Below are 54,680 nucleotides of genomic sequence, written 5' to 3'. Positions count from 1 at the left end.
GGCGAGAAGAACCGCAAGGCGATGGACGACATTCCGGCGCACGGCACCGACCCGCTGCACGAAGGACCGTGATGCAATTCCTCTCTCGACCGAGCGGATTCACTTGAACCAGCGTTCGACCGCCTCCTTCTCGGCTTCGGTGAGATCGAGACCGAGCTTGGTGCGGCGCCAGAGCACGTCCTCGGCGGTGCGGGCGAACTCCTTGTCCCGGAGGTAGCGAAGCTCCGCCTCGTGGAGTCCGCCGCCGAAATCCGCGCCGAGCCCGCGCAGCGACGTCGCGTCTCCGACGATGTCGCGCAGCCGCGTGCCGTAGGCGTTGGACAGGCGGGCGAGCAGGGGCTGCGGCATCCAGCCGGCGATCCCGCGCAGCCAGTCGAGGAAGTGCGGCGAGAGGTCGCCGCCGGGCAGCGCCAGGCTGTCGGTCGCGCGCCGCCCGTCGACGCCGAGCCGGTCGAGCGCCTGGGCGGCGAGCGCGCGGGCGGTGGTGATCTTGCCGCCGTAGACGGAAAGCAGCTTCGGCCCCGGTTCGGGATCGAGATCGAGGTGATAGTCGCGGGTGACGGCGCTGGCGAGCGGCGCGCCGTCGTCGTGCAGCGCCCGGACGCCCGAATAGCGCCAGACCACGTCGCCCGGGCAGACTTGCCGGACAAAGTAGCGATCGGCGGCCTCGCAAAGATAACGGATCTCCTCGCCGTCGATCCGCGCGTCGCCGGGATGGTCGATGGGAATGTCGGTGGTGCCGATCAGGGTAAAGCGGCCGCGGAAGGGCAGGGCGAACACCATCCTCCGGTCCGGCTGCTGGAGAATATAGCCATGGTCGCCCGGCCAGAGCGCGGGCACGACGATATGGCTGCCCTTGACCAGGCGGACGCGGCTGCGCTCGGCGACGCCGAGCCGGCCGAGCGTCTCCGCCACCCAGGGGCCGGCGGCGTTGACGATCGCGCCGGCAGCGACGCTGCGGCCGCCGGAGAGCTCCGCGCGCCATGTCTCGCCGTCGCGGCGGGCGGCGAGCAATTCGGTACGGGTCGCGATCGTGGCGCCGCGCTCGGCGGCATCGAGCGCGTTCAGCACCACCAGCCGCGAATCGTCGACCCAGGCGTCCCAGTAGGACAGGAGGGAGGCAGGCCGCGCCAGAGGCGCGCGCAGCGCCGCGTCGCGCGCGCCGACCCGGCGCGAGCGGGGCAGGCTGCCGCGCAGGGCGAGCAGATCGTAGAGCAGCAGCCCGGCGCGCAGCATCCAGCGCGGCCGCATCCCGGGCGCGTGGGGCAGAGCGAAGCGCAGCGGGCGGACGATGTGCGGCGCGGTGCGCAGCAGGATCTCGCGCTCGGCCAGCGCCTCGCGGACGAGACGGAGCTCGCCATGCTCGAGATAGCGCAGGCCGCCGTGGATCAGCTTGGACGACGCAGACGAGGTGTGGCCGGCGAGATCGTCCCTTTCGATCAGCAGCGCGCGCGCGCCGCGGATCGCCGCGTCGCGGGCGATCGCCGCGCCGTTGATGCCGCCGCCGATGATCAGAAGGTCGTAGCTCTCCATCGCCGTCTTGCAGGCTAGAGGCCGAAGCCGCCATAGTCGACCCAAAGGAGGGGGGATGGGCGACGATCTGCTCGTCATTGACGAGGGCACGACGAGCAGCCGGGCGATGCTGTTCGGCGTCGACGGGCGCTGCCGCGGCACCGCGCAGCGCGACCTCACCCAGCATCATCCGGCGCCCGGGCTGGTCGAGCACGACGCCGAGGAGATCTGGCGGGCGAGCCTCGCCTGCGCTCGGGAGGTGCTGCGCGGCGCCGACGGTCGGGTCGCGGCGCTCGGCATCTCGAACCAGCGCGAGACGATCGTGTTCTGGAGCCGGACGAGCGGCCGTGCGCTGGCGCCGGCGATCGTCTGGCAGGACCGGCGTACCGCCGATCTGTGCGAGGCGCTGCGCGAGCAGGGGCGCGAGCCGCTCGTCCAGGCGCGGACCGGGCTGCTGCTCGATCCCTATTTCAGCGCCTCGAAGATCGCCTGGGCGCTGGCTCATTGGCCGCAGCTGCGCGCGGCGGGCGACGACCTCTGTATCGGCACCGTCGAGAGCTGGCTGGTGTTCCGACTGACCGGCGGCCTCCACGTCTCGGATGCGACCAATGCCTCGCGCACCGCGCTGATGGACATCCACCGCGGCGGCTGGGACGAGGAATTGCTCGACCTCTGGGGCGTGCCGCGCCGGGCGCTGCCGGAGATCGTCGATTGCGCCGGCAGCCTCGGCACGACGCTGCCCGAGCATCTTGGCACACCCATCCCTATCGCGGGCCTCGCCGGCGACCAGCAGGCGGCGGCGATCGGCCAGGCGTGCCTCGCGCCCGGCGACAGCAAGGCAACGTTCGGCACCGGCGCCTTCATTCTCACCCACACCGGCGGCGAGGCGCCGCTCAGCCGCCACCGATTGCTCACCACCATCGCCTGGCAGCTCGGCGGCGTGCGCCGCTATGCGCTCGAGGGCTCGGTGTTCGTCGCCGGCAGCCTGGTCCAGTGGCTGCGCGACAGTCTGGGCCTGCTCAGCTGCGCCAGCGAGAGCGAGAGCCTGGCGCGCTCGGTGCCCGACAATGGCGGCGTCTATCTGGTCCCGGCGCTCTCGGGCCTTGGCGCGCCTTATTGGCAGCCGTCGGCGCGGGCGGCGCTCTCCGGCCTGAGCTTCTCCAGCGGCCGCGCCCATGTCGCACGCGCCGCTCTGGAGGCGATGGCGCACCAGGCGCACGATCTGATGACCGCCTTCGCCGGCGACGGCGCCGCCTGGCAATGCCTGAAGATCGACGGCGGCATGGTCGCCAACGACTGGATCGCCCAGGATCTCGCCGACATGCTCGCCCTTCCGGTCGAGCGGCCGCTGTTCGTCGAGACCACGGCGCTCGGCGCGGCGATGCTGGCCGGGGTCGGCTGCGGCCTGTTCGCCTCGCTCGACGAAGCGGCGGCGATGCGCGGCGCCGTCGAGGGCTTCGCGCCGGCGATGGCGGCGGAGGTCCGCGATGCACGCCTGGCCGGCTGGGCCGACGCCGTGAAGCGGGTGCTGGGCTAAAGGGCGGGGCCGCGGGCCCAACCCTATCTTTACCCTTTGGCGCTAGCTCCGGGCCATGGTCCAGCGCATCCATCTCGTCGCCGCCGCGCGGCCCAATTTCATGAAGGTCGCGCCGCTCTGGCACGCGCTCGCCGCCGCCCCGGATTTCGCGCCGGTGCTGATCCACACCGGCCAGCATTACGACGTGAACATGTCGGACGCCTTCTTCGCCGATCTGAAGCTGCCGGAGCCCGACCACCATCTCGGCATCGGCTCGGGCAGCCATGCCGAGCAGACCGGCGGCGTGATGATCTCTTATGAGAAAGTGGCGCGCGCCGATCGGCCCGACTGGCTGATCGTCGTCGGCGACGTCAACCCGACCGCCGCCTGCGCAATGGTCGCGGCCAAGGAAGGCTTTCCGTCGATCCATCTCGAGGCGGGGCTGCGCAGCCGCGATCGAGCGATGCCGGAAGAGATCAACCGCCTGGTCACCGACGCGATCGCCGACGTGCTGTGGACGCCGTCGCCCGACGCCGACGACAATCTGCGCGCCGAAGGGGTGGAGCCGGGCCGGATCACCCGGGTCGGCAACATCATGCTCGACAGCTTCGAGCTGGTCCGGCCGGCGATCGAGAGCGCCGACCTGCCGGCCGAGATCGGGCTTGCGCGCGGCCGCTACGGCGTGGTGACGCTGCACCGTCCGTCGAACGTCGACACGCCGGCCCAGCTGATCCGGCTGGTCGACGCCCTGATCGAGGTGCAGCGCGAGCTCGCCCTGGTCTTCCCGGTGCACCCGCGCACCGCCAAGAAGCTCGCCGAGAACGGCCTCGACACCAGGCTCGCCCGCGCCGGCGTGACGCTGATCGCGCCGCAGCCCTACGTCCGCTTCATGAGCCTCGTCACCGGCGCCGCGGCGGCGATCACCGACAGCGGCGGCGTGCAGGAGGAGACGACCTATCTCGGCATCCCCTGCCTGACCCTGCGCGAGAATACCGAGCGGCCGGTGACGATCACCGACGGCACCAACCGGCTGGTCACCCCGGAAACATTGAGCGTGGCGCTGCACCAGGCGCTCTCGACGCCGCGCGAAGTGCGGCCGCGGCCGGAGCTCTGGGACGGCGACACCGCCGCCCGCTGCCTCGCCGACCTGCGCCGCCGCAGCGGCCCGGTGCTCCTGCCCGCGGCAAAGGTGAGTGCGGCCGAGCGGGCAGCGGCGCTGTCGCGCGGCCACGGCGAGGAGCGGCGCAGGATGGGCGTGAGCTACCGGCGCGGCGGGTAACTCGTCACCCCGGCGAAAGCCGGGGTCTAATAGGGTGAAAGGCGCCGGGGCCCTTCCGACCTGAGATCCCGGCCTTCGCCGGGATGACGAAACAGGTTCAGCCCTTCAGCGTCGTGATCGGCGGCGTACCCGTCGTGGCGGTTCCTTCCGGCGCGTGCCAGCTGTCGTCGAGCATCTTGATGATCGCGGAGAAATCCTTGCCGCCGCCGCCGAGGCTCTCGGCGAAGCGGGTGTAGAGCTCCTCGGCATGGGCGCCCATCGGCGTGTAGGCGTCGACGCTCTCGGCCGCCTCCATCGCCAGGCGCAGGTCCTTCAGCATCAGCGCTGCGGCGAAGCCGCCTTCATAGCCGCGGTCGGCCGGGGTCTGCGGGCCGACGCCGGGCAGGGGGCAATAGGTCGTCATCGACCAGCATTGGCCCGAGGCCTTGGAGGCGATGTCGAAGAAGGTCTGCGGGTCGAGGCCGAGCCTCTGGGCCATCACGAAGGTCTCGCAGGTCGCGACCATCGAGGCGCCGAGCAGCATGTTGTTGCAGATCTTGGCGGCTTGGCCGGCGCCGGCGCCGCCGGCATGGATCACCGCCTTGCCCATTTGCTCGAGGAAGGGGCGGGCGCGCTCGAACGCGTCGTCCGTGCCGCCGACCATGAAGGTCAGGGTGCCGCCCTCGGCCGCTGCGATGCCGCCCGAGACTGGCGCGTCGACCATCTGGTAGCCTTTGGCTTCGGCCTTGCCGATCTCCTCGCGGGCGGTGGCGACGTCGATCGTCGAGCAGTCGATCAGGATGGCGGACGAGGGCGCGGTGCCGATCACGCTCGCCTCATAGACCTGGCGGACGTGCTTGCCGGCGGGCAGCATGGTGACCACCGCCTCGGCATTCGCCACCGCCTCGGCGGCCGAGCCGGCGCGGGTGCAGCCGTTGGCCTCCGCCTTGGCGAGCGCCGCCTCGGCGAGATCGAAGGCGACGACCTCGTGCCCCGCTTTCGCCAGGTTCGCGGCCATGCCGCCGCCCATGTTGCCGAGACCGATGAATGCGATGCGTGCCATGATTAGATCCTCTTCAACATCCACGTCATCCCGGCGAAAGCCGGGATCTCGGCTCGGAAAGGCGCCTTCGCTTTTCACCCGACGAGACCCCGGCCTGCGCCGGGGTGACGTTTATTTCTTACCGCCCCGTCCACTCAGCCTTACGCTTGTCGACGAAGGCGGCCATGCCTTCCTTCTGGTCCTCGGTGCCGAACAGGCCGTGGAACAGCCGGCGCTCGAACAGAATGCCCTGGGCGAGGCCGGTCTCGAAGGCGGCGTTGACCATCTCCTTGTTGGCGATCGCGGCGAGCGGGGCCATGGAAGCGATCGTCGCGGCGGTCTTCAGCGCCTCGTCGAGCAGCTCGGCGGCCGGCACGACGCGGGCGACCAGGCCGGCGCGCTCTGCTTCCGCGGCGCCCATCATCCGGCCGGTCAGGCACATTTCCATCGCCTTCGCCTTGCCGATCGCATGGGTGAGCCGCTGCGAGCCGCCCATTCCGGGAGTGACGCCGAGCTTGATCTCGGGCTGGCCGAACTGGGCGTTGTCGGCAGCGATGATGAAATCCGCCATCATCGCCACCTCGCAGCCGCCGCCGAGCGCATAGCCGGCGACCGCGGCGATCCACGGCTTGCGGGTGGCGGTGACCCGCTCCCAGCCGGCGAAGAAGTTCGACGCGTACATGCGCGCGAAGCCCTGGTCCTGCATCTCCTTGATGTCGGCGCCGGCGGCGAAGGCCTTTTCGCTGCCGGTGAGCACCGCGCAATGCTGGCCGTCGTCGGCGTCGAAGGCGGCGAAGGCCTCGATCAGCTCGCCCAGCACCTGGCTGTTCAGCGCGTTCAGCGCCTTCGGACGGTTGAGCGTGATCAGGGTGACGGCCCCGCGCGGCTCGACCAGGATGGTTTGATATCCAGACATCACGCTTCCCTGTCTCCGTCATCCCGGCGAAGGCCGGGATCTCGTGGTGATATAAGCGCCGCGTTCTTCACCCGACGAGATCCCGGCTTTCGCCGGGATGACGGGCTATATTACGCGGCGCCGGCGCCGGTCACAGCGCCAGCGGCGTCCATTCCTCGCCTTCCGGCATCGGGGCGAAGATCTGGTCGATCAGATGGTCCGACACGCCTTCCGGCGTCGCCGGGCTCCAGCGCGGCGCATTGTCCTTGTCGATCAGCAGGGCGCGGACGCCCTCGACGAAATCATTGCGCTGCACGACCCGCGCGGCGACCGCATATTCCTGGCGCATCTCATGGGCGAAATCCTGCACCCGGGCGCCGTCGTAGAGCAGGCGCAGCGAGACCTTGCAGGCCTGGGGGCTCTTGGTGCGGAGGGTGGCGAGCTGCGCTTGCGCCCATTCGGAGCCGTCGGCCTCGAGCGCGGCGAGAATCTCCTCATAGTCCTCGGAGGCGAACAGCCGGTCGATCGCCTCGCGGTTCGCCTCGATCCTGGCCTCGGGGGCGGGGAGGCTCGCCTGGCAGAGGATCGCCTCGATCCCTTGCGGATCGGCGGCGATCCGCGCCTTGACCTCGGCGAGCGACGCAGCGGGGAGGTAATGGGTGGCGAGGCCGAGCGCGAGGCACTCGGCGCCGTCGAGCCGCGCGCCGGTCAGCGCGAGATACTGGCCGATCCGGCCGGGCAGGCGCGAGAGGTACCAGCCGCCGCCGACGTCGGGGAAGAGGCCGATCGAGGTCTCTGGCATGGCGAAGCGGGTGTTCTCGGTCGCGATCCGGTAGCGCGCCGGCTGGGAGATGCCGACGCCGCCGCCCATCGTGATCCCGTCCATGAAGGCGATGGTCGGCTTCATGAAGCTGAAGAGAAGGTGGTTGAGGCGATATTCCTCGTGGAAGAAGGCGCGCGCCTGGGCGCCGTCGCTCTCGCCGCTCTTCGCCAGCATGACGACGTCGCCGCCGGCGCAGAAGCCGCGCCCCTCGGCATGGTCGATGATCACCGCCTCGATCGCGGCATCCTCGCGCCAGTCGAGCAGGGCCGCGATCATCGCGCTGCACATGTCCCTGGTGAGGGCATGGATCGCCTTCGGGCGGCTGAGCCGGATGCGGCCGATCGCGCCTTCGGTGAGGGTGAGGACGTCTTCAGTCATCAACTACAGAACCTCTATCGTTCATTCCTCCCCGAGCTCGGCTCGGGGAGGGGGACCGCGCGGAGCGCGGTGGAGGGGTAGGTCGGCGCGTGGCACAAGCATACCCCTCCACCAGCCTTCGGCTGGTCCCCCTCCCCCAGCAAGCTGGGGGAGGATAGGTCACTGGCGCAGCATGTCGCGGCCGACGATCATCCGCATCACCTGGTTGGTGCCCTCGAGGATCGAGTGCACGCGGAGGTCGCGCCAGAAGCGCTCGATCGGATAGTCCATCAGATAGCCGTAGCCGCCGTGGAGCTGGAGGGCGCGGTCGACGACCGACGAGCCGGTGTCGGTGGCGAGGCGCTTGGCCATGGCGGCGAACCGCGTCTTGTCCGGCGCGTTCTCGGTGACCTTCACCGCCGCGGCGTAGAGCAGCATGCGGGCGGCCTGGAGCTCGGTCTCCATGTCGGCGAGGGTGAACTGGGTCGCCTGGAAATCGGCGATCGCCTGGCCGAACTGCTTGCGCTCCTTGGTGTAATTGACCGCCTCGTCGAGGCAGCGCTGGGCGCCGCCCAGGGAGCAGGCGCCGATGTTGAGCCGGCCGCCGTCGAGGCCCATCATCGCGATGCGGAAACCCTCGCCCTCGCCGCCGACGAGGTTCTCGGCGGGCACGCGGACCTCGTCGAAATTGACCTGGGCGGTCGGCTGCGAATGCCAGCCGAGCTTGCGCTCCTGCGCGCCGAAGCTGACGCCGGGCATGTCCTTCTCGATCACCAGGCAGGAGATGCCCTTGGGACCCTCCTGGCCGGTGCGGACCATGGTCACGTAGACCTCGTTCTCGCCGCCGCCGGAGATGAACGCCTTCGAGCCGGAGACGACGTAGTGATCGCCGTCCTTCACCGCCTTGGTCTTGAGCGCGGCGGCGTCGGAGCCCGAGCTCGGCTCGGTCAGGCAATAGGAGCCCATCCGATCCATGGTGACCATCGAGGGCAGATACTTGGCCTTGACCGCATCGCCGCCGAAGCGGTCGATCATCCAGCTCGCCATATTGTGGATCGAGATGAAGGCGGAGGTGGAGGGATCGCCATAGGCCATCGCCTCCATGATCAGCGCCGCCTCGAGCCGTCCGAGGCCGATGCCGCCGCTCTCCTCGGACACGTAGATCGAGCCGAAGCCGAGCTCGGCCGCGGCGCGGATCGTGTCGCGCGGGAAGATGTGCTTCTCGTCCCATTCGGCGGCGTGCGGGGTGATCGCGTCCGCGGTGAACTGGCGCGCCATCTCCTGGATCTGGCGCTGCTCGTCGGTGAGATCGAACTGGTTGGTCATGGGCGTTCCTTGAGGACTCGTTCGGCGAACAATGCGTCGAGGATCTTGGTGTCGTTGCGCGCGTACCAGCGCGGCGCGGGCAGGCCCTTCTCCCAGGCGAGCGCCTCGGTCAATGTCCCCTGGGCCGAGGGCGTGTCGGGAAACGCCTTGCGCAGCCGGTCGCGATAGGCCTCGTCGGCGGTGACGATCTCCCAGCCCTTGGTGCGCAGAGCGGCGACGAGATCGTCGATCCACAGCGCGGCGAGATCGGTCTCGTGGAGGAGGATGACATGGGCGGGCGAGCGGCCGAGGGTCTTCCGCGCGATCGCGTCGAACGCTTCGGCGGCGCCGACCTGGGTCTCGACATAGAGGTCGCGCAAGGCGTCCATGTCGATCGCCTTGCCGGCGCGGGCGGCCTCGATCGCGCGCGCCTCGAGGTGCCAGTCGGCGCCGTCGACGGTGACATAGCCGTTGCGGAGGCCGCGCGCCTTCAGGCCGGCGCGCAGCGCGTCGCGCTTCGCCTTGTCGGGCCCGCCCTCGTTGAGGAAGGGGAATCGGAACCAGGGGCGGTTGCCCTCGCGGCCGTTCAGCCAGGCCGCGGCGCGATCGATGTCGGCGAGATAGACGTCCGGGTCGGTCGACTGGAGGCGCGGGTGGGAGAAGCTGTGGTTGGCGAGGACGTGGCCGGCGGCGACATAAGCGTCGAGCCGGTCCTCGCCGCCTTCACCGAACGGCTGGGCGAGATTGCCCGGGTTCACGAAGAAGGCGGCCTGCTTCACTCCGGCGCGCTTCAGCGCCGCGATCAGCTTCACGCTGCGCTGGTCGGGGGTGAGGAACGCGCCGGGCGAACGGGGGGCGTCGTCGAAGGTGAAGGCGATGCGCTTCTGCGCCGCCGCCGGCGTGGCCGCGAGGGCGAGGAGGAGGAGGACGGCAACAAGTCGGGTGATGGCTTCTCGTATCATTTCTCTATCGATTCCTCGCCGAACAGCATGTCCCAACCATAATTGAAGGCGCGGTCGCAGCCGGTGGCTTCCTTCTGGCGCGTCCGCACGCGCTCGAGGATGCTGGACGCGCGTCCCTTCTTCAGCGCCTCACCGCTGATCCATACCCTGGGAACTTCCTCGCCATCGGAAAATTCGGTCGCTGCGAACAGCAGGTAGGCGGGCTCCCCATCGCGCCGAGTGCGGGCAAACGTGCGGCCGCTCTCGTCCTGGAACAGATCCGGTCGTTTGAGCGGAGCCCAGCTGTCGCCTTCCTTGACCACGAACTTGCCGTGCGGTCCAACGATGCGCACCGCGCCCCAGTGGATGCCGAGATAGTCGAGATAGGCAGTCTCTCCGGGTAGCACCTCGACCATCGTGTTCCCCACACAGACCCGCGCGGGGCCTTTGGTGGCGAACTCCTCCGTCGTTCCCAGCACTCCGTCGTTCACCGTCCGCGGCGGGTCGGCGGCCTGGAGAAGCAGGAGAGGGAGAAGGTGGAGCAGGTTCAAGAGCGTCTCCAGAATCCAGGTCCTCCCCGCGGAGCGGGGAGGATCTAATCAACCCTCCCCGCGGAGCGGGGAGGATCTAATCAACCCATTGTCGGGATGACGAAGGCGTTCTCGCCGCTCGGCGAGCCGTCGGGCCAGCGCTGGGTGACGGTCTTGGTCTTGGTCCAGAAGCGGACGCCTTCCATGCCGTGCTGGTTGATGTCGCCGAAGGCCGAGCGCTTCCAGCCGCCGAAGGTGTGATAGGCGACCGGCACCGGGATCGGCACGTTGATGCCGACCATGCCGACGTTGACCCGGGCGGCGAACTCGCGGGCGGCGTGGCCGTTGCGGGTGAAGATCGCGACGCCGTTGCCGTACTGATGGTCGGAGGGCAGGCGGACCGCCTCCTCGAAGCTGTCGGCGCGGACGATCTGCAGGACGGGACCGAAGATCTCCTCCTGATAGCTCTGGAAGTGCGGCTGGACCCGGTCGAACAGGGTCGGGCCGATGAAGAAGCCGTTCTCGTGGCCCTGGAGGGTGAAGCCGCGGCCGTCGACGACCAGTTCGCCGCCCTCGTCGACGCACATCTGAATGTAATTCTCGATCCGCTGTTTGTGGGCGGCGTTGACCACCGGCCCGTAATGCGCTTCGGCATCGGTCGACACGCCGACCCGGAGCCTGTCGATCGCCGGAATGAGCTTCTCGCGCAAAGCCTCGGCAGTCTTCTCGCCGACCGGCACGACGACGGGGAGCGCCATGCAGCGCTCGCCGGCCGAGCCGAAGGCGGCGCCGGTCAAATCGTTGACGACCTGGTCGAGATCGGCGTCGGGCATGACGATGCCGTGGTTCTTGGCGCCGCCCATCGCCTGGACGCGCTTTCCGGCGGCGACGCCGCGCCGGTAGACGTAATGGGCGATGTCGCTCGAGCCGACGAAGCTCACCGCCTTGATCTCCGGATGGTCGAGGATCGCGTCGACCATCTCCTTGTCGCCCTGGACGACCTGGAGGATGCCGTCGGGCAGGCCCGCCTCCTTCATCAGTTCGGCGAGGCGGACGGGGACCGAAGGATCGCGCTCGGACGGCTTGAGGATGAAGGCGTTGCCGCAGGCGATGGCGACTCCGAACATCCACATCGGGATCATCGCCGGGACGTTGAACGGGGTGATGCCGGCGACGATGCCGAGCGGCTGGCGCATCGAGAAGACGTCGATACCGGGGCCGGCGCCCTGGGTATATTCGCCCTTCAGCGCGTGCGGGATGCCGCAGGCGAACTCGATCACCTCGAGGCCGCGCTGCACGTCGCCCTTCGAATCGGCGATCACCTTGCCGTGCTCGGACGAGAGCAGCAGGGCGAGCTCGTCGATGTTCTTCTCGACCAGCTCCTTGAACTTGAACATCACCCGGGCGCGGCGCTGCGGGTTGGTCGCGATCCAGCCGGGGAGGGCGGCATTGGCGGCGTCGACCGCGCGCTGGAGATCGGCCTCGCCGCCGAGGCGCACCCGCGCCTGGACGTCGCCGTTGTTGGGATCGAAGACGTCGCTGTGCCGCTCGCCGGAGGCGAAGGCGCCGCCGCCGATGAAATGATCGATGTTCCGCATGGCATCCTCTGCTGCGTGTTCTGTTGTTGTCCGAGCCCCTAGACCTGACGGCGGCGAAATGCCAGTTGCCGAGGCACAACATTGGTCGGACCTGCACGTCACTTCAGCCGTCATTCCCGCCAAGGCGGGAATCCAGGGCGGCCTCGGTGACCGATCCAAAAGCCTCCTGGATCCCCGCATTCGCGGGGATGACGGAAAGAGGAGGGTCGGGCGGCACAGGGACGGCGGAAGAAAGAACATGAGGAGAGACGGCGGCATGAAGCTCGGGACCCTGAATGGAGGCCGCGACGGCCGGCTGGTGGTGGTGAGCGAGGACCTCGCCTGGTGCGCGGACGCGGGCCACATCGCGCCGACCCTGCAGGCGGCGCTCGACGACTGGGCGGAGGCGCGGCCGGCGCTCGAGCTGCTCGCCACCGACCTCGCCCACGAGGTGATCCCGATGATGCGCTTCCACGAGCGCAATGCGCTGGCGCCGCTGCCGCGCGCCTATCAATGGGCCGACGGATCGGCCTATGTGAACCACGTCCAATTGGTCCGCCAGGCGCGCGGCGCCGAGATGCCGGAGAGCTTCTGGACCGATCCCCTGATGTACCAGGGCGCGAGCGACGAGATGCTGCCGCCGCGCGCCGACATCCCGCTGCCGGACGAGGACTGGGGCTGCGACCTCGAGGCCGAGGTGGTGGTGGTCGTGGGCGACGTGCCGCGCGGCGCGACCCGCGAGCAGGCGCTCGAGAAGATCGTCCTAGTCGGGCTGGTCAACGACGTGTCGCTGCGCAACCTGATCCCGGCCGAGCTCGCCAAGGGCTTCGGCTTCCTCCAGTCGAAGCCGGCCTCGGCTTTGTCGCCGGTGTTCGTGACCCCGGACAGCCTCGGCGGGCGGTGGCGGGACGGCAAGCTGCACGGCGCGCTGAAGGTCGACCTCAACGGCAATCCGTTCGGCCGCGCCGACGCCGGCACCGACATGACCTTCGACTTCGGGACACTGGTCGCCCACCTCGCCAGGACCCGCAATCTCGCCGCCGGCACGATCGTCGGCTCGGGCACCGTCTCCAACCGCGGCGAGGACGGCGGCCCCGGCAAACCGATCGCCCAGGGCGGCGTCGGCTATTCGTGCATCGCCGAGGTCCGGACGGTCGAGACGATCCTCGACGGCAGAGCCGAGACCCCGTTCCTGCGCCACGGCGACACCGTCCGGATCTGGATGGACGACGACCATGGCCACCCGATCTTCGGCGTCATCGAGCAGAAGGTGGTGCCGGCCTGAGCGGCTGGGCGCCGTCGGCGGGCCCCGCCGCCTGTTAATGCAGGTGGAATGCAGGTGAGATCCGCTGCGGCCGGACCCCCGGTCAGCGTCGCTGCACCGTCACCTTGAGGAAGGTGGCGGGGATCTCGGTGCCGCCGTCGGTCGCGCGGTTCTGCGCCTCGAACAGCGCGAGCAGCTCGGCATGGAGCGCGTCCTCGCGCCCGTCCTTCGCCGCGGCGGCGTAGGCGTTCATGGTCGGGCCGTAGAAGTTGCGGAAGATGTCGAGCAGCGCCGACGGCGGGCCGGGGATGCGGAACACCCACTCGGCGCGCGCGAACGCGATGTCGGCGGGCGGAATGCCGGCGGCGGCAAAGCGCTCGCGGACCTGCGCCTCTTCTCCCCAGGTGACCGGGCTGATGAAGCCGGCGGGCGGCGGCGGAGCGAAAGCAGCGCTGACCTTGAGGATCTGCGCGACCAGGGTCGGATCGCCCGGGATCCAGTTGCCCATGACGATACGGCCGCCCGGCCGCGTCACCCGCACCATCTCGCGCGCCACGTCGTGCGGGCGCGGGGCGAACATCGCGCCGAACAGGCTGACGACGAGATCGAACCGGCCGTCCTCGATCCCGCCGAGGTCGCAGGCGTCGCCCTGCTCGAAAGCGAGGTTCGACAGGCCGGCGGCGCGGGCGCGCGCATTGCCGGCGGCGACCAGATTCGCCGCGATGTCGACGCCGAGCACCTCGCCTCCGCGCCGGGCGGCGGGGAGGGCGGTGGTGCCGTCGCCGCAGCCGAGATCGAGCACGGCCATGCCGGGGCGGATGCCGAGCGTTTCGACGAAGGCCTCGCCGCTGTCGCGCATGGTCTCGGCGATGCGGGTGAAATCGCCTTTCTCCCACAGGGCTCGGTTCGGATTGGTGACGGGCATGTCCATGTTCGCGCTCCTCGGGTGCGGTCGGCGGAAAGAGGGCGAGGGTCTGGCGGAGCCCTGTGCCGGTTCGATGGCTTTGAACGCGGAAAAGGGTGTCGATTGTGACGGCAGGAGCCGACGATGCGACCGGCGCTGCGCCGAGCGGCGCAGCGGGGGGAGCCTCGACGCAGCAATCGCGTTGGGCGCGGACGGACACATGCTGGAGACATGAATGCCCTCCCAACACCGGACGATCTACGCAAGCACCGAAGACGGCGGCATCCAGCTCGCCGCCGGCTCGGACCGCTGGCACCTCCACGACGATTACGTCCACCTGGCGCCGCATCATCCGCAGGGGCGGCTGGTGCGCTTCGAGGCCGAGCTCAAGCCGTTCGTGGACAGCCTCGATCGCGGCGCCCTGGTCGTCATCGACATGCAGAACGATTTCTGCGCCCCGGGCGGCTGGACCGAGCGGTCGGGGCTCGACTACCGGCGCTGCCGGGCGGCGATCCCCGGCGTGAAGCGCGCGATCGAGGCGGCGCGGCGCCACGGCATGTGGGTGGTCTGGGTCTATTGGCACAACCGGCCCGACCTCCGGAACCTCGGCGCCCCGACCCTCTATTCGTTCAAGCACGCGCCCGATCAGGCCGGCATCGGCGAGAATCTGGAGCACGGCCCGGTGCTGACCCAGGGCTCGTGGGGCGGCGCGATCGTCGACGAGCTCAAGCCGCTGATCGACGAGGACGACGTCCATATCGAGAAGGTGCGGATGAGCGGCTTCTACGGCACGCATCTCGACCAGGTGCTGCGCACCCAGGGGATCAACACTCTGTATCTGGCCGGGGTCAACATAGATCAATGCGTGACCACGACGATGGAGGACGCCTACTTCCGCGACTATAACGCGGTGCTGCTGACCGACGCCTGCGCGACGTCGAGCCCCGATTTCTGCCAGCAGGCGGTCGAGTTCAACGCCAAGAATTGCTGGGGCTTCGCCACCACCACCGAACATTTCGCCAGCCCGCGGCCGCACGGAGCGCAGGCCGGCGGCTGAACGGCCGGAACGCGCCGTCAGCCGCATGCCGGAAGGCGGGTGACCGGTTCGTCCGCCCCGATCGGCGCGGTGCGCCCGCCGGGCGGCGGTGGGCGGCAGCGGACATAACCCCGGGCGGACACCGGGCAGACGCACAAGACCGGCCGGAGGTGCAGCGCCGCGGTCGAAGCGGGCAGCACGCGCCCGGCTTCGCCTCCACAGGACCGGGCTGCCGGCCGCGCCGAACAGGCCCTTCGACCCGGCTCAGAACAGGCGAAATACAGGCGCTGCGCGGTGGCCCGGGGCGCGAGCCCGCGCGGCAGGGTCACGATCCCGTGGTTCGCCTCGCCAGGACGATCGGGAGGCGCCGCCGCCTCGGGCCGGCCCCCGGTTTCGCTCTTCGCGTCCTTCGTGCGGTCGCGCGACGATCGTGAGACCCGCGCCGCCTGCGCCGGCGCGTCCGGAACGGGCGGGGGCGCGCCTGCGGAAACAGGTGAAATACAGGCGCCGCCTTTGCCGGGATCGGGATCGGGCGGCATGGCGAGCCGGTCCTCGTACCGGGATGATGGCTTCGGCGGCGGCGCGGCGGCCGGGGCTTCGCCGCGGGCGGCGGCGAGGAGCTTCAGATGGGCGGTGAGCAGGCGCATCACCTGCTGCGCTTCGCGCGGGCTGATGTCGCCGGAGGCGACGGCGGCGATCAGGGCGGTGCTCGCCTCGCACACGTCCGCGGCGCAGGCGACCGGCGGCAGGTCGATCTCGACCGCCGCCTCGCGCGGGCGTGGCAGCAGGCGGGTGAAGCAGGCGCGCAGCGCGGCGCCGTCGCCGGCGAGCGCGCGGTCGACCATTGCCCGGACGATCGCCGCGCTCTCCGCCTCGTCGATCAACTCGGCGAGCCGCGACGCGCGGTTGCGCGATCTGAGCGGCCGCCCGGCCGGATTGCCGCTGCGGCCGGGCGGGAAGCGTCCGGTGTCGGAGCGAATTGCGGACATCTCGGTCATGATGGCCTCCACGGGAGGCTGCCTAGTCTTCCGACTTCTATCGAGCAGCCATGTTCCTGCTTCGTTCTAGCACATTGTCGCGATTTTCGCAAGTAGCGAATAGCGTCCGCTTCAAAGGCCGTCGCCCGGGTCTCTCCTTCTAAGGCAGGGGAATCTACAGGTGGCGGCACGGGAGAGGGAGGGCGCGGGCGCCTCGCATCGCTCGGGACCGTCCGGCCTCCGCCTCTCGTGAAAGCGCCGAGTCGCACAGCAAACGTCCGTGTCGCGGGCGTGCGCTCCGTTTCACGTCCTGGCGATCTTCGCGGTTTCCGCGCGAAACGGCGGCGGCGGCGTAGCGAAGGCGGCGGCGCGGCTTCGGGTCTGATTTCTACACGACGTCACGAAAGGTCACGAAGGCACGACGGGGTGCGCTTGCCGCCGACGGCGGGGGTGCACGGCGAGCGTCCGTGCCGCGGGTGGAGGCCCGTTTCACGCGAAGGTTACGAAGAAGAAAGAAGATCGCCAAGCGGAGCTTTTTCCCGCCCGTTGTGCTTGCGCAATCGGTCGGTTTGATGCCGCTTCGCGGTCCCGGCGACCGTCCCGGTTTTCGCGTGAAACGGCGGCCACCCGGCGCAGAGGCTGGATTGTTCACACACGCCTGTCCCAGGCGTCGCCGCAGGAGGAGTCTTCGAGGGGCCGGGAACCTTTCGCGGCGCTCGCCATCAAAGGGCCGAGGAGGCGGCGATGGGTGGAGAAGCGGAGAGCGGGCGTGTGATGCAGCCGAGCGGCTGGGCGCGGCGGGAGCCGGTGCTGATTCACTGCCTGCGCGACGCCGTCCTGCCGACGCGCGCCGAGCTCGACCGCCTCGGCGCGCGAATCTGGGAAGAGGTGCACGGCGGGCGCGCCGGCGCTTGGACCGAAGTGCCGCGCAGCTCCGCCGCTTATCTCAGGGCGATGCGGCTCGCCGCCGCCGCGCTCGGCGGCTCGGAGCGGCGGGACGCGGGGCGCTGAACCGCGGAAGGTGGTGCCGCCGCGCGGGACTTTGCGCCGCATATCTTCGCCGGGACACCGGTCAAGTCCATCGCCAGTCGCGCGCGCCATCCGCCATCCGCGCAAAGCTTGCTGGCTGCCGCGCGGCCGCGTAGCATCGCCGGTGCAAGGCGTGGAGTCGCTATGCCAAGTGACCTGCACTTCCTGATCCGCAATGCCCTGACCGGGATCGTCTTCCTGATCTGCTGCATCGCCGGCACGGTGATCTATCTCGCCATGGCGAGTTCTTGCACGTTGCTGTGCATCGTCTCGGCGCCCGCGCCGCCGCGCGATGTCGAGATCTTCCGGCAACTTCTCGCCAGGGCCGGTGACGCGAGCTGGCTGGCGATCGGCATCTCGCCGATCATCGGCGTGGTCGTCCAGGGGCTGGTGCTGACCTCGCGGCGCACCGCCTACGAGACCGCCAGCCGCGAGAAGGGCGCGCATTTCGACGATTATGCGCGGCTGATCGTCGGCGATCACATCAGGAAGACGATGAAGGACAAGCAGAGGACGTTGCAATTCCACAGCGGCACCAAGGAATTCTCCTCGGTGTTCGAACCGGTGCGCGACGACGATTCCCTGTTCGTCTGGGCCTATTACAGCAATGCCCCGCCGCACCTGATCGAATGGGCGCGGCGGCGGCGCAGCTACGGCTACATCGGGGTCAACTGGCTGGCGGCGAGCGTGCTCGGCCTGGCGACCGGCATGCTGCTGTTCCCGATCCTCACCGCCTCGGCCGCGATCCAGATCCTGCTGTTCACCCTCGCCGTCGCCTTGCTGTTCGCGATCGCGCTGAAGATGGCGAAGGAGATGAAGCGCGACGCCTGCCGGATGGAGCTGATGTGGGCCTATGCCTTCATCCACAAGGACGTGACCGAGGAGCTGGCGGTGCGGACCGGCGGCGCCTTCGCCGCGGCCGGGCCCGGGCCGGCGGCTGCGACCACGCCAGCGCCGGCGGCGAGGCCGAGGGGGTTGTGGCGGCTGTTCACGCGGCGGGGGTGAGCGGCGCCGGAACAGCGCAGGTGGGTCCGGCAAGCTTGGGAAGCAGAAAGCAAGTGCCACCCCCAGCCCTTCCAGCAAGGGCTGGAGGGGAGCCGGGTCGTGCAGGCCGGATAGAGGGCTGACAGATTGATCCGATCCGTGGTGACGGCGGCCTCGACGCCCGTCAGCCGATCTTCGGGGGCAAGGCGAAGAGGGCGATGACGCGGCGGGCGAGGTTGCGGTCGCCGGTGATGCGGACGCCGGCCTGCTCGGCCTCGTCGAGCGGCTGCTTGCCGTAGAACAGGCGCAGCAGGGGCAGGGCGATCTCGGCTTCGAAATGGAGCTCACCCGAGGTCTCCCCCGGCTCGGCGCGGCGGACCGGCAGCTCGCCGCCGCGCAGCGCGGCGAGGAAGCTCTCGCCGGCGAGGGTGAAGCCGATTTCGAGATCGAGGCCGCTCGCCGCGGCGGCCTCCCGGTCGATCATCGTGCGCAGCGAGAGCATGAAGCTGACCGGCGACAGCGGCAGCTGGGGGTTGTGCGCCGGGGAGCGCGCCGCCCAGCGGCCGAGCTCGCGGATCGCCGGCTCGGCCGAATAGCCCCATTCGGTGAGCTCGTAGAGCTGGACCGCGGCCGGCGGCGGCAGCCTGCGCCGGGTCACCAGCCCGGCCTCCTCCAGCCCGGCGAGACGCTCGGTCAGCACCTTGGCCGAGAGGCCGGGGAGAGCGGCGCGCAGGTCGGAGAAGCGGCGGCCGCCGAGCATCAGCTCGCGCAGGATCAGCATCGACCAGCGCTCGCCGACCAGCTCCATCGCAAAGGCGGTTCCGCAGGCGTCGCCATACCATTTGCCGTGCGCGATCAACGCGTAGTTTCCTTTGGTAACTTCACAGTTGCATTAGGTAACTATCTGCGGCACGAAAGGCAAGGGACGAGTCGGCGTGCGGTGCGCGGCCGGCCGGAAGAGGAGAGGAATCATGGCGACGAGATCCGCAACTCCGGCCGGGCCGGGCCCGATCGCGGCGGATCGCCGCCCAGGCGCGACGGCCTCCGTCCGGACCGGGCGCATCCTCTCCGCGCTGTTCGCCTTGTTCATGCTCGGCGCCTCGATCGCGCCGAAGCTGATGGGCATGCCAGTCGCCGGCGAGACGCTCGAGGCGCTGGGCTGGCCGGCCCGCCACGCGCTGGCCATCGGCCTGCTCGAGCTCGCCTTGCTGGCGCTCTACCTGTTTCCGCGCACCAGCCTGCTCGGCGCGGTGCTGATGACCGCGCTGCTCGGGGGCGCGATCGCGGCCCACGTCCGCGCCGGCAGCCCGCTGCTCAGCCACACATTGTTCGGGATCTATCTCGCCCTGTTCATGTGGGGCGGCCTGTGGCTGCGCAGCCCGGCCCTTCGGGCGCTCTTCCCGATCGTTCGAGAGAGGAACTGACCATGATGATCGACAAGGATGCGACCATCGAGATCACCGCGTTCGACTGGGTGCCCGATTTCGCCCGCGGCTACGTCCGCGACCTCCGCCCGCGCTGGGCCTGCGAGGAGCTGGGCCTCGGCTATCGCGAGCGGCTGATCAGCGCGGTCCGCCGGCCGGAATGGTATTTCGGCGAGCAGCCCTGGGGGCAGGTGCCGCATCTGCGCGACGGCGACATCCATTTGTTCGAGAGCGGCGCGACCCTGGTCCATCTCGCCGAGCGGGCCGGCCGGCTGCTGCCCGCCGGCGGCCAGGGCCGCGCCGACGTGCTGAGCTGGCTGTTCGCGGCGTTCAACAGCGTCGAGCCGCTGCTGATGGAGCTCGGTACCGTCACCCTGTTCGCCGCCGGCGAGGCGTGGGCCGAGGCGCGCAAGCCCGGATTGCTGACGGCGATCGGCCAGAAGCTCGACCGGCTCGAGGCGGCGCTGGGCGAACGGGACTGGATCGCCGGCGACTTCTCGATCGCCGACATCGCGATGGTCTCGGCGCTGCGCGGCGGCGGGCCCGAGCTGCTCGCCGGCCACGCGCGGCTCGCCGCCTATCGCGATCGCGGGACGGCGCGGCCGGCCTTCCAGGCCGCGCTGGCGGCGCAGCTCGCCGCGCTCGACATCGGCGAGGCCGCCTGACCAGGCCGGGGGAGAAGAGACATGCCCAGCGACGGCGAGGCCGATCCGCGGAGGACGGTATCGGGCGGGGAGACAAGGTTCGACGGCAAGAGGATGTTCGGCGGCGTCGCGCCGCTGGTCTGAAAGGAGGGGTGACCATGGCCGGAATGCCGATCTGGTACGAGCTGATGACGGCCGATCCTTTGAGTGTCGCGCCCTTCTACCGGGCGACGCTCAAGTGGGAGATCGGGCCGGGCGAGGCGATGCCCAACGGCGTCACCTACGGGATGATCGGGCGCGCCGACGGCGGCCATGCCGGCGGGGCGCTGACGCTCAGCCCGGCCATGCGGGACAGCGGCGCCAGGCCGGGCTGGCTGCCCTATTTCCACGTCGGGGACGTCGATGCCGCGGCGGCGGAGGCGCAAGAGCTCGGCGGAAGCGTGCAGATGCCGCCGGTCAGCATGGACGGCGTCGGCCGGATGGCGATGCTCGCCGATCCGCAGGGCGCGCCTTTCTACGTGATGGCGCCGACGCCGCCCGCCGGCCAGCCGGATGCGCAGAGCGACGTGTTCGATCCGCAGAAGGCGGGACACTGCCGCTGGAACGAGCTCAACACCAGGGACGCGGCGGGCGCGCTCGCCTTCTACACGGCGCTGTTCGACTGGACCCCCGGCATGGCGATGCCGATGGGCGAGGCCGGCGACTATCGCTTCATCGAGCACGAGGGGCTCGCGATCGGCGCGGTCAACCCGGTGCGCGCGGGGCCTTCGCACTGGCTTCCCGTGTTCGGCGTCGAGGAGATCCAGGCGGCGAAGGCGGCGGCCGAGGCGAACGGCGGCATCGTCACCCAGGATCTGCAGGAGATCCCCGGCGGCGAGTTCGCGCTCGGCGTCACCGATCCGGGCGGGGCGGCATTGGCCTTCGTCGGGCCGAAGAGAGGAGCATGACCATGGCGACGCGCACGACGGAAAGCGGCAGCAAGGCTTTGGTCTGCCTGTGGTACGAGAAGGACGCGGAGGCCGCGGCGCAATTCTACGCCGAGACCTTCCCGGACAGCTCGGTCGGCAAGGTGCACGCAGCGCCGGCCGACAATCCTTCCGCCAAGGCGGGCGAGCCGCTGACGGTCAACTTCACCGTGCTCGGCATCGACTGCCTCGGCCTCAACGGCGGGCCGCATTTCCAGCAGAGCGAGGCCTTCTCCTTCCAGGTGATCACCGAGGACCAGGAGGAGACCGACCGCTACTGGAACGCGATCACGGGGAACGGCGGGCAGGAGAGCATGTGCGGCTGGTGCAAGGACAAATGGGGCGTCTCCTGGCAGATCACCCCGCGCATCCTGGCCGAAGCGATGGACGGCGAGCCGGAACGGGCCAAGCGCGTGTTCGAGGCGATGATGACGATGAAGAAGATCGACATCGCCGCGCTGGAGCGGGCGGCGGCGGGGAGTTGATCGCGCCGCCTCCGCGGGCCGAGCGCAGTCGCCGCAGGCCGCGACGCGGACGATCGCGGTCGACCGCACCGCATCGCCGCTGCCAAGCCTCGCCGCGCAGTGATCGGGGAGCGGCGTTCATGCGGAGACTATTCAACTATCTGTCGGGCGCTACGCTCGGCCTGCTGCTCGTCGCGCCCGGAGGGGCCGCGCCCCCTCGCCAAACGGCCGGCGCGGCGGCCAAGCCCTGGGTCCTGCCGTCGGACCCGGGATATCGGGAGGCGCGCGAGGAGGTGGAGGGCTATGTCCGCAAGGCGGCGCGGTCGCGCCGGGGGCACAACGTGGTGATCTGCCTCGACACGCCGGTGCAGCTGATCGCGGTGGTGCAGCTGCGCGCGCCGGCAAAGGGCGCGGCGCCCGCGTTCGACGTCTCGGTACTCGGCACGGAGGACAGCGTCCTGACCTTCGTCGAGAAGACGGATGCGAAGACGCCGGAGGAGCTCGAGGACGAGCGCCGGCGGACGCTGATCAAGGCCCATTGCCGGGACGCCATCGCCGCGCATCTCGCCGATCGCGTGCGGAAGGGTGGGGCGGCGGGGCGCTGATCTCGGGGCGCAGGGGGACCAATTCGTATAGTGTCCCCGAAATTCTCTGATCGCGGGCCGCGGGGGGACCAATTAGTATAGTGTCCCCGAAATTCTGGGGCATGAGCGAGGGAGCGGGGTGGCGGGCCGCCTCGTGCCTTCGATTGACAAGCCTCATCCGCGCAGCGAAACTCCCGGTCGGAAGACGGTTTCGCTCGATCGGACGGGGGCGATGGAATCGGACTTGATGGGGCGCACTCTGAAGGCGCTCGAGCACCTGAACGCGCTCTATCGCGTCGATCGATACCTTTCGATGGCGGCGGCCGTGGCGTCGTTCCTGCTCCTCTTCTACGTTGCACTCCAGGCGTTCACGAGAACCGAAGTGCGTTGGGAGCTGCTTGCCAGCTTCTTCGGGGCTTCGGGCTTCCTGACGGCCGCGATGCTCCGGATCGCCTATTTCTTCAACGAGGGTCACAAGCTCATCGCCCAGATCGTCAAGGCCGAGATCGACCGGGGCGGCGCCTGATGAGCACCCTCGCGAACGACAATGCGCTCGTCCTCCAGACGCTCGAGAAACTGGAGCGACGCGCCCAGCGCAGCCGCCCGGTGGTGGCGGCGGCCATATTGCTCGCCGTCCTCTCGCTGATTGCGGCGACGCTTCTGCTCGTCCGCAGCGTCCGCCAGGCGGAGAAGCTGGAGATCGCGCAGGAGCAGCTCGAACGCGCGCTGCAGGAACGCAACACGATCGCCGCGCGCCTTGCCGAATACAACAAGGTGCTGAGCTCGGAGAGCGCCTCCCCGGCCGCCGTGGAAGCGGCGCGCGAGTCCAGCCGAGCCCTTTCGCAGGCCCTGCCCGAGGCCGACGGGGGCAGTTTTGCAATGCCGTCCGAGGTGGCGGTGCGGCGCGTCCAGCTGCTGACGGTAGGCGCGCCGACCGGCTGGGACCTGGACGTCTTCTGGTGCGACGGCGCAGGCGCGGCGGAGAATTATGCAACCGCCCGGGCGGCCTCGATCGCGCTCGCGGGACCGGCGGCCGCCACCCGGCCGATTGCGCCTGGCGTGCGCCTGGGCCGGGTCCAGCTCCGCCCGATCCAGCCGCAGCAAACGGCGGGGTGGCGTGCCGCAATGAAGGGGCGCAACCTGCTGGTCGTGACCGATCCGGGGACCGCGGAGGCGGAGGCGGCCCAGGCTATCGTCGGCAAGATCCTGACGTCCGCCGCCGTCATCGACCAGTCCGAGCTCGGCGCATCCCAGTCTGCGAGCCGCTGGTATCTCAGCATTGGCGCCTGCGCGGCCGGCTGACCTCCGGCGGTGGCGCACAGATAAGACGAAGGGATCCGGCGCGGAGGCGCTCAGGAGGTCGCGGCGCGTTCCCTGAGCCTGGCTTCGACGTAGGCGACGATCGCCTGGTAATTGGGGAGCCGCTCCGCGGCGTCGTCGGGCACCTCGATGCCGAATTCCTCTTCCACCGCCATCACGACCTCGACGACCTCGCAGCTGTCCGCGTTCGCGTCCTGCGCGAGGTCCGGCGCGCTCACCGCAAGTTCCGGCGAAATGTGGAGATATCTGACGAGGATCGCCTGAACGCGCGCGCCCACGTCCTCGGCGCCGGCGGTCTGCACTCCGGCTGCCGCAACGGGAGCGCTCGTCTCGTGCCCATGAACGTCGGAGCGGCAGCTGGTCGTCCGGTCGCCAGGGCTCGCGAGGTCCGCCTCCCGGCTTGCCCCGCAGGCGGTGAGGGCAAGAAGGCTGGAGGCCCCGGTCAGCACGCTCCACGTCGCTCGAACCATGTCTCGGCTCCTCTGCCACGGAATGTGATCCAGGCGTACGATCCTGTCCAGTGGTCCGGCGCTCCGTGTCGGGACCGCATCGACCCCGAGTGGGCAAGCGCGTGCCCGAGGCGATGGGGCCGATGTAGAAGATCGAGCTCGTCGCGCTGGAGCGAGCTGAGCCGGGGGAGGGGCAGAGTGAACCTGCTCTTAACCGCCCGATTAGTGATCCCGCCTGGGATGCCGTGGCACCGGGCGCCGGCCATTGGCGCACCAGCCTGTCTTCCTCCCTCGTCGCGGTTGCGGGGCGCATTGCTCCCGCCGTGCTTTGCTGCAAGACTGCGGCCCACTCTGGGGGAGATGATGATGTTGGGACAGGCACTCGTCCTGCTGGCGGCGATGGCGATCGGGCAGGCGGCGGCGCCGGTGACTCGCTCCGGGATCGAGCGCCTGCCCGACGGCAGCATTTATTGCCGGATCGGCGGAGTCCTCGGGCTCTCGCTCACCGTCGCGCCGGACCGGAGCGCGCGCGGCCACTTCCGCGAACACCAGCTCTACGGCGGCGGCGCGGCCCATCTCTACACGACGATCGAGTTCACCCGCTCCGCCGCCGGCAAAATCGCCTACAGCCTCGGCGAGTTCGAGATCATGCACCCCGAGTTCCGCGACGGCGACAGGTTCGGCAAGACGCGGGTGATCCTGGACGGCGCGACGACCCACGAGCTCAACGTCCCGAATATGACGGTCGACAAGGGCCGATATTCGACGACGCGGCGCCTGACGTCGGACTTCCGGGCGCTCGGCCCCGGATTCCTCGGCCCGCTCGGCCGTGCCGCCGAGGTCAGGGTCCAGCTCACCAATGCGGGCGGCGGGACGTTCATCGAGATGGCGACGACGCCGCGCGGCGCCGAACGCATGCTCGACCAGCTCAATCGCGCCGAGTGGAGCTGCGGCTGACGCCGGTGGCCCGCTCGCGTGACGGGTGTTGAGCGGTCCTCTTTTCCTGCGCTATCGACGCTGCGGGCATGAAGGGGGCGTCGTGATGTTCAAGCAGTTGATTCTGGGCGCGCTCTCCTTCGCCGCGGTGCCGGCCGCGGCGAAGGAGAGCGCGCCGGCGGCGCTGACGCGCAGCGGCAAGTGGGTGGTCGATTACGATCGCGATGCCTGCCATCTGCTGGCGCAGTTCGGGACCGGCGATGATCTGGTGGCCATGCGCCTGACCCGCTACCAGCCTGGCGACTGGTTCGACCTCAGCCTGTACGGCAGCAGGCTGGCGAGCGAGAGCCCGAGGAGCGAGGCGTCGGTCGACTTCGGGCTTGGCGGCGCGCCGTTCGAGACGAGCACGGTGAATGGCAAGGCCGGCACGCTGCCGCTGTCGCTGATCTCGTGGCTGCGGCTGGACGGCTGGCGACCCGCGGAGCCGGACGAGGTCGCGCCTTCAGTATCGCCGCAGCAGGAAGCCGCCGTGACCGGCGTGACCGTGAAGCTCCAGGGCAGGAAACCGTTCCGCCTGGCGTTCGGTTCGCTGGCCAAGCCGCTGGAGCAGCTCCGTTTGTGCGAGGCGGAGCTGGTGAAGAGCTGGGGTTACGATCCGGCCGTCCAGGCGGCGCTGGCGAGCCCCGTCCGGCCCGCGAACCCGCCGTACCGCTGGGTGGGACCCTCCGATTATCCTTCGGGCGCGCTGCGCGACGGGGCCAACGGCGTCGTGCAGTTCCGGCTCGACGTCGAGACCGACGGCAAGGTCTCCGGCTGCCACGTGCTGGCGCGGACCAGCCCCGACGTCTTCGCCGACACCACCTGCCGCGCCATTACCAGGCGGGCGAAGCTCGAGCCGGCGCTGGGCGCGGACGGCAAGCCGGTGCGGTCCTACTACGTGCAGAAGGTGGTGTGGCGGGTGGAGTAGCGGCGGTCGGGTTCGCGTCACCAGAAGGTCGAGCTGCATAATTGGTGCATTCAGTGCACTGGCACCGAAATTCCCTTTACGGTCTACCGCCCCCTGTCGCGGAGTCTGTCAGTGACGGGACCGCGCCTGACACTGATTTCGTTGGGTGAAGCAGGCGTTCTGGCGCGCATAGTCGCCTGCCCTGTTCGCTGCGGTCCAGCAAATGGCGAACGCGGCCTGACAGCTGTCGCTGCTTGCCGGACGCGTTGCGCGGCTCCCGTTGCTCGCGGCGGATGAGCGTCGCGTCGTGCCGGTCGCCTGAGCCGCAGCCCGCGCACGGGCCTTGGCCTGCGCTTTCGCCTCGGCATCGATCACGAGTGCCTTGGCCTCTTCGTTCTCGGGATCCAGTCCAAGCGCCTGGCGGGCGCGCATCGCCGCCAGATCATATTCTCCCGAGCTGTAATATTCTCGCGCGTATTTCAGCTCGTACTCGGCCGTTCCGATGCCCTGAGCCGCCGCTCCTCCCCCGATCGCGAGCACCATCGCCAGAGCCGCTGCCAACACGATCCTCATTCGAACCCTCCCGATCGCCGGACTGCGACGCTCAGCAAGTAACCGCCCCCGATTTTCGAGGCAACATGCAGATCAGCGATGACTTACTGGTGACCTTCTTGCCGTTCGGCGCGGTGGCGAGCCGTTCGATCGCGGTCGCGAACCGCATATGCGAGCTTCGCGGGAACGCCGCTGGCGCTGAAGCATCCGTCGAGGAGAAAGCGAGCCGCTGATCGCCGGCCCCGGCTCGCAGCATGGCGCCACTTCGAGCGCACCCGCCGCACGATCCTCGCCCGAATCGCCCGTCGAGCTTGTGCCCTCCAAGGGCCGCGGAGTCTTGCCACCACGCCCCGCCCGGCGCACAGACCGCGCCATGAAGCACGTCCTCCTCGCCGCCGCCCTTCTTCTCCCCACCGCCGTCTCCGCCGCCCCAACCCCGCCGCCGAGCCCCCGCGCCATCGCCGACAATGTCGAGGAAGCCCGCCTCCGCGCGATCGTCGAGAAGCTCGTCTCGTTCGGCACCCGCCACACGCTCTCGTCGCAGACCGATCCCGCCCGGGGGATCGGGGCGGCGCTGCGATGGACCGAGGCGGAGTTCGGGCGCTACGCCAAGGCCTGCGGCGGGTGCCTCACCGTCGAGACGCCGTCCCAGATCTTCACTGGCCGCCGCATCCCGACGCCGACCAAGGTTGCCGACGTGCTCGCCATCCAGCGCGGAACGCTCGACCCGAAAAGGGTGGTGATCATCTCCGGCCATATCGACAGCCGCGTCTCGGACGTGATGGACGTGACCCGCGACGCGCCGGGCGCGAACGACGACGGCTCGGGCACCGCGGCGGTGATCGAGGCGGCGCGGGTGCTGTCGCGGCACAGATTCCCCTACACGATCGTCTATGCCGCGCTGTCCGGCGAGGAGCAGGGGCTGTACGGCGGCAAGGTGCTCGCCGATTACGCGAAGGCGCAGGGCTGGGAGGCGATCGCCGCCCTCAACAACGACATCATCGGCAATTCATGCAGCTCGGACGGGGTGTGCGACGCGGCGCACGTCCGCGTCTTCTCGGAGGGGCCGCGCTGGCAGGGCGGCGAGGCGCTGCGCGGGCCGCAGCGCAGCCTCGGCGGCGAGAACGACGCGCCGTCGCGCAACATCTCGCGCTGGGTCGACGGCCTCGCCGACGACCTCAGCCTCGGCCTCGACGTCCGCCAGGTGTGGCGCAACGACCGCTTCGGCCGCGGCGGCGATCATACGGAGATGCTCAACCTCGGCTTCCCGGCGGTGCGGTTCAGCGTCGCGATCGAGAATTACAATTGGCAGCACCAGGACCTGCGGGTCGAGAACGGCGTCGAATATGGCGACACGATCGACAAGATGGACTTCCCGTATTTGCGCAAGGTCGTCCAGCTGAACGTCGCGGCGCTGGCTGCGCTGGCGAGCGCGCCGCAGCCGCCCGCGCCGGTCGCGGAAGGCGCGGTCTCGACCGACACCACCCTGACCTGGGAGCCGGTGCGCGGCGCCGCGGCCTATGTGGTGCGCTGGCGGCCGACCGACCAAGCGAACTGGACGGAGAGCCTGCGGGTCGACGCCGCCCACGGCGCCGAATTGCTCGCGCCGGTCGCGGCGACGGCGAATGCGCCGGCGCAGCCGACCCGGCTGCGGTCCGTGCTGAAGGGGGTGCGAGTCGACGATTTCGTGTTCGGCGTCTCGTCGGTCAGCGCTTCGGGCTACGAGAGCCCGGTTGCATCCGCCGTGCCCGGTGGTGCGTTCCGCCCTTTCATCCCTCCCGCGACCGCGGCGCAGTGACCCGAACGAACAAGAGCGTGAATGGCTAGAAAAGACAGAGGCGGTCTCCCGAGCCGCCAGCAGATCCTCGATTTCATCGCGTCGAGCGACCAGCCGGCGGGCAAGCGCGAGCTCGCCCGCGCCTTCGGCCTCTCCGGCAACGACAAGCAGGCGCTGAAGGTGCTGCTGCGCGACATGGCCGACGAGGGGCTGATCGAGGGCTCGCCGGGCCGCGCCTTCCACCAGGCCGGCGGCGTGCCGAAGGTCACCGTGCTCCGGGTCAAGGACGTCGACGACCAGGGCCAAATCTGGGCCGTCCCCGAGCGCTGGGAGAGCGACATGCCCGAGCCGCGGATCCGCGTGCTCGAGCGGACCGGCAAGGGGGGCAGGGGCGGGGCGCTCGGCCCCGGCGACCGGATCCTCGCCCGCACCGAGGCGCGGGGGAATGGCTACGCCGCCCACCCGATGAAGAAACTGGCGCGCGGCGAGGAACTGGTGCTCGGCGTCGTCCACCAGGAAGGGGAGAGCCTGTGGCTGCGCCCGGTCGAGAAGAAGGAGCGGCGCGAGCTGCCGATCTCCGACCTCGGCAGAGCCGAGCCGGGCGACCTGGTGCTGGCCGAGAAAGTGGGAAGGCCGCCGCGGATCAGCGCCCGGGTGTCGGAGGTGCTCGGTGACCCGTTCGCGCCGCGCAGCTTCAGCCTGATCGCGATCCACAAGCATGGCATCCCGCACGAATTCCCGGACCGCGTGCTCGAGGAAGCGGAACGGGTGGCGGGGCTGCCGCTTGACCCGAGCGGCTCTTCAATTCCTCCCCGGCACGGGGAGGGGGACCGCTCGCCGCAGGCGAGTGGGGGAGGGGCTGGCAGTGAGTTCGAGCCCTTGCCTGCAGCGCAGAATGATGAGGCGGTGCCAGCCCCTCCACCGTCCGGCGCCTCCGGCACCGGCCGGTCCCCCTCCCCGTACCGGGGAGGAATGGTCGCTCGGGAAGACCTCACGTCCATCCCGATCGTGGCGATCGACCCGGCCGACGCGCGGGACCATGACGACGCGGTGTGGGCGGCGCCGGACGACGATCCGGCCAATGCCGGCGGCTGGAAGGCGATCGTCGCGATCGCCGACGTCAGTTTCTACGTCCGCCCCGGCTCGGCGCTCGACAAGGAGGCGCGCAAGCGCGGCAATTCGGTCTATTTCCCCGACCGGGTGGTGCCGATGCTGCCCGAGACGCTCTCCGCCCACGTCTGCTCGCTGAAGCAGGGCGAGGACCGCGCGTCGCTGGTCTGCCACCTCCAGGTCGCGAAGAGCGGCGAATTGAAGCGCTGGCGCTTCTCCCGCGCCCGGGTGCGGATCGCCGCCAACATCGCCTATGAGGACGCGCAGGCGGCGATCGATGCGGCCGAGGGCAGGGGGGGCGCCGAGGCCGGGGAGAGGGTCGAGGTCGCCTCCTCGCCCTGCTCGATGCCGGAGATCGAGCTTACATCGGCTGCGGCGCCGCCCCCGGTCGATCCGGCGCTGGTCGAATCGACGCTGAAGCCTTTGTGGGAATGCTGGCGGGCGATGTACGTGGCGCGCGAGAAAAGGGGGCCGCTCGACCTCGACCTGCCCGAGCGGCGGGTGGTGCTCGACGAGAAGGGCCGGATCCTGTCGGTGGCGCCGCGCGAGCGGCTCGACGCCCACAAACTGATCGAGGATTACATGATCGCGGCCAACGTCGCGGCGGCCAAGGCGCTGGAGGCGAAGAAAGCGCCGGTGATGTACCGCGACCACGAACCGCCGAGCCGCGAGAAGCTGGTCGCGCTGAAGGACTATCTGAAGACCTTCGAGATCGAGTTCGCCCTGGGCCAGGTGATCCGCCCGTCGACCTTCAACCACATCATCGAACGGGTCGGCGAGGCCGATTTCAAGCCGCAGGTGATGGAGCAGATCCTGCGCACCCAGACCCAGGCCTATTACGGGCCGGAGAACCACGGCCATTTCGGCCTGGCGCTCGGCTCCTACGCCCATTTCACCAGCCCGATCCGGCGCTATGCCGACCTCATCGTCCACCGCTCTTTGGTCCGCGCCTACGATCTCGGACCGGAGGCGCGCGAGACCGGCCTCACCGACCAGGACCTCGAGGCGATGGAGGTCACCGGCGAGTTGATCTCGCAACTGGAGCGGCGGGCGATGGAGGCGGAGCGCGAGACGCTCGACCGCTATGTCGCCGCGTACCTCTCCGAACGGGTCGGCGACCTGGTCGACTGCCGGATCACCGGCGTGCAGCCGTTCGGCTTCTTCGCCACGGTCGAGGGGCTCGGCGGCGACGGGCTGGTGCCGGTCTCCACTCTGGGCAGCGAATATTTCCGCTACGACGAGGCCCGCCAGACCCTGGTCGGCGAGGACAGCGAGACCGAGTTCGCCTCGGGCCAGAGGCTGAAGCTCAGGCTGGTCGAGGCCAACCCCGTGTCGGGGGGCCTGCGCTTCGAGCTCCCCGACGGCGGGGCGCGCGGCTTCCAGCGCGGCGGCCCGGGCAGCGCGCGGCGGCCGATCCGCCGCGACGGCAAGCGCGGTGACCGGGAGGGCAAGAGCGGCGGCGGCGACGGCAAGAAGGTGAGAATGCAGGGCAAGCGCGGCCGGCCGGGGAACATCCGGCACCAGGGGCGCTAGCGGGGCGGCTGCGGCTATCCATCGGGCCTCCATGTGGTCCGTAGGCAGCATTTCCACGCGAAGCCGCGAAGAAGAAGGAAGGCGCGAAGGGTCTGCGGGGGCGGTGGGGCCTGCGAGTACCCGCTGCGCCAGCAGGCTATGGGCACGCGAAGCGTGCCTTTCTTCCGCGAGGTCTTCAGCCGATGCGACCGCCTTCAGCGGGCCGACGCCTTCGCGGCTTCGCGCTCTTCGCGCCTTCGCGTGAAATTCGGCGGCGGAGCAGCACGGCGGCTGGGGGTCCTACGGGGTCGCGCTGGCGAACCACTCGTTGCGAACAGCATCGTGAAGAGCCAGAAAGTTCGGGTGAGCTACGACCTGATGGTGTTCGATCCGGAGGCCGCGCCGCGCGAGCGCGAAGCCTTTCTGCGCTGGTATCATGAGCAGGTTCAGTGGGACGAGGGGCATTCCTATGACGACCCCAGGGTCACGACCCCGGCGCTGGCCAGCTGGTTCACCGAGATTGCGGAAGCCTTTCCGCCGATCAACGGTCCACTGGCATCGGACGATTACGACAACCCGAAGCTGACCGATTACTCGATCGGCCGGTCGGTTATCTATGCAGCGTTCACCTGGTCACAGGTCGAGGCGGCCCATCTTGCAGCTGAAAGTCTCGCGGCGAAACACGGCGTGGGTTTCTTCGACGTCAGTTCCGACCAGGGCGATATCCGTTTTCCGTGAGCGACGGGGCCGAGCGGAGACCAAGGCGTGCGGATATGGAGCGCCCCCGCCGGCGTATGTCGATGCTCCCGCCGGTTCAGAGCCGCGGCAGAGTGACGCCGCGCTGGCCCATGTATTTGCCGGCGCGGTCGGCATAGCTCGTCTCGCACGGCTCGTTGCCCTGCAGGAACAGGAACTGGCAGGCGCCCTCGTTGGCGTAGATCTTGGCGGGGAGCGGCGTCGTGTTCGAGAATTCGAGCGTGACATGGCCTTCCCAGCCGGGCTCGAGCGGGGTCACGTTGACGATGATCCCGCAGCGCGCATAGGTCGACTTGCCGAGGCAGATGACGAGCACGTCGCGCGGCACCCGGAAATATTCGACCGTGCGGGCGAGGGCGAAGCTGTTCGGCGGGATGATGCAGACGTCGGTCTTGCGGTCGACGAAGCTGTTCGAGGCGAAGTCCTTCGGGTCGACCAGGGCGTTGTCGACATTGGTGAAGATCTTGAACTCGTCGGCGACGCGGGCGTCATAGCCGTAGGACGAGAGGCCGTAGCTGATCGTCCCCTCGCGGCGCTGGCCGTCCTCGAACGGCTCGATCATTCCATGGTCGAGGGCCTGTTGGCGAATCCAGCGGTCGGACATGATGCTCATGGGCCGAGGTCTTCGCGGGAATTGCGGCGGGAGGCAAGGGGAGGGATCCTCCCCGTTCGCGGGGAGGGGGACCGCGCGGCGCAACCGCGTGGTGGAGGGGGGCTGGGGCCCCGCGGAAGAGCAAAGGCGGCGCAGTGCGGGTCTCGGAACCCCCTCCACCATGCTGCGCATGGTCCCCCTCCCCGCAAGCGGGGAGGATTGTTCAGATCCCCCGCCCGACCAGGCGGCCGCCGCAGCCGGTGAGCTGGCGGCCGCTGAGGCTGATCGTGACGTGCTCGCGATAGACCAGGCCGCGGGCGCCGGTGCAGGGGCCGTGGCGGGCCTCGATGGCGATCACGGCGGTGCCTTCGCCCGATTCCCAGCGGGTCACCGTCCCGTCGGTGCGCGGGAGGACGCGGGGGACGGAGTGGGTGCGGAGGTCGCTCTTGCGGCCGCCGGGCTCCTCGGCGCCGAGGGTGAGGACGATGCTAGCGTCGCCGATCGTCACCATCCAGAAGGGATCGTGGCCGACCGCGGTATAATCGACCTGGGCGACCGGCGCGAACGGCGGCTCGCGGGTGGCGCAGCCGGCGAGGAGGAGCGGGACGAGCAGGGCGAGAGCGGACCTCATGAGGCGGAGTGTCCTCCGGATGAGGCCGGCGGGCAAGGGGCGGCGAGGGCGGCGAGGCCGCAAGCCCCGTCCACGACGTTCCAGTCGACCCGGCCGTCGATCCCGCGCAGCGCGCGGAAGCTCGACGCCTGCCAGATCCGCCACGGCCGCGTGCCGTAAGCGGGGCGGCGGAGCAGGCGGCGCAGCCAGAGCGGCCGGTCGCTCGCTTCGCTGATCCGATAGGCCGCCTCAAACTCCTCGGTGACGTAGAGGATCGCCCGCCGGCCGGTCCGCGCCTCGACCGGGGCAAGGAAGGCGGCGAGCTCGCGCAGCAGCGCCGCGCGGTCGGGGCGGGCGGCGCAATTGCCGCCGAACTCGAGGTCGACCGCCGGCGGCAGCAGGGTCGGATCGGCGGATATCGCGGCGAGAAAGTTCGCCGCCTGCGCGGCGCCGCCGCGGCAGAGGGTGAAGAAATGATAGGCGCCGTGCGGAATGCCGGCCGCCGCGGCGCCGCGGCGGTTGGCGTGGAAGCGCCGGTCGCGATGGTCGCCGCCCTCGCTCGCCTTCAGATAGGCGAAATCGACCCCCTGGGCGGGGAGCGCCGTCCAGTCGATCGCGCCCTGGTGGTGGGAGACGTCGATGCCCTGGAGCGGGTAGGTGCGCTCCGACGGGTGCCAGCGGATGGCCAGCCGCCAGGCGACGAGCGCGAGCAGCGCAGCGGCGAGGAGGAGAAGAAGGGCGAGGCGCAGCGTCCGCATCGAAAGGGAGTGTCGCGCGGGGCGGGGATGGGGGCAAGGGGCGCGCCAATCCTCCCCGTGCCGGGGAGGATGATCAGGTTCGAACTGCCCCCGGCAGTTCGAAGCCATGCCGGGAGCATGGCGACCTGATCACTTTATGTGAAGGACGCAGATCAGGGTGAAGAGGCGGCGCGCGGTGTCGAAGTCCATTTCGATCCTGTCCTTCAGGCATTCCTGGAGGAGCTCGGCGGCCTCGTTGTGGATGCCGCGGCGGGCCATGTCGATCGTCTCAATGCCCTTGGCGGTGTCGCTGCGCACCGCCTTGAAGTAGCTCTCGCAGATCGCGAAATAGTCGCGGATCGGGCGCTTGAAGCGGGCGAGGCCGAGGCGGATCGTCTCAAGCGGGGCGCCGTTCTCGTCCTTGAGATCGATCGCCAGGCGGTTGTCCTCGATCCGAAGCAGGATGCGGAACGGGCCGTGGTGGCCGGCCGGCTGGAAGTGATTGGCCTCGAGCAGATCGAAGATCGCGACCTGGCGCTCCCGTTCAATGTCGTCGCTGCGGCGGATGATCGTCCGCGCGTCCAGCTCGATGTCGATGATCCGCGGATCGGCCATGGGGAGCCCTGTTAGAGCCTGATCGCGCCCGGTGGAAGCGCCGCGCGCGTCCGCCGCGGCGCAATCCGGAGCGCTCGAGGACCCGGCTTTTCCACAGCGCGTCCACATCTAATTGCCCGCGCGGGCTAGGGAATCCGGCCCGCTGCGGCTACACTGCGGCCATGGCTGAAACTCTACTCCGGCTCGCGGACGCCGATGCGCCCGCGCCCAGCGCTCCGACTCTTCCGCACAACGTCGAGGCCGAGGCGGCGCTGCTCGGCGCGCTGATGATCGACAACCGCATCGCCGAGGACGTGCAGATGCGGCTCAGGCCCGATCATTTCTACGAGCCGCTCCACGCCCGGATCTACGAGCAGATCCTGAAGATGATCGACCGCAACATGATCGCCTCGCCGGTGACGCTGCGGCCGCTGTTCGAGGCCGACCAGGAGATGAAGGAGCTGGGCGGTCCGGCCTATCTCGCCCAATTGACCGGCAGCGGCGCCGCGGTGATCGGCGCGCGCGACTTCGCCGATCAGATCTACGAGCTCGCTCTGCTGCGCGCGTTGATCGGCGTCGGCCGCGAGATGGTCGAGAAGGCGCTCGACACCAGCGAGGACGTCGATCCCAAGGGCCAGATCGAGCAGGCCGAATCGGCGCTCTACCGAGTCGCCGAGGAAGGCGGCAACGAGGGCCAGGTGAAGAGCTTCGCCGAGGCGACGCGGATGGCCGTGCAGATGGCCGAGAAGGCGCTCAACACCGGCGGCGGCCTCAGCGGCGTCACCACCGGGCTCGAGAGCTTCAACGCCCGCACCGGCGGCATGCATCATTCGGATCTGATCATCCTCGCCGGCCGTCCCGGCATGGGCAAGACCTCGCTCGCCACCAACATCGCGTTCAACGCCGCCCAGCGCTACGTCCAGGATCTCGCCGACGGCATCGACCCGAAGAAATCGGCCGGCGCGCCGGTCGCCTTCTTCAGCCTCGAAATGTCGGCCGACCAGCTCGCCACCCGTATCCTCGCCGAAAATTCGGGGATCAGCGGCGAGAGCCTGCGCATGGGCAAGATCAGCCAGGCTGATTTCCGCAACCTCGCCCGCGCCGCCGCCGAGCTGGAGAGCCTGCCGCTCTACATCGACGACACGCCGGGCCTGACCATCGCGGCGCTGAGGACCCGCGCCCGGCGCCTCAAGCGCCAGCGCGGCATCGGCTTCATCGTCGTCGACTATCTCCAGCTGCTGCAGGGCTCGGGCAAATCGACCGACGGTAACCGCGTGCAGGAGATTTCGGAGATCTCGCGCGGCCTCAAGACCCTGGCCAAGGAGCTGAACGTGCCGGTGATGGCGCTGTCCCAGCTCAGCCGCCAGGTCGAGAGCCGCGAGAACAAGCGCCCGCAGCTCTCCGACCTTCGCGAATCCGGCTCGATCGAGCAGGACGCCGACATCGTCCTGTTCGTCTATCGCGAGGAATATTACGTCAATTTCACCAAGCCGAAGGAAGCCTCGGCCCAGGCCGGCGACGACGCCAATGCCGTCGCCGCCTTCGAGGAATGGCAGCGCGCGATGGAGGAGGTCCACGGCCGCGCCGAAGTGATCATCGCCAAGCAGCGCCACGGCGCGACCGGCACGGTGACGCTGAAGTTCGAGGCGAAGATCACGCGGTTCAGCGACCTGGTGGACGAGCACCGGATGCCGGAGATTCGTGGGTGACGACCATCCCATAGCTGCGGCGGAAGGTGCTACAGCGTGCCTCTAGCACAAGAGTTAGACAGGTGCTTGCGGGTGCGGCGGACGCGGTTTGGGGTCGCGCAAGCCGATGTAGCGCAGGCGGTAAGGTACCCATGCGAGTGCCAAACTGGCTACTCCCGTGGCCAAGTTGGTCAATTCGTCGGCAAAGCCGAAGTAGCCGCTCATCGCTGCGTAGAGGCCGCTTACGAGGTAAGCCGCGCATGCGGCGGAGTACCCCAATACGACGTTTCTATAGGTTTTGGGCCGCAATCCGCTGCCGAGAATTCCTGCCACTGCCGCAGCAAGGATCGAGACGAAGTTTATCGCGGATCCCTTAAGGAATTCGCCAAAGTTGCTGGTAGGTAGCAGTACTTCGAGTGCTTTCGTTCCCGCTTCAGAATACGGTATCACGCGCTCGATAGGTCGTAGCGCCTCGATCGTCGTTCCCTCCTCTATAACCTTAAACCCGGGCGGAATACGGAGGCGGGTTGTGCTGCAGGCGCGGGCGGAAGACCCGTCTGAAAAGGGGATAGTCAAAAGGCGCCGGACGGTCGTGCGGCTCGGAAGCGAGAAAGCGAAGGAGGTGCCCCGTACAATCCCGTCAATGGCATACTCCGGTACCGGTTCATTTGAAGCGAGCTTGAATGTCCCTTTGACATCTTCTGATCCGATTAAGAGAAGTGCGTCGTACGGAGTGGTTTTCAAAACACCAATCACGCCTTTGCCCGGCGCTTCTGGCGGGACAAGGCGCGCGGGCACCGCGACCAAGATCGGCGCATTGGGCGTTCGAGGGTCCTGCTTCGAGAGGATCTGGAGAGAAGACAGTCGGCCGCTCTTATCGAGCTCGAACACGCAAACTATCTGTCTAGGGGTTGGTGCGGGAAAGACCCGCTTCGGCGCGTGAAGCCGTTTGAGCTGCGCAATTAGCATCTTCTCTCGTGCGATCCTTTTTTCCAGGCTCGCGACCGCACTACGTTCGATGCTGACATTAAGCGCCACTAGGTATGCCGACATCGCGGCCGCGCCCACTGTCACAACCCAGACTATGCTCCAGATCCCACGGGGCATCATTAGTGTCCAAGCCGAATTGGCATGCTTACGTATAGATGAATATAGTGGGCAGGACGGAGATCAGAAGGGTTATCGCCCAGCTCATCATCAAGAGGGCAATTGATAGTTTAAACGGTCCCCGTACAAGACTACGGTGAAGGGTTGCCTCTTGCGTCTCGTCTGCTTGCCAAGGGGATCTATATCCGAGAAGTAGATCGAAAATTCGGATCGTAAACTGAAAAAGCGTTAGCCACCCAAGGACAAGTAGGAAGGCTGGTGCCATCGCGTACGCATTGATGATTCCTGCAGCCGTAAATTGGTCGTATGATGAGACTTTTCTGTCAAGGCCGTTGAGGATTTGGCCTGCAAAGATGGCCGAAGTGGATATGTAAGATGTCAAGAGTCCTAGCCATATCCACACCAATATACCGCGATTTGCAAGATCAGGCAGTTGGTTGCGGTCGCGCTCGCTCTTGTGATCTTCATCCATGATTCGTTCTCTGTTTGAGCAGGAGGGAAGCGGTCTTTTTCCGTATGCTACACATGTCCACGGCTCGCATGCCAAGTTAATAAAGAATTACAACCGTTCTGGACACAGTACTAGGTGCCTAGGTGTAGATTAGAGGTCAGCGCGCTACCCGTGATGCAAGCTATGCTCGATCCAAAAGATTTAACCTTCCAATTCGTTCGCCGCGTAGGGATCTGCCAGGCCGACGCCGATGCTGGCGCGGGCCGCTTCGGCTTCGGAGCTGGTGACCGGATAGGCGCAATAATCGGCGGCGTAATACGCGCTCGGGCGGTGGTTGCCGGAGAGGCCGATGCCGCCGAACGGGGCATTGGACGGCGCCCCGTTGGTCGGCTTGTTCCAGTTGATCACGCCGGCGCGGATGTTGGCCCAGAAGCGGTCGTAGAGCGCCGGGCTGCCGCCGACCAGCGAAGCGGCGAGGCCGTAGCGGGTGGCATTGGCCTCGGCGAGGGCGGCGTCGAAATCGGGCACGCGGATCACCTGGAGGATCGGGCCGAACATCTCGCTGTCGGTCCGCTCCTTGACGTCGGTGACGTCGATGATCGCGGGCGTGAGGAACGGCCGGTCGTCGGCCGAGCGCTCGAGATGCTTGATCGGCCGCCCGCCGCGGGTGAGCAGGGCGAGGAAATCCTCCTGCAGCTGATCGGCGGCGGCGGCGTCGATCACCGGGCCCATGAAGGGCGCCGGATTGGCGTGCGGATGGTTGACGATCAGCCGCTCGGAAAGGCGGACGATGGCCTGGAGCAATTCCTCATGGCCGCCGTCGCGCACGATCAGCCGCCGGGCGGCGGTGCATCGCTGGCCGGCGCTGAGGAAGGCCGACTGGACGGCGATCACCGCGGCGGCATGGATGTCGGGCGCGTCCCAGACGACGAGCGGGTTGTTGCCGCCCATCTCGAGCGCGAGGATCTTGTGCGGCGTCTCGGCGAACTGGCGGTGGAGGGCGAGGCCGGCGCGGGCCGAGCCGGTGAACAGCAGGCCGTCGAGCCCCGGATGGGCGGCGAGCGCGCGGCCGACATCGGGGCCGCCCTGGACGCAGCGGACGACGTCCTCCGGCACCCCGGCCTCATGGAGCAGGGCGACGAGCCGCTCGCCGACCGCGGGCGTCTTCTCCGAAGGCTTGAACACCACCGCGTTGCCAGCGAGCAGGGCGGGGACGATGTGGCCGTTGGGAAGGTGCGCCGGGAAATTGTACGGGCCGAGCACGGCGAGGACGCCGTGCGGCTTGTGGCGGACGGCGACGCGGGCGCCGAGCGCGCCCTCGAGCCGGCGCTGCGAGGTGCGCTCCGAATAAGCCGAGACCGAGATGTCGACCTTGTTGACCACCGCGTCGACCTCGGTCGCGCTCTCCCACAGGGGCTTGCCGGTCTCGCGGGCGATCAGATCGGCGAACTGGTCCTTCTGGCCGCGCACGACGTTGGCGAAGCGCCGCATCGTCTCGATCCGGACCGCGAGCGGGCGCGCCGCCCAGGCTGCCCAGGCGCCGCGCGCCCGCGCGATCTCGGCATCGGGATCGCCGCTGTCGCCGGTCCAGAGAAGCGTACCGGTTGCGGGTTCATGGGACGTCAGGCTGGTCATGGCGGCTGAAGCACCATTTTTGCGGGATGCGGTCAATCCTCCCCGTGAGGCGAAGCTTCATGGGGAGGGGGACCGCTCGGCGAAGCCGAGCGGTGGAGGGGCAGGTCGGTGCAGGGCACAAGCGTGCCCCTCCACCGCGCTCCGCGCGGTCCCCCTCCCCGTCCGCTTCGCGGACAGGGAGGATTAGGAAGTCGCGAGAGCCTCGCCCATGCGGCGGACGGCGGCGACCTTGGCTTCGAGGGCGGACCAGTCGTCGGCTTCGTCGATGCGGCTCCAGATCGCCTCGACCTCGTTGATGTGCATCGAGCAGGGCGCCGCGTCGGACCAGTAAGGATGGTCGGTCGCGCCCGGTACCGGACTGTAGCCACGCAGCAGATCGGCGACCGCGACGAAGAGCTCGTCGCGATAGGCCTCGTCGGCCGGGGAGGGGCCGCGCCGGCGGCCGCCGCGCCAGTCGAAGAAGAAGCGGTCGATCTCGACCGTCTTCTGGGCGAGCGCGGTCTCGATCGCGACGAGCAGCCGCGCGTCGCTCTCCTCGCCTTTCGCGGCGATGCCGAGCCGGGCGAAGAGGCTGGCGGTCAGCGCCGCCTGGAACAAAGCGGGAAATTGCTCGATCGACGGGGTCAGCGCGTCCGCGTCGGCGACAAGGGTGAGGGCGCGGGCGAGCTGGACGACGTCCCAGTGGATCGCCTCGGGCTGGCGGCCGAACGAATAGAGGCCGGCGTGATCGAAATAGGCGGCGGTGAAGAAGCCGTCCCAGAACGGCGTCCAGCGCCACGGGCCGTAATCAAAGCTCTCGGCGGTGATCGCGATATTGTCGCTGTTGAGCACGCCGTGGACGAAGCCGGCGGCGATATAGGACGCGGCGAGCGCCGCCGTCTTGCCGACGACATGGGCGAGCAGCCGCGCCGACCCGTCCTCGCCGCTCTCCTCGCCATAATATTCGCGCAGGCAGTAATCGACGAGGGTGCGCATCTCGTCCTCCAGGCCGAAATGGGCGAGGCGCTGGAAGGTGCCGATGCGGATGTGGCTGTGCTGCAGGCGGACGAGCACGGCGGCGCGGGTCGGGGAGGGCTCGTCGTTGCGGTCGAGCGCCTCGCCGGTCTCGATCAGCGAGAGAGTCTTGGACGTCTCGACGCCGAGCGCCTCGAGCATCTCGGTGGCGAGCACCTCGCGCACGCCGCCCTTCAGCGTCAGCCGGCCGTCGCCGAAGCGGCTGTACGGCGTCTGTCCCGAGCCCTTGGTGCCGAGATCGAGCAGCCGGCCCGGCGCGTCGCGCAATTGGGCGAAGAGGAAGCCGCGGCCGTCGCCGATGTCGGGATTGTACACGCGGAACTGATGGCCGTGATAGCGCAGCGCCAGCGGCTGCGGCAGATTGTCGGGCAAAGGCGCGAAGCGGCCGAAATGCGCGAGCCAGGCCTGGGCGTCGAGATCGCCCAGCCCGACCGCCTCGGCCCAACGCTGGTTGCGGAACCTCAGGATCGTCCGGGGGAAATCGGCCGGCGCGACGGGATCGTAAAAGGCGTCGCCGAGGGCGAGGATCGCGGTTGCGGGGGTGTAAGAGCTGGGTTGCGGGCGGTGGGGCATCAGTGAATATGGGGCCGTGGCAATGAAGGGGATGGCATGGCGCGATGGTCCGATGGTTACTGGTCGTCAAGCGACGGCCTCCGGCTCCACTATCGCGATTATGCCGGAGACGCCGCGCGCCCGCCGATCGTCTGCATCCCCGGGCTGACGCGTAACGCCCGCGACTTCGAAGGGGTTGCCGAGCGGCTCGCCGGCCGACGCCGCCTGATCTGCGTCGACCTGCGCGGGCGCGGGCAGAGCGAGCACAGCAAGGATCCGATGCTGTACGTGCCGCCGGTCTATGTCGAGGACATGGAGGCGCTGATCGCCGCGCTCGGCCTGACCCGCTTCGTGCTGTTCGGCACCTCGCTCGGCGGGCTGATCACCATGCTGCTCGCCCAGCGCGACTCCGGCCGGATCGCCGCGGCGCTGCTCAACGACATCGGCCCGGTGCTCGAGACGCGCGGGCTCGAGCACATCCGCTCCTATGTCGGCCGCTCGCAGAGCTGGCCGACCTGGCTGCACGCGGCGCGCGCGCTGTGCGAGATGCAGAGCGACCGCTATCCGGACTGGCCGCTCGAGCAATGGCTGGTCTACGCCAAGAGGGTGTGTCGGCTGACGCCGAACGGCCGGATCGTCTTCGATTACGACATGCGGCTCGCCGAGCCGTTCAAGATGCCGGCGGGGGAGGCGGGCTTCGACCTCTGGCCGGCGTTCCGCAGCCTCGACGGCGTCCCCTCGCTGGTGGTGCGGGGCGAGCTCTCCGACCTGCTCAGCGAGGAGACGGTGAAGCGGATGTGCGCAGAGGTGTCGTCGCTCGAGGCGGTCACCGTCCCCCGCGTCGGCCACGCCCCGACCCTCGACGAGCCGATCGCCCTCGACGCGATCGATCGCCTCCTCGCTCGCGGGGACGCGGCGGACTGCTGAGGCGCTTCGATAGGGAAGAGCGCAGGCGGATAACCGGGGAAGCCGAGGCGCTTCGCGATCGCTTTTTCACGCGATGACGCGAAGGACGCCAAGGCGCGAAGGGTCTGCGGGGGCAGCCAAGCCGCGTTAACCTGGTTGCGCCGGTCGAATAGCGCACGCGACGCGTGCCCTTTCTTGCACGGGCGCATCGGTCTTGCGGGGTCCTCGTTGCTTGCACGAAGCCTTCGCGCGGCTTCGCGCTCTTCGCGCCTTCGCGTGGAAGAACGATGGCGGCGCTGCCGCGGGACTCCCGGGTTAGCCTGAAGGCCAATCCTGTTTCACCGCGCCTGAGGCCGGGACTCGCGGCAGATTGACGCCGGCCTATTCGCGACCTGAGACCCCGATCCTAGCCGGGGTGACGGCGTGGCCGATCGGCGGGCGGCCTGCCGTCAGGCGGCGTGGCGGGCGGCGTTCAGGCGGGCGAGGAGGCGCTTCACCTCGGCGGCGGCGGAGGCGGGGGCGTAGAGATGGCCCTGGCCGAGGTGGCAGCCGCCCTCGGTGAGCCAGGACGCCTGGGCCTCAGTCTCGATGCCCTCGGCGACGACCTCGATCTCGAGGCTGCGGCCGAGGTTGATCACCGCGCGGACGATCGCGGCGGCGTCGTCATTCTCGCCCAGCTCGGCGACGAACGAGCGGTCGATCTTGAGCACGTCGACCGGGAATTGCTTGAGGTGCGAGAGCGAGGCGTAGCCGGTGCCGAAATCGTCGAGCGCGATGCGTACGCCGGCCTCGCTGAGCGTCTTGAGCGCCCGCTCGACGCAATCGGCGCCGCGGCCGAGGAACACCGTCTCGGTGATCTCGACCTGCACCTTGTCGGCGCCGACGCCGGCAGCGTCCAGCTGCGCGAGCAGGGCTTCGGCGAAGCCGCCCTTGCGGAACTCGGCGGCGGCCGCATTGATCGCGACATGGCCGAAATCGACGCCCGCCGCGGTCCAGGCCTTCATGTCGGCGACGACCTTGGCGATCATCCGATCGCTGATCTCGGCGGCGGTGTTGATGTCCTCGAACGCCGCGGCGATCGTGTTCGGCGCCTGGATGCCGCGACGGGGGTCACGCCAGCGCAGCAGCGCCTCGAAGCCGGCGACCCGGCCGCTGCGCAGATCGACTTTCGGCTGGTAGAAGGGGATTATCAGGTCCTTCTCGAGCGCGTTGCGGGCGAGCGCGAGCATCGACACGCGGTTCTGCATGTCGGCGCGCATCGCCGGCTGGAACAGCCGCAGATTGCCGCGCCACGAGCTTTTGGCGACGTAGAGGGCGATGTCGGCGTGCTTGAGCAGCTCGGCGCGGCTGCGGCCGTCCTTTGGGAAGAGGCTGGCGCCGATGCTGGCGTTGCAATCGAGGACGCGGCCGGCGTGAATGTGCGGGCGGCGAAGCTCGGACAGGATCGAATCCGCGACGCTGGTCACCTGCTCCTCGCCCTGCGCGCCGGAGACGATGACGGCGAACTCGTCGCCGCCGAGGCGAGCGACGAAATCCTCGGCGCGGACGGCGGCGCGAAGCCGCTCGGCGAAGGCGCAGAGCAGGATGTCGCCGGCGTCGTGGCCGAGCGAATCGTTGACCCGCTTGAAATCGTCGAGATCGAGCAACAGCAGGGCGAAGCGATCGAGCCGCTCGTCGCGGGTGACGAGCTGGTCGAGCCGCTCCTGGAAGAGCAGGCGGTTGGGCAGGCCGGTGAGCGGATCGTGGTTCGCCGCCCAGCGGACCTGCTCCTCCGACTGCTTCTGGTGGGTGACGTCGCGCGCGACCACGACGATGCGGGCACCTTCGGCGCCCTTCACCGGGGTGACGACGATGTCCCACCATTTCGGCCGGCCCTTGTGGGTCGGGTGCGGCATGGTGAAATTGACCGTCTCGCCGCCGCGGGCGCGGTCCAGCGCGTCGGCGGCGATCTGCGCCGTCTCGGGGAGCAGGAAATTCACCCAGCGCCGGCCGATCAGCTGCATCTTGTCGTCGAGATCGACCGCGGCGGGACCGAGCGGGTTGACGAACAGGATGCGGCCGTCGGCATCGAGCAACTTGATGCAATCGGGGCTCGCGTCGAGAATCGAGCGGGTGATCGCTTCGCTCTCCTCGAGCGCGGCCTGAGCGACGACCCGCTCGTTGACGTCGGTGCAGGTGCCGAACCAGCGCTCGATCTCGCCGCTTTCCGCGCGCCGCGGCGAGGCGCGGAGCAGCACCCAGCGGAAACTCCCTTCGGCGTCGCGCAGCCGCATCTCGACATCGAGCAGCCGGCCGCCGGCGATGCTGCGCGCCCAGGCGGCGCGCACCTTGCGGCGGTCCTGGCCGTGGACCGCCTTCATCCAGCCGGTGCCGAGATCGGCATTGTTGTCGCGGCCGGTGAGCGCCTGCCACTGGGGCGAGAGGTAGTCGAGCTGGCCGCGGGCGTCAGTCGAGAAGACGATCTGCGGCACCGAATCGAGGATCGAGCGGGCGCGGGCGGTGCTGTCGCGCAGCGCCTTCTCGGCCTGCTTGCGCTCGGTGACGTCGCGGTAGAAGACGGTGACGCCGCCCTCGGTCGGCGTGACATGGGCCTCGAACCAGCGGTCGACCGGCGGATAATGCGCCTCGATCGTCTCGGCGACCCGGGTGTCGATCACGCGACGATAGGCCCGGCCGAAATCGGTGTCCTCGAAGCCGGGCAGCAGATCGGCGATCGAGCGGCCGATCAGTTCCGGCTCCTCGGCATGTTGCTGGCGGAAGCGCGCGTTGACGTAGGTGAAGCGCAGCGCGCTATCGAGCGAATAGACGCGGTCGAGCGTATTCTCGAGCACCGCGGTGACGCTGGCCGAGACGCGCTGCGCCTCGCGCTGCAGTGACGCCTCGAGCTGCTTCTGCTCGGTGACGTCAGCGATGAAGCCCTCGAGGAACAGGGTGCCGTCGGCGCCGGCGACCGGCTGGCCGCGCTCCATCAGCCAGCGCCATTCACCCTCGCGGTGGCGGATCCGGTAGGTCGCACAGAACGGACGGCGCGCCGCGACCGCCGCTTCGATCTCGTCGGACAGGCGGGGCAGGTCGTCGGCGTGGACGATGTCGGCCCAGGAGATCCGGCCCGCCATCCACTCGGCGGCGGGATGGCCGGTGATCGCCAGCACGCCGTCGCTGACGAAATCGAGCGCCCAGGGCGGCGCCGTGCCGCAGCGATAGACGATTCCGGGAAGATTGCCGATCAGGGTGGCGAGCTGGCGGCGGCTTTCCGCGAGCGCGGCCTCCGCGGCGCTCTCGCCCGCATCCCTGAAGCTGTTCTGGTCGTGGATCATCTGAGCCTGAGTGCTCTTCCCCGGAGACGCTGGCAGAAGCACCGGCACGATGCTGTCGGGCCCGAGATGCACCGGAACAGGTTAATTTTGGGCTTCACCGGGCGCGGGCAGGGGGGCGACAGGTTTCGATTCCCCCGGCAGGGCGGCTGCGCCATAAGGCCGCCATGCCGCGCCCGGTCCGTATCCTTCACGCTCATTCGACCTTCTCGCTGGGCGGCAAGGAAGCGCGCGCGGTGCGCCTGATGAACGCGTTCGGTGACGCCGTCGAGCATGTCGTGCTGAGCGCCTCGCCGGGCGAGACCGGCGCGCGCGCCGCGCTCGCGCCCGGCATCGCCGTCTCCTTTCCGGCCGACGCACCGCCGCTCACCGGCCGGCCAACCCCGCTCCGCCTGCGTCGCCTGGCGCGCTATCTGCGGGGCTTCGACCTGGTGCTCAGCTACAATTGGGGTGCGATGGACGTGGTGATGGCGCGGCGGCTGTTCGGCGGGCCGCCGCTCGTCCACCACGAGGACGGCTTCAACCAGGACGAGGCGGAAAGGCTGAAGCCGCGCCGCAATCTGTGGCGCCGCGCGGCGCTGGGCGCAGCGTACCGGCTGGTGGTGCCGTCGCACCGGCTCGCCGCGATCGCCGCCGAAGCGTGGAAGCAGCCGCCGGCCCGGATCGTGCGGATCGCCAACGGCATCGCCACCGCGCGCTACGCTCTCGCGCCCGAGCCGGCGCTGGTCGGCCTCGCCGACAAAGGCAAGGCGATCGTGATCGGCACCGTCGCCGGGCTGCGGCCGGTCAAGAACCTGCCGCGGCTGGTGCGTGCGCTCGCCGCGATGCGCAGCGGCGGCGCCCGCCTGGTCATCGTCGGCGAGGGGCCGGAGAGCGAGCGGATCGCCGCCGAGGCGCGCCGCCTGGGCGTCGCCGCGCGGGTCGAGATGCCCGGTTTTCGAGCCGATCCGGCGCGCTGGATCGGCGCCTTCGACATCTTCGCGCTCTCATCGGACAGCGAGCAGGCGCCGATCTCGCTGATCGAGGCGATGGCCGCCGGCCTGCCGGTGGTCGCGACCGCGGTCGGCGACGTTCCCGACATGGTGGCGCGCGACAACCGGCCGCTGATCGTCGCGCCGCAGGACGAGGCCGCGTTCGCGGCGGCGCTCGACACGCTGGCCGAGCGGGCCGATCTCCGGCGCGCGATCGGCCTCGCCAATCGCGAGAAAGCGCGGACCGAGCACGACGAAAAGGCGATGATCGCGCGCTATGCCGCGCTCTACGGTGAGGCGATCGGCAGGTCCAACGCGTTCACGCCCGGCAGGGCATGATTTTTGGCGCAATTGCCGCCAAGTCCGCGTATAGCGCGCGCGTCAATTTCGGAGGAACGATGTTCAAGGGTGTCAAGCCGATCCTTTATGGCGGCCGCGAAGTGCTGCCGCTGGTCGAGGGCGGCAAAGGTGTTTCGGCGAGCAACCATGCCAGTTCCGGCGCCTGGGCGGCGGCCGGAGGGATCGGCACCGTCTCGGCGGTCAATGCGGACAGCTACGATCCGGAGGGGCGGATCATTCCCCAGGTCTACCACGCGCTGACCCGCCGCGAGCGGCACGAGGAGCTGGTCAGCTACGCGATCGACGGTGCGGTGGCGCAGGTCGAGCGCGCCTATGAGATCGGCGGCCGCCAGGGCGCGATCAACATCAACGTGCTCTGGGAAATGGGCGGCGCGCAGCGCGTGCTCGAAGGCACGCTCGAGCGCACCAAGGGCCTCGTCACCGGAGTCACCTGCGGCGCGGGCATGCCCTATCGCCTGTCCGAGATCGCCGCTTCGTTCGGCGTCTATTATCTGCCGATCATCAGCTCGGCCCGCGCCTTCCGCGCCTTGTGGAAGCGCGCTTACTCCAAGGTGCCGGAATGGCTCGGCGCCGTCGTCTACGAGGATCCCTGGCTGGCCGGCGGCCACAACGGCCTGTCCAACGCCGAGGACCCGTTGCAGCCGCAGGATCCCTATCCGCGGGTCAAGGAGCTGCGCGAGACGATGCGCCAGGGCGGCATCGCCGACGAGGTGCCGATCGTGATGGCCGGCGGCGTCTGGAATTTGAAGGAATGGGAGCATTGGATCGACAATCCGGAGCTCGGCCAGATCGCCTTCCAGTTCGGCACCCGGCCTTTGCTCACCAAGGAGAGCCCGATTCCCGAGGAGTGGAAGCAGCGGCTGATGACGCTCGAGGAGGGCGACGTCCTGCTCCACCGCTTCTCTCCGACCGGCTTCTACAGCTCGGCGGTGCGCAACCCGTTCCTGCGCGCGCTGGAGGCGCGCTCGCAGCGCCAGATCGCCTTCACCAAGGAAGCGATCGGCGACCATGCCTTCCAGCTCGACGTCGGCGTCGGCGGCAAGAAGAACTTCTGGGTGACGCGCGGCGACCTGCTCCACGCCCGGGAATGGTTCGCGCAAGGGTTCACCGAGAGCCTCAAGACGCCGGACGACACGCTCGTCTTCGTCACGCCCGAGGACAAGGTGCAGATCCGCAAGGACCAGCAGGACTGCATGGGCTGCCTGTCGCAATGCGCCTTCTCGTCCTGGGCGGACAATGAGAAGAACTCGACCGGCCGCCTCGCCGACCCGCGCTCCTTCTGCATCCAGAAGACGCTACAGGACATCGCCCACGGCGGGCCCGTCGACCACAACCTGATGTTCGCCGGCCACGCCGCCTTCCGCTTCAAGAAGGACCCGTTCTATTCGAACGGCTTCGTGCCCACCGTGAAGCAGCTCGTCGAGCGGATCACGACGGGCGACTGAGGCTGGCCCTCACCCTCCCACCGCTTTGCGGCGGGTCCCTCCCTCTCCCCAAAAGGGAGAGGGCCAAGGTCAGCGAAATCCCTCTGTCTTCCGGGGATGCGGCACCTGGCTGCATCCCCCGGATGCGGCCGAAGCGGCGCCGCATGGAGGGGGCCGCGCCGTCCGGCGTGGGAGAATGAGGGATCAGGCCACCCTGTCCGGCAATTCCTCGCCCCTCGCCCAGGCGCGGAGGTTGGCGAGGACCTTTTCGCCCATGGCGATGCGGGTCTCGACGGTCGCCGAGCCGAGGTGGGGGAGGAGCATGACGTCGTCGCGGGCGATCAGCCGCGGATCGACATGGGGCTCGTTCGGATAGACATCGAGACCGGCGCCGGCGATGGTGCCCTGCTCGAGCGCGGCGATCAGCGCCTCCTGATCGACGATAGCGCCCCGCGCCGTGTTGATCAGGAAGCCATCGCGGCGCATCAGGCCGAGCCGGCGGGCGTCGATCAGATGGTGGGTCTCGCGCGAATAAGGGCAGTTGAGGCTGACCACGTCCGCCTCGGCGAGCAGTGCGTCGAGGTCTTCGCGATAGTCGGCGGCGAGCGCGCGCTCCGTCTCCGCCGCGACGCGGGTGCGATTGTGATAATGGATGCGCATGCCGCAGGCGCGGGCGCGCACCGCGACGGCGAGGCCGATCCGGCCCATGCCGACGATGCCGAGCGTCTTGCCGGTGAGGCTGCGTCCCATCTGCCTGGTCGGGCCCCAGCCGCCCCAGCCGCCGGCGCGGAGCATCCGCTCGCCCGAGGAGAGGCCGCGCAGGGTGCCGAGGATCAGCGCCAGGGCGACGTCGGCAGTGTCGTCGGTGATGACGTCGGGCGTGTTGCTGACCAGGATGCCGCGCGCGCGCGCCGCCGCGAGATCGATGTGATCGACGCCGACGCCGAAATTGGCGAGCAATTTCAGCCGTTCGCCGGCCGCGGCGAGCATCTCGGCATCGAGCGGGTCGCCGACCGTGCAGGCCAATGCGTCGCAGCCCTTCAGCGCCTCGGCGAGCCGCGCCCGGTCGAGCGGGGGGCCGGCGTTGATCTCGGTGTCGAATTCGGCGCGCATCTGCGCTTCGACGCTCTCGGGAAGCCGGCGGGTGACGAGAAGGCGAGGGCGGGCGCTGGGCATGGCGGTTCGCTATGTCCCGCTGCCGAGCAGCGTCAAGCCAGATGAGTGTTGAACCCCGCGCAGGCTCATGCCTAAGGGGAAGCCGAGGAGTAATCGATCATGCGCAACAAGCTGGCGCTCACATTGCTTGCGGTCCTCGGGCTGAGCGTGACCTCGGCGGAGGCGCAGCCGGAGCGCAAGACGCCCTATTGGGCGTCGATCCAGGCCACCAAGGCCATGATGCGGACCGGGCCGGGGCAGAATTACCCGGCGACCTGGCTCTACATGCGCGCCGATCTGCCGATCAAGGTGATCGAGACCTATCCGAGCTGGCGCAAGGTGCAGGACCCGACCGGCGAGACCGGCTGGATGCTGCAGCGCCTGCTCAAGGACCAGCGCACGGCGCTGGTCACCGGCAGCGAGCCTCGGCCGATGCACGTGACGCCCGATGCCGGATCGAAGGTGCGCTACCGCGCCGAGCCGGGCGTGGTCGGCGTGATCTCGAAATGCGCCGACGGCTGGTGCCGGCTGGACGTCGGCCGCCGCAGCGGCTTCATCCGGACCGAGCATATCTGGGGCGTCGATCCCAGCGAGACACTCGAGTGATCCCTTTGGCCGGAGCCTGACCGATGTCCGATCTCACCGTGGACGATTTCGCCGTGGGCGAGGACTATTCGGTCGGCGCGGCCGAGGGACTGGTGCTCCACCTCGACCTGGTCCAGCCCCTGCCGCAGGCGGTTCGCGAAGGCGGCGGCTTCCGGCTGGAGTTCGTCGGGCCGACGGCGCCGGTGCTGCCGCAGGCGATCTATGCGCTGAGCCGCGACGGCGAGCAACGCGACATCTTCCTCGTTCCCGTCGCCCGCGATGCCCGCGGCGTGCGCTACGAGGCGATCTTCAACTGATCTCCGCCAGGGCGCCGGGGGGAGGGTCTCAACCCCCTCTCCCTTGAGGCGATGGCGCGCCGGGCTTGCTTCCCCGGAGGAAGCCCAGGGGGGCGCGATGGCGCGCTAGGTTGGCTCCCCCGGAGCCGACTCAGCCCGCCATTCCATCAGATCGTAGACGCCCTTGTCCTCCACCGTCGCGAAACCGAGCCGCCGGTAGAGGCGCATCGCCGGATTGTTCTTCTCGACGTGGATCGAGGCGGCCTTGCTCAGGCCAGCGGCCAGGGCGAGCATGTCCTGGAGGATCGCCGCGCCGAGGCCATGGCCGCGCGCCGCCGGGAGCAGGGCGATGTCGATGATCCGGACCTGGCTCGGCCATTCCTCGAAATAGAGGCGCCCGACGTCGGCGCCGCGCCATTGCACCACCAGCCATTCGGCCTCCGAATAATAGGTGCGGTAGTGATGGTGCTGGGCGTCGAACTGCTGGCGAAGGAAGATGGTCTGCATCTCCGCCGGCCAGCCGGTCTGGGCGAGCTCCTCGAGCCGCGTGCTCGCATAGACGCCGAACAGGAAGGGGAGGTCCGCCTCGTCGGCCGGGCGATAGCCCACCCCGAGAGGGCCGGCGGCGATCAGCGGCGGCGGCATCGAGGCGCGTCCCCTGGCGTGTCCGGTCCCGAGCGCATCGTCTGTTCCCCCCTCGCACGATCCTAAAGCCAAAGCGGACGGGAGCGAAAGCCCGGCGGACGGCGCTTGAGATTCGCCGCGTCTGCGGCCAACGGGGGCTCATGGCTGATATTCTCCGGCCACCGCCGAGCGACCTGCTCGACGGCGCGGCCCTGTTCCTCGATTTCGACGGCACGCTCGTCGAGCTTGCCGAGGCGCCCGACGCGATCCGCGTGCCGGGGCATCTCCGCCCCTTGCTCACGCGGCTGTCCGATCGGCTCGGCGGCTGCGTCGCGATCGTCAGCGGCCGTGCGATCGCCGATCTCGACCGGCATCTCGGCCCGGTCACGCTGGCGATGTCCGGCTCGCACGGGCTCGAGCTGCGCTTCGCCGACGGGCGGCTGGCGCCGCTCGCCGCCTCCGGGGCGCTGAACGCGGCACGCGGCGAGATCCGCCGCTTCGCCGAGGAGACGCCGGGGCTGCTGGTCGAGGAGAAGCCGGCGAGTATCGCGCTCCATTTCCGCGGCGCGCCCGACCGCGCGCCGCAGGCACGAGCGCTGTTCGAGGCGCTGGCGCGGCGCACCGGTCTTTCGGTGCAGCCGGGAAAGATGGTGCTCGAGCTTCGCCCCGCCGGCGCCAACAAGGGCGACGCGCTGGCGACGCTGATGGGGGAACCAGCCTTTGCCGGTAAGCGTCCTGTGTTCGTGGGAGACGATCTCACCGACGAGCACGCCTTCGCGGCGGCGGCGGAGCTGGGCGGAGCGGGGATACTCGTCGGCCCGGCCCGCGCCACCGCCGCCCGCTGGCGTCTCGACGATGTCGCCGCGGTGGCGGCGTGGCTTTCGAATGCTTCGGGAGGGCTGATTGCCTGATCTCAATCTGTGGCCGATCGGCAATTGCCAGGTTTCCGCGATGATCGATTCAGAGGCGGGGCTCGTCTGGGCCTGCGCCCCGCGCGTCGACGGCGATCCGCTGTTCTGCTCGTTGCTGAGCCCGAGGAGCGAGGGCGGCGAAAGCGCGGCGCCCTCCGCCGGCGGGAGCGAGCCTGCGCCGGCGGCCCTTCCGCGCGGCGAGTGGCGGATGAGCCTGGAGAACCAGGTGTCGGTCGAGCAGACGTACCTGCGCAACACGCCGATCCTGATCACGCGGCTGACCGACGCCGACGGCGGCGTGGCCGAGATCTTCGATTTCTGCCCGCGCTTCGAGCGCGAGGGGCGTATGTACAGACCAGTCGCCTTCGCCCGCATCGTGCGGCCGATCTCCGGCGCGCCGCGGCTGCGCGTTGCGCTCAACCCCGCGACCAATTGGGGCGAGAGGGACGCGGCGACGACGCGCGGCACCAACCACATACGCTATCTGCTGAAGCCGCAGCCGATGCGGCTGACCACCGATGCGCCGGTTGGGCAGATCCTGGAGGGGCGCGCCTTCCGGCTCGAGGAGGCGAAGCATTTCTTCCTCGGCCCCGACGAGCCGTTCACCGGCAACGTCGGCCACACCCTCTCGACCATGCTCCATCTGACGACCGAGGACTGGCGCGACTGGGTGCGCGGCCTCGCCATCCCGCTCGAATGGCAGCGCGTCGTGATCCGCGCAGCGATCACGCTGAAGCTCTGCCAGCACGAGGAGACCGGCGCGATCGTCGCGGCGCTCACCACCTCTATTCCGGAGGCGGCGAACAGCGGCCGCAACTGGGACTATCGTTATTGCTGGATCCGCGACGCTTATTACACGGTCCAGGCGCTGAACCGCCTCGGCGCGCTCGACGTGCTGGAAAGCTATCTCGGCTATCTCAGGAACATCGTCGACGACGCCAAGGGCGGGCTGATCCAGCCGCTCTACGCGGTGTCCGGCGAGAAGAGGATCGAGGAATGGGAGGCGCCGGCGCTGGCCGGCTACCGGGGCATGGGGCCGGTGCGGGTCGGCAACGCCGCTTATTACCAGGTCCAGCACGACGCCTACGGCCAGATCATCCTCTCCAACGTCCAGGCGTTCTTCGACGAGCGGCTGTTCCGCAAGGCGACGGTGGAAGATTTCCAGGCGCTGGAGCGGGTCGGCGAGCGGGCCTGGGAGACGCACGACCAGCCCGACGCGGGCCTGTGGGAATATCGCACGCGAAGCGCCGTCCATACCTACAGCTCGGTGATGAACTGGGCCGGCTGCGACCGCCTCGCCAACGCCGCGGCGGTGCTCGGCCTCGACGATCGCGCCGCTCTGTGGCGCGAGCGGGCGCAGAAGATCCGTGAGCGGATCGAGAAGGACGCCTGGTTCGCCGAGGGCGAGAGGTTCGGGGCCAGCTTCGGCGGCGGCGAGACCGACGCGAGCCTGCTGCAGCTCGTCGACATGCGCTTCCTCGCGCCCGACGATCCGCGCTTCGTGCGCACCTTCGAGGCCGTCGAGCGCGAGCTGAGGCGCGGCGAGCACATGCTGCGCTACGCCGCCGAGGACGATTTCGGCCTGCCCGAGACGGCGTTCAACTTCTGCACCTTCTGGCTGATCGAGGCGCTCCATCTCGCCGGGCGCAGCGACGAGGCGCGCGCGCTCTACGAGCGGACGCTGGAGCGTCTGACTCCGGCGGGTCTGCTTTCGGAGGACACCGATTTCGAGACCGGCGAGCTCTGGGGCAATTACCCGCAGACCTATTCGCTGGTCGGGCTGATCAACTGCGCGATGATGCTGTCGAAGCCGTGGAGCGCGATCCGGTGAGCCGGCTGATCGTCATCTCCAACCGCGTGGCGGCGCCGCAGCCGGAAGGCGAGGGTGGGGCGCAGGGCGGCCTCGCCGTCGCGCTGTCGGCGGCGCTGCGCGAATATCGCGGCTTCTGGTTTGGCTGGTCGGGCAACCGGATCGAGGAATTCACCGGCAAGATCGACTTCCAGCGCCACGAAGGCGTCACCTCGGCGACGATCGATCTCGAGGAGCAGGACGTCGAGGAATATTACAACGGCTATGCGAACAGGACATTGTGGCCGCTGTTCCACTATCGGATCGATCTCGCCGAATACGACCGCAGTTTCGGCGCCGGCTATGAAAGGGTCAACGAGCGCTTCGCCGAGACGGTCTATCCGCTGATCGAGCCGGAGGATCTGGTCTGGGTCCACGATTACCATCTGATCCCGCTCGGCCGGCAACTGCGCCAGCGCGGCGTGGCGAACCGCATCGGCTTCTTCCTCCACATTCCCTGGCCGCCGGCGCGGCTGCTCACCACCCTGCCGGACCACGAGCATCTCGCTCTCTCGCTGCTCGCCTATGACGTGATCGGCTTCCACACCCGCGAATGGCTGGAGAGCTTCCAGAATTATGTCGAGCGCGAGCTCGGCGGCCGCTGCGACCCGGACGGCTGGATCCATGTCGGCGACCGCTCGGTCCATGCCGCGGCCTATCCGATCGGCATCGATTACCGGGAGTTCAGCGAAGCGGCGGCGAGCGAGGCGGCGCGCTCGGCCTGCGAGCGGCTGCGCAAGAGCGCCGACGGACGGCGCACGATCATCGGCGTCGACCGGCTCGATTATTCCAAGGGGCTGGAGGAGCGCTTCCTCGGCTATCGCCGTTTCCTCGAGGAGAATGCGGAGCGGCGCGGCGAGGTCTTCCTGCTGCAGATCGCGCCGCCGTCGCGCGGCGAGGTCCATACCTACGAGACGATCCGCGAGACGCTCGACGAGCTCTCCGGCCGGATCAACGGCGAGTTCGCCGAGGTCGACTGGGTGCCGATCCGCTACGTCAACCAGGGCTATGGCCGCGAGGACCTGGCGGGCTTCTACCGCGCCTCAAACATCGCGCTGATCACGCCGCTGCGCGACGGCATGAACCTCGTCGCCAAGGAATATGTCGCCGCCCAGGATCCGGACGATCCCGGGGTGCTCATCCTCTCGCGCTTCGCCGGCGCCGCGCTGCAGCTCAAGGACGCGCTGCTGGTCAATCCGTATAGCAAGGAGGAGATCAGCGACGCGATCCGCCAGGCGCTCGCCATGCCGCGCGAGGAGCGCGTCCGCCGCTGGCGCAGCATGATCGAGACGGTGCGCAGCGAGGACGTCGTCTGGTGGCGCCGCCGCTTCGTCGCCGCGCTCGCCGGAGAGGATGTGGAGGCCGCCGGCAGCGCCCGCGCGGCGGGTTGAGGGAACGGCCGCCCCCGGCCGTTCCCTCTCTCGCGAATCAAACTCTTTCCGGCTCTCCCAAGGCGCGGGCCTCGACCCCTTCGTGTAGGCCGGACGGCTGCGCGAGGTCGAAATGGGCGAGCTCCTCGCCGTCCGGAACGCCGACCGCGAACGAGGCGGCGGTGCGGCCTTCGCGGCCGTCGGGCAGGCGGTAGCGCGCCTCGGCGACCACGACAGGCAGGACCGCGTCGCTGCCGATCTCGCCGCGGCTGAGCGCGACGCTGGCCTCGATCCTCTGGCCGTGGCCGGCATCGATCGTGGTCGGCGGCAGTGCCCCGTCGCCGTCCCGCTCGATCAGCATCCGCTCCATCGCGTTTTCCTGGCGTGTGCCGGCCGGGAACATCCAGGTGGAGACGCGGACGTCCTGCGCGGGGGCGTCACCCTGGTTGGCGACGTCGAGCGCGAACTCGACGCGCGCCTCGTCGCCCTCGACGCCTGCGCGGACCGGGCGGACCAGCAGCTCCAGCCAGGGCCGCGCGCCGGCGG

53 protein-coding genes (1 of these 53 running past the window's edge) are annotated in these 54,680 nt (G+C 69.3%); 29 read left to right on the top strand and 24 right to left on the bottom strand.

Features of this window, described 5'->3' with window-relative positions; translation table 11 throughout:
* Positions 1-72 carry the end of a hypothetical protein gene (locus E2493_RS21275; protein WP_167737522.1) on the top strand. Its footprint begins 84 nt before the window's first position, so 72 of the gene's 156 nt are visible here — the last part of the coding sequence; its start codon lies beyond the left edge, outside the window; the stop codon is at positions 70-72.
* A 27-nt stretch (positions 73-99) separates the two neighbouring features.
* Here the strand turns inward: E2493_RS21275 and glpD are convergent, their stop codons facing one another.
* Complete coding sequence (gene glpD / locus E2493_RS13365; protein WP_135087590.1) at positions 100-1,533, bottom strand: glycerol-3-phosphate dehydrogenase; 1,434 nt, start codon at positions 1,531-1,533, stop codon at positions 100-102.
* Positions 1,534-1,588: 55 nt separating this feature from the next.
* Here glpD and E2493_RS13360 point away from each other — a divergent pair, with 55 nt between their 5' ends.
* Positions 1,589-3,049 (top strand): FGGY family carbohydrate kinase, encoded by a 1,461-nt coding sequence (locus E2493_RS13360; RefSeq protein WP_135087588.1) that lies wholly within the window; start codon positions 1,589-1,591, stop codon positions 3,047-3,049.
* Positions 3,050-3,104: 55 nt separating this feature from the next.
* Entirely contained in the window at positions 3,105-4,307 is a 1,203-nt protein-coding gene (gene wecB, locus E2493_RS13355; RefSeq protein ID WP_135087586.1) for a non-hydrolyzing UDP-N-acetylglucosamine 2-epimerase, read from the top strand.
* Positions 4,308-4,404: 97 nt separating this feature from the next.
* Here wecB and mmsB read toward each other — a convergent pair whose 3' ends face one another.
* The 7 genes from mmsB to E2493_RS13320 form a co-directional block, all read right to left on the bottom strand.
* Positions 4,405-5,373 carry a 3-hydroxyisobutyrate dehydrogenase gene (gene mmsB, locus E2493_RS13350; RefSeq protein WP_318531697.1) on the bottom strand — a complete coding sequence of 323 codons (969 nt, stop codon included), beginning with the start codon at positions 5,371-5,373 and terminating at the stop codon, positions 4,405-4,407.
* Positions 5,374-5,467: 94 nt separating this feature from the next.
* A complete protein-coding gene (locus E2493_RS13345) occupies positions 5,468-6,244 on the bottom strand; it encodes an enoyl-CoA hydratase (protein WP_135087582.1) in 777 nt (258 codons plus the stop codon).
* Positions 6,245-6,374: 130 nt separating this feature from the next.
* Positions 6,375-7,424 carry an enoyl-CoA hydratase/isomerase family protein gene (locus E2493_RS13340; protein WP_135087580.1) on the bottom strand — a complete coding sequence of 350 codons (1,050 nt, stop codon included), beginning with the start codon at positions 7,422-7,424 and terminating at the stop codon, positions 6,375-6,377.
* Positions 7,425-7,583: 159 nt separating this feature from the next.
* Positions 7,584-8,729, bottom strand: a complete 1,146-nt coding sequence (locus tag E2493_RS13335) for an acyl-CoA dehydrogenase family protein (protein ID WP_135087578.1) — start codon at positions 8,727-8,729, stop codon at positions 7,584-7,586.
* Positions 8,726-9,670: a polysaccharide deacetylase family protein gene (locus tag E2493_RS13330; protein WP_135087576.1), complete on the bottom strand. Its 945-nt coding sequence runs from the start codon at positions 9,668-9,670 to the stop codon at positions 8,726-8,728. The genes E2493_RS13335 and E2493_RS13330 overlap by 4 nt, the downstream gene beginning before the upstream one ends.
* A complete protein-coding gene (locus E2493_RS13325; protein WP_135087574.1) occupies positions 9,667-10,200 on the bottom strand; it encodes a hypothetical protein in 534 nt (177 codons plus the stop codon). Before E2493_RS13325 ends, E2493_RS13330 begins: the two co-directional genes overlap by 4 nt.
* Before the next feature lie 80 nt (positions 10,201-10,280).
* On the bottom strand, positions 10,281-11,777 hold the full coding sequence (locus E2493_RS13320; RefSeq protein ID WP_135087572.1) for a CoA-acylating methylmalonate-semialdehyde dehydrogenase: 1,497 nt from the start codon (positions 11,775-11,777) through the stop codon (positions 10,281-10,283).
* 256 nt (positions 11,778-12,033) lie between these two features.
* Here E2493_RS13320 and E2493_RS13315 point away from each other — a divergent pair, with 256 nt between their 5' ends.
* Positions 12,034-13,041, top strand: coding sequence for a fumarylacetoacetate hydrolase family protein (locus E2493_RS13315; protein WP_135087570.1), 1,008 nt, complete (start codon positions 12,034-12,036; stop codon positions 13,039-13,041).
* Positions 13,042-13,123: 82 nt separating this feature from the next.
* On the opposite strand, the gene E2493_RS13310 is transcribed toward E2493_RS13315, so the two are convergent.
* Entirely contained in the window at positions 13,124-13,951 is an 828-nt protein-coding gene (locus E2493_RS13310; protein WP_225421461.1) for a class I SAM-dependent methyltransferase, read from the bottom strand.
* Between the two features lie 208 nt (positions 13,952-14,159).
* Between E2493_RS13310 and E2493_RS13305 the strand changes: the two genes are divergently transcribed.
* Complete coding sequence (locus E2493_RS13305; RefSeq protein ID WP_135087568.1) at positions 14,160-14,981, top strand: cysteine hydrolase family protein; 822 nt, start codon at positions 14,160-14,162, stop codon at positions 14,979-14,981.
* A gap of 17 nt (positions 14,982-14,998) precedes the next feature.
* On the opposite strand, the gene E2493_RS13300 is transcribed toward E2493_RS13305, so the two are convergent.
* A complete protein-coding gene (locus tag E2493_RS13300) occupies positions 14,999-15,958 on the bottom strand; it encodes a DUF5681 domain-containing protein (RefSeq protein ID WP_135087566.1) in 960 nt (319 codons plus the stop codon).
* A 723-nt stretch (positions 15,959-16,681) separates the two neighbouring features.
* Between E2493_RS13300 and E2493_RS13295 the strand changes: the two genes are divergently transcribed.
* Together E2493_RS13295 and E2493_RS13290 are read left to right on the top strand one after the other, a co-directional pair.
* On the top strand, positions 16,682-16,948 hold the full coding sequence (locus E2493_RS13295; RefSeq protein WP_135087564.1) for a hypothetical protein: 267 nt from the start codon (positions 16,682-16,684) through the stop codon (positions 16,946-16,948).
* 162 nt (positions 16,949-17,110) lie between these two features.
* Positions 17,111-17,971, top strand: coding sequence for a hypothetical protein (locus E2493_RS13290; protein ID WP_135087563.1), 861 nt, complete (start codon positions 17,111-17,113; stop codon positions 17,969-17,971).
* A 163-nt stretch (positions 17,972-18,134) separates the two neighbouring features.
* Here E2493_RS13290 and E2493_RS13285 read toward each other — a convergent pair whose 3' ends face one another.
* Positions 18,135-18,809 carry a winged helix-turn-helix transcriptional regulator gene (locus E2493_RS13285; RefSeq protein WP_318531696.1) on the bottom strand — a complete coding sequence of 225 codons (675 nt, stop codon included), beginning with the start codon at positions 18,807-18,809 and terminating at the stop codon, positions 18,135-18,137.
* Between the two features lie 112 nt (positions 18,810-18,921).
* Between E2493_RS13285 and E2493_RS13280 the strand changes: the two genes are divergently transcribed.
* The 7 genes from E2493_RS13280 to E2493_RS13250 all read left to right on the top strand — a co-directional run bounded on the left by E2493_RS13280 (position 18,922) and on the right by E2493_RS13250 (position 23,333).
* The gene (locus tag E2493_RS13280; RefSeq protein ID WP_135087561.1) at positions 18,922-19,374 is read left to right on the top strand and encodes a DoxX family protein; all 453 of its coding nucleotides are present in this window, start codon (positions 18,922-18,924) and stop codon (positions 19,372-19,374) included.
* 2 nt (positions 19,375-19,376) lie between these two features.
* Complete coding sequence (locus E2493_RS13275) at positions 19,377-20,039, top strand: glutathione S-transferase family protein (RefSeq protein WP_135087559.1); 663 nt, start codon at positions 19,377-19,379, stop codon at positions 20,037-20,039.
* A 137-nt stretch (positions 20,040-20,176) separates the two neighbouring features.
* A complete protein-coding gene (locus E2493_RS13270) occupies positions 20,177-20,965 on the top strand; it encodes a VOC family protein (RefSeq protein WP_135087557.1) in 789 nt (262 codons plus the stop codon).
* A complete protein-coding gene (locus E2493_RS13265; RefSeq protein ID WP_225421460.1) occupies positions 20,962-21,468 on the top strand; it encodes a VOC family protein in 507 nt (168 codons plus the stop codon). Before E2493_RS13270 ends, E2493_RS13265 begins: the two co-directional genes overlap by 4 nt.
* Positions 21,469-21,587: 119 nt before the next feature.
* Positions 21,588-22,052: a hypothetical protein gene (locus tag E2493_RS13260; RefSeq protein ID WP_135087553.1), complete on the top strand. Its 465-nt coding sequence runs from the start codon at positions 21,588-21,590 to the stop codon at positions 22,050-22,052.
* A gap of 118 nt (positions 22,053-22,170) precedes the next feature.
* The gene (locus E2493_RS13255) at positions 22,171-22,557 is read left to right on the top strand and encodes a hypothetical protein (RefSeq protein ID WP_135087551.1); all 387 of its coding nucleotides are present in this window, start codon (positions 22,171-22,173) and stop codon (positions 22,555-22,557) included.
* Positions 22,557-23,333 (top strand): hypothetical protein, encoded by a 777-nt coding sequence (locus tag E2493_RS13250; protein WP_135087549.1) that lies wholly within the window; start codon positions 22,557-22,559, stop codon positions 23,331-23,333. Before E2493_RS13255 ends, E2493_RS13250 begins: the two co-directional genes overlap by 1 nt.
* 50 nt (positions 23,334-23,383) lie before the next feature.
* On the opposite strand, the gene E2493_RS13245 is transcribed toward E2493_RS13250, so the two are convergent.
* Positions 23,384-23,821 (bottom strand): phosphopantetheine-binding protein, encoded by a 438-nt coding sequence (locus tag E2493_RS13245; protein ID WP_135087547.1) that lies wholly within the window; start codon positions 23,819-23,821, stop codon positions 23,384-23,386.
* Between the two features lie 345 nt (positions 23,822-24,166).
* On the opposite strand from E2493_RS13245, the gene E2493_RS13240 reads away from it, so the two are divergent.
* Both E2493_RS13240 and E2493_RS13235 read left to right on the top strand, forming a co-directional pair.
* Positions 24,167-24,757, top strand: coding sequence for a hypothetical protein (locus E2493_RS13240; protein ID WP_135087545.1), 591 nt, complete (start codon positions 24,167-24,169; stop codon positions 24,755-24,757).
* 85 nt (positions 24,758-24,842) lie between these two features.
* Positions 24,843-25,703 carry an energy transducer TonB gene (locus E2493_RS13235; RefSeq protein WP_135087543.1) on the top strand — a complete coding sequence of 287 codons (861 nt, stop codon included), beginning with the start codon at positions 24,843-24,845 and terminating at the stop codon, positions 25,701-25,703.
* Between the two features lie 108 nt (positions 25,704-25,811).
* On the opposite strand, the gene E2493_RS13230 is transcribed toward E2493_RS13235, so the two are convergent.
* A complete protein-coding gene (locus tag E2493_RS13230) occupies positions 25,812-26,225 on the bottom strand; it encodes a hypothetical protein (RefSeq protein ID WP_135087541.1) in 414 nt (137 codons plus the stop codon).
* A gap of 95 nt (positions 26,226-26,320) precedes the next feature.
* Here E2493_RS13230 and E2493_RS21270 point away from each other — a divergent pair, with 95 nt between their 5' ends.
* The 4 genes from E2493_RS21270 to E2493_RS13210 all read left to right on the top strand — a co-directional run bounded on the left by E2493_RS21270 (position 26,321) and on the right by E2493_RS13210 (position 31,371).
* A complete protein-coding gene (locus E2493_RS21270; RefSeq protein WP_167737520.1) occupies positions 26,321-26,467 on the top strand; it encodes a hypothetical protein in 147 nt (48 codons plus the stop codon).
* A gap of 140 nt (positions 26,468-26,607) precedes the next feature.
* Positions 26,608-28,032, top strand: coding sequence for a M28 family peptidase (locus tag E2493_RS13225; protein ID WP_135087539.1), 1,425 nt, complete (start codon positions 26,608-26,610; stop codon positions 28,030-28,032).
* Positions 28,033-28,053: 21 nt separating this feature from the next.
* Positions 28,054-30,654, top strand: a complete 2,601-nt coding sequence (locus E2493_RS21850) for a ribonuclease R family protein (RefSeq protein ID WP_225421459.1) — start codon at positions 28,054-28,056, stop codon at positions 30,652-30,654.
* A 342-nt stretch (positions 30,655-30,996) separates the two neighbouring features.
* On the top strand, positions 30,997-31,371 hold the full coding sequence (locus tag E2493_RS13210) for a hypothetical protein (RefSeq protein ID WP_135087537.1): 375 nt from the start codon (positions 30,997-30,999) through the stop codon (positions 31,369-31,371).
* Positions 31,372-31,447: 76 nt separating this feature from the next.
* Here E2493_RS13210 and dcd read toward each other — a convergent pair whose 3' ends face one another.
* The 4 genes from dcd to E2493_RS13190 form a co-directional block, all read right to left on the bottom strand.
* Positions 31,448-32,002 carry a dCTP deaminase gene (gene dcd, locus E2493_RS13205; protein ID WP_135087535.1) on the bottom strand — a complete coding sequence of 185 codons (555 nt, stop codon included), beginning with the start codon at positions 32,000-32,002 and terminating at the stop codon, positions 31,448-31,450.
* A gap of 202 nt (positions 32,003-32,204) precedes the next feature.
* Positions 32,205-32,612 (bottom strand): hypothetical protein, encoded by a 408-nt coding sequence (locus tag E2493_RS13200; protein ID WP_135087533.1) that lies wholly within the window; start codon positions 32,610-32,612, stop codon positions 32,205-32,207.
* Entirely contained in the window at positions 32,609-33,349 is a 741-nt protein-coding gene (locus E2493_RS13195; protein WP_135087531.1) for a GH25 family lysozyme, read from the bottom strand. Before E2493_RS13195 ends, E2493_RS13200 begins: the two co-directional genes overlap by 4 nt.
* Positions 33,350-33,478: 129 nt before the next feature.
* Positions 33,479-33,943, bottom strand: a complete 465-nt coding sequence (locus E2493_RS13190; protein ID WP_135087529.1) for a UPF0262 family protein — start codon at positions 33,941-33,943, stop codon at positions 33,479-33,481.
* Positions 33,944-34,104: 161 nt separating this feature from the next.
* On the opposite strand from E2493_RS13190, the gene E2493_RS13185 reads away from it, so the two are divergent.
* A complete protein-coding gene (locus E2493_RS13185) occupies positions 34,105-35,631 on the top strand; it encodes a replicative DNA helicase (RefSeq protein WP_135087527.1) in 1,527 nt (508 codons plus the stop codon).
* Positions 35,632-35,685: 54 nt separating this feature from the next.
* Here the strand turns inward: E2493_RS13185 and E2493_RS13180 are convergent, their stop codons facing one another.
* The 3 genes from E2493_RS13180 to E2493_RS13170 form a co-directional block, all read right to left on the bottom strand.
* Positions 35,686-36,501 (bottom strand): hypothetical protein, encoded by an 816-nt coding sequence (locus tag E2493_RS13180; protein ID WP_135087525.1) that lies wholly within the window; start codon positions 36,499-36,501, stop codon positions 35,686-35,688.
* An 868-nt stretch (positions 36,502-37,369) separates the two neighbouring features.
* Positions 37,370-38,803: a succinylglutamate-semialdehyde dehydrogenase gene (gene astD / locus E2493_RS13175; protein WP_135087523.1), complete on the bottom strand. Its 1,434-nt coding sequence runs from the start codon at positions 38,801-38,803 to the stop codon at positions 37,370-37,372.
* Between the two features lie 183 nt (positions 38,804-38,986).
* Positions 38,987-40,390: a protein adenylyltransferase SelO family protein gene (locus tag E2493_RS13170; RefSeq protein ID WP_135087521.1), complete on the bottom strand. Its 1,404-nt coding sequence runs from the start codon at positions 40,388-40,390 to the stop codon at positions 38,987-38,989.
* 36 nt (positions 40,391-40,426) lie between these two features.
* Between E2493_RS13170 and E2493_RS13165 the strand changes: the two genes are divergently transcribed.
* On the top strand, positions 40,427-41,296 hold the full coding sequence (locus tag E2493_RS13165) for an alpha/beta fold hydrolase (protein WP_135087519.1): 870 nt from the start codon (positions 40,427-40,429) through the stop codon (positions 41,294-41,296).
* A gap of 428 nt (positions 41,297-41,724) precedes the next feature.
* Here E2493_RS13165 and E2493_RS13160 read toward each other — a convergent pair whose 3' ends face one another.
* Positions 41,725-44,592: an EAL domain-containing protein gene (locus tag E2493_RS13160; RefSeq protein ID WP_135087517.1), complete on the bottom strand. Its 2,868-nt coding sequence runs from the start codon at positions 44,590-44,592 to the stop codon at positions 41,725-41,727.
* A 164-nt stretch (positions 44,593-44,756) separates the two neighbouring features.
* On the opposite strand from E2493_RS13160, the gene E2493_RS13155 reads away from it, so the two are divergent.
* On the top strand, positions 44,757-45,899 hold the full coding sequence (locus E2493_RS13155; RefSeq protein ID WP_135087515.1) for a glycosyltransferase family 4 protein: 1,143 nt from the start codon (positions 44,757-44,759) through the stop codon (positions 45,897-45,899).
* A 59-nt stretch (positions 45,900-45,958) separates the two neighbouring features.
* Complete coding sequence (locus E2493_RS13150) at positions 45,959-47,365, top strand: NAD(P)H-dependent flavin oxidoreductase (protein WP_135087513.1); 1,407 nt, start codon at positions 45,959-45,961, stop codon at positions 47,363-47,365.
* Positions 47,366-47,548: 183 nt separating this feature from the next.
* On the opposite strand, the gene E2493_RS13145 is transcribed toward E2493_RS13150, so the two are convergent.
* A complete protein-coding gene (locus E2493_RS13145) occupies positions 47,549-48,520 on the bottom strand; it encodes a 2-hydroxyacid dehydrogenase (protein WP_135087511.1) in 972 nt (323 codons plus the stop codon).
* Between the two features lie 99 nt (positions 48,521-48,619).
* Between E2493_RS13145 and E2493_RS13140 the strand changes: the two genes are divergently transcribed.
* Together E2493_RS13140 and E2493_RS13135 are read left to right on the top strand one after the other, a co-directional pair.
* Positions 48,620-49,105, top strand: coding sequence for an SH3 domain-containing protein (locus E2493_RS13140; protein WP_135087509.1), 486 nt, complete (start codon positions 48,620-48,622; stop codon positions 49,103-49,105).
* A gap of 23 nt (positions 49,106-49,128) precedes the next feature.
* Entirely contained in the window at positions 49,129-49,401 is a 273-nt protein-coding gene (locus E2493_RS13135; protein ID WP_135087507.1) for a DUF6916 family protein, read from the top strand.
* Positions 49,402-49,506: 105 nt separating this feature from the next.
* Here E2493_RS13135 and E2493_RS13130 read toward each other — a convergent pair whose 3' ends face one another.
* On the bottom strand, positions 49,507-50,025 hold the full coding sequence (locus E2493_RS13130) for a GNAT family N-acetyltransferase (RefSeq protein WP_135087505.1): 519 nt from the start codon (positions 50,023-50,025) through the stop codon (positions 49,507-49,509).
* 140 nt (positions 50,026-50,165) lie between these two features.
* Here E2493_RS13130 and otsB point away from each other — a divergent pair, with 140 nt between their 5' ends.
* The 3 genes from otsB to otsA are packed head-to-tail and all read left to right on the top strand — an operon-like array spanning position 50,166 to position 54,155.
* Positions 50,166-50,915 carry a trehalose-phosphatase gene (gene otsB, locus E2493_RS13125; protein WP_135087503.1) on the top strand — a complete coding sequence of 250 codons (750 nt, stop codon included), beginning with the start codon at positions 50,166-50,168 and terminating at the stop codon, positions 50,913-50,915.
* A gap of 40 nt (positions 50,916-50,955) precedes the next feature.
* Positions 50,956-52,746 (top strand): glycoside hydrolase family 15 protein, encoded by a 1,791-nt coding sequence (locus E2493_RS13120; RefSeq protein ID WP_191993000.1) that lies wholly within the window; start codon positions 50,956-50,958, stop codon positions 52,744-52,746.
* Entirely contained in the window at positions 52,743-54,155 is a 1,413-nt protein-coding gene (gene otsA / locus E2493_RS13115; RefSeq protein WP_191992999.1) for an alpha,alpha-trehalose-phosphate synthase (UDP-forming), read from the top strand. The genes E2493_RS13120 and otsA overlap by 4 nt, the downstream gene beginning before the upstream one ends.
* A gap of 37 nt (positions 54,156-54,192) precedes the next feature.
* Here the strand turns inward: otsA and E2493_RS21265 are convergent.
* Positions 54,193-54,680, bottom strand: a 488-nt coding sequence (locus tag E2493_RS21265) for a hypothetical protein (protein WP_167737519.1), incomplete at its 5' end; no start/stop codon positions are given.

This window comes from Sphingomonas parva (ex Maeng et al. 2020), from assembly GCF_004564275.1.
In the GTDB taxonomy this organism is placed as follows: Bacteria; Pseudomonadota; Alphaproteobacteria; order Sphingomonadales; family Sphingomonadaceae; genus Allosphingosinicella; species Allosphingosinicella parva.
The sequence above is the reverse complement of the archived record's forward strand: the minus strand, read 5'-3'. Positions and strand labels throughout refer to the sequence as shown.

Excerpts from the sequence above, each read along its gene's own strand:
- E2493_RS13150 (WP_135087513.1), top strand. The coding sequence starts at position 45,959 with ATGTTCAAGGGTGTCAAGCCGATCCTTTATGGCGGCCGCGAAGTGCTG.
- E2493_RS13130 (WP_135087505.1), bottom strand. The coding sequence starts at position 50,025 with ATGCCGCCGCCGCTGATCGCCGCCGGCCCTCTCGGGGTGGGCTATCGC.
- E2493_RS13245 (WP_135087547.1), bottom strand. The coding sequence starts at position 23,821 with ATGGTTCGAGCGACGTGGAGCGTGCTGACCGGGGCCTCCAGCCTTCTT.
- E2493_RS13320 (WP_135087572.1), bottom strand. The coding sequence starts at position 11,777 with ATGCGGAACATCGATCATTTCATCGGCGGCGGCGCCTTCGCCTCCGGC.
- E2493_RS13190 (WP_135087529.1), bottom strand. The coding sequence starts at position 33,943 with ATGGCCGATCCGCGGATCATCGACATCGAGCTGGACGCGCGGACGATC.
- E2493_RS13315 (WP_135087570.1), top strand. The coding sequence starts at position 12,034 with ATGAAGCTCGGGACCCTGAATGGAGGCCGCGACGGCCGGCTGGTGGTG.
- E2493_RS13225 (WP_135087539.1), top strand. The coding sequence starts at position 26,608 with ATGAAGCACGTCCTCCTCGCCGCCGCCCTTCTTCTCCCCACCGCCGTC.
- E2493_RS13240 (WP_135087545.1), top strand. The coding sequence starts at position 24,167 with ATGTTGGGACAGGCACTCGTCCTGCTGGCGGCGATGGCGATCGGGCAG.
- E2493_RS13310 (WP_225421461.1), bottom strand. The coding sequence starts at position 13,951 with ATGGACATGCCCGTCACCAATCCGAACCGAGCCCTGTGGGAGAAAGGC.
- E2493_RS13335 (WP_135087578.1), bottom strand. The coding sequence starts at position 8,729 with ATGACCAACCAGTTCGATCTCACCGACGAGCAGCGCCAGATCCAGGAG.
- astD (WP_135087523.1), bottom strand. The coding sequence starts at position 38,803 with ATGACCAGCCTGACGTCCCATGAACCCGCAACCGGTACGCTTCTCTGG.
- E2493_RS21850 (WP_225421459.1), top strand. The coding sequence starts at position 28,054 with ATGGCTAGAAAAGACAGAGGCGGTCTCCCGAGCCGCCAGCAGATCCTC.
- E2493_RS13235 (WP_135087543.1), top strand. The coding sequence starts at position 24,843 with ATGTTCAAGCAGTTGATTCTGGGCGCGCTCTCCTTCGCCGCGGTGCCG.
- E2493_RS13160 (WP_135087517.1), bottom strand. The coding sequence starts at position 44,592 with ATGATCCACGACCAGAACAGCTTCAGGGATGCGGGCGAGAGCGCCGCG.
- E2493_RS13345 (WP_135087582.1), bottom strand. The coding sequence starts at position 6,244 with ATGTCTGGATATCAAACCATCCTGGTCGAGCCGCGCGGGGCCGTCACC.
- E2493_RS13260 (WP_135087553.1), top strand. The coding sequence starts at position 21,588 with ATGCGGAGACTATTCAACTATCTGTCGGGCGCTACGCTCGGCCTGCTG.
- wecB (WP_135087586.1), top strand. The coding sequence starts at position 3,105 with ATGGTCCAGCGCATCCATCTCGTCGCCGCCGCGCGGCCCAATTTCATG.
- E2493_RS13305 (WP_135087568.1), top strand. The coding sequence starts at position 14,160 with ATGCCCTCCCAACACCGGACGATCTACGCAAGCACCGAAGACGGCGGC.
- E2493_RS13135 (WP_135087507.1), top strand. The coding sequence starts at position 49,129 with ATGTCCGATCTCACCGTGGACGATTTCGCCGTGGGCGAGGACTATTCG.
- E2493_RS13250 (WP_135087549.1), top strand. The coding sequence starts at position 22,557 with ATGAGCACCCTCGCGAACGACAATGCGCTCGTCCTCCAGACGCTCGAG.
- glpD (WP_135087590.1), bottom strand. The coding sequence starts at position 1,533 with ATGGAGAGCTACGACCTTCTGATCATCGGCGGCGGCATCAACGGCGCG.
- E2493_RS13270 (WP_135087557.1), top strand. The coding sequence starts at position 20,177 with ATGGCCGGAATGCCGATCTGGTACGAGCTGATGACGGCCGATCCTTTG.
- E2493_RS13155 (WP_135087515.1), top strand. The coding sequence starts at position 44,757 with ATGCCGCGCCCGGTCCGTATCCTTCACGCTCATTCGACCTTCTCGCTG.
- otsB (WP_135087503.1), top strand. The coding sequence starts at position 50,166 with ATGGCTGATATTCTCCGGCCACCGCCGAGCGACCTGCTCGACGGCGCG.
- E2493_RS13140 (WP_135087509.1), top strand. The coding sequence starts at position 48,620 with ATGCGCAACAAGCTGGCGCTCACATTGCTTGCGGTCCTCGGGCTGAGC.
- E2493_RS13330 (WP_135087576.1), bottom strand. The coding sequence starts at position 9,670 with ATGATACGAGAAGCCATCACCCGACTTGTTGCCGTCCTCCTCCTCCTC.
- E2493_RS13195 (WP_135087531.1), bottom strand. The coding sequence starts at position 33,349 with ATGCGGACGCTGCGCCTCGCCCTTCTTCTCCTCCTCGCCGCTGCGCTG.
- E2493_RS13280 (WP_135087561.1), top strand. The coding sequence starts at position 18,922 with ATGGCGACGAGATCCGCAACTCCGGCCGGGCCGGGCCCGATCGCGGCG.
- E2493_RS13145 (WP_135087511.1), bottom strand. The coding sequence starts at position 48,520 with ATGCCCAGCGCCCGCCCTCGCCTTCTCGTCACCCGCCGGCTTCCCGAG.
- E2493_RS13340 (WP_135087580.1), bottom strand. The coding sequence starts at position 7,424 with ATGACTGAAGACGTCCTCACCCTCACCGAAGGCGCGATCGGCCGCATC.
- E2493_RS13360 (WP_135087588.1), top strand. The coding sequence starts at position 1,589 with ATGGGCGACGATCTGCTCGTCATTGACGAGGGCACGACGAGCAGCCGG.
- E2493_RS13230 (WP_135087541.1), bottom strand. The coding sequence starts at position 26,225 with ATGGTGCTCGCGATCGGGGGAGGAGCGGCGGCTCAGGGCATCGGAACG.
- E2493_RS13290 (WP_135087563.1), top strand. The coding sequence starts at position 17,111 with ATGCCAAGTGACCTGCACTTCCTGATCCGCAATGCCCTGACCGGGATC.
- E2493_RS13300 (WP_135087566.1), bottom strand. The coding sequence starts at position 15,958 with ATGACCGAGATGTCCGCAATTCGCTCCGACACCGGACGCTTCCCGCCC.
- E2493_RS21270 (WP_167737520.1), top strand. The coding sequence starts at position 26,321 with ATGCAGATCAGCGATGACTTACTGGTGACCTTCTTGCCGTTCGGCGCG.
- E2493_RS13165 (WP_135087519.1), top strand. The coding sequence starts at position 40,427 with ATGGCGCGATGGTCCGATGGTTACTGGTCGTCAAGCGACGGCCTCCGG.
- dcd (WP_135087535.1), bottom strand. The coding sequence starts at position 32,002 with ATGAGCATCATGTCCGACCGCTGGATTCGCCAACAGGCCCTCGACCAT.
- E2493_RS13265 (WP_225421460.1), top strand. The coding sequence starts at position 20,962 with ATGACCATGGCGACGCGCACGACGGAAAGCGGCAGCAAGGCTTTGGTC.
- E2493_RS13200 (WP_135087533.1), bottom strand. The coding sequence starts at position 32,612 with ATGAGGTCCGCTCTCGCCCTGCTCGTCCCGCTCCTCCTCGCCGGCTGC.
- E2493_RS13185 (WP_135087527.1), top strand. The coding sequence starts at position 34,105 with ATGGCTGAAACTCTACTCCGGCTCGCGGACGCCGATGCGCCCGCGCCC.
- E2493_RS13295 (WP_135087564.1), top strand. The coding sequence starts at position 16,682 with ATGGGTGGAGAAGCGGAGAGCGGGCGTGTGATGCAGCCGAGCGGCTGG.
- E2493_RS13170 (WP_135087521.1), bottom strand. The coding sequence starts at position 40,390 with ATGCCCCACCGCCCGCAACCCAGCTCTTACACCCCCGCAACCGCGATC.
- E2493_RS13275 (WP_135087559.1), top strand. The coding sequence starts at position 19,377 with ATGATGATCGACAAGGATGCGACCATCGAGATCACCGCGTTCGACTGG.
- E2493_RS13120 (WP_191993000.1), top strand. The coding sequence starts at position 50,956 with ATGATCGATTCAGAGGCGGGGCTCGTCTGGGCCTGCGCCCCGCGCGTC.